52 protein-coding genes, 1 other RNA gene and 1 pseudogene (2 of these 54 only partly in view) are annotated in these 56,306 nt (G+C 60.3%); 34 read left to right on the plus strand and 20 right to left on the minus strand.

The features are described 5' to 3' along the window. Together ftsZ and ACKXGA_RS12900 are read left to right on the plus strand one after the other, a co-directional pair. Nucleotides 1-902, plus strand: the 3' portion of a protein-coding gene (gene ftsZ / locus ACKXGA_RS12895; protein WP_005935636.1) for a cell division protein FtsZ. The gene continues 271 nt to the left of window position 1, outside the view; only the last 902 of its 1,173 coding nucleotides appear in the window; its start codon lies beyond the left edge, outside the window; it ends in the stop codon at nucleotides 900-902. Between the two features lie 72 nt (nucleotides 903-974). Further along, nucleotides 975-1,589, plus strand: a complete 615-nt coding sequence (locus tag ACKXGA_RS12900) for a hypothetical protein (RefSeq protein WP_423729650.1) — start codon at nucleotides 975-977, stop codon at nucleotides 1,587-1,589. 53 nt (nucleotides 1,590-1,642) lie between these two features. Here ACKXGA_RS12900 and ACKXGA_RS12905 read toward each other — a convergent pair whose 3' ends face one another. From ACKXGA_RS12905 to ACKXGA_RS12945, 9 genes are all read right to left on the minus strand, one after another. Next, on the minus strand, nucleotides 1,643-2,224 hold the full coding sequence (locus ACKXGA_RS12905) for a hypothetical protein (RefSeq protein ID WP_005935632.1): 582 nt from the start codon (nucleotides 2,222-2,224) through the stop codon (nucleotides 1,643-1,645). Nucleotide 2,225: 1 nt separating this feature from the next. Beyond that, nucleotides 2,226-2,447, minus strand: a complete 222-nt coding sequence (locus ACKXGA_RS12910; protein WP_005935630.1) for a YdbC family protein — start codon at nucleotides 2,445-2,447, stop codon at nucleotides 2,226-2,228. Nucleotides 2,448-2,640: 193 nt separating this feature from the next. Then, nucleotides 2,641-2,979, minus strand: coding sequence for a hypothetical protein (locus ACKXGA_RS12915; protein ID WP_117534962.1), 339 nt, complete (start codon nucleotides 2,977-2,979; stop codon nucleotides 2,641-2,643). A gap of 221 nt (nucleotides 2,980-3,200) precedes the next feature. After that, the gene (locus ACKXGA_RS12920) at nucleotides 3,201-5,657 is read right to left on the minus strand and encodes an AAA family ATPase (RefSeq protein ID WP_423729651.1); all 2,457 of its coding nucleotides are present in this window, start codon (nucleotides 5,655-5,657) and stop codon (nucleotides 3,201-3,203) included. Beyond that, nucleotides 5,654-6,793: an exonuclease SbcCD subunit D gene (locus ACKXGA_RS12925; protein ID WP_423729652.1), complete on the minus strand. Its 1,140-nt coding sequence runs from the start codon at nucleotides 6,791-6,793 to the stop codon at nucleotides 5,654-5,656. The genes ACKXGA_RS12920 and ACKXGA_RS12925 overlap by 4 nt, the downstream gene beginning before the upstream one ends. A 236-nt stretch (nucleotides 6,794-7,029) precedes the next feature. Next, nucleotides 7,030-7,509: a peptidoglycan-binding domain-containing protein gene (locus ACKXGA_RS12930; RefSeq protein ID WP_117505727.1), complete on the minus strand. Its 480-nt coding sequence runs from the start codon at nucleotides 7,507-7,509 to the stop codon at nucleotides 7,030-7,032. A 5-nt stretch (nucleotides 7,510-7,514) separates the two neighbouring features. Further along, the gene (locus ACKXGA_RS12935; RefSeq protein ID WP_423729653.1) at nucleotides 7,515-8,258 is read right to left on the minus strand and encodes a stage II sporulation protein R; all 744 of its coding nucleotides are present in this window, start codon (nucleotides 8,256-8,258) and stop codon (nucleotides 7,515-7,517) included. A gap of 163 nt (nucleotides 8,259-8,421) precedes the next feature. Next, on the minus strand, nucleotides 8,422-9,789 hold the full coding sequence (locus ACKXGA_RS12940) for a PFL family protein (protein ID WP_082210803.1): 1,368 nt from the start codon (nucleotides 9,787-9,789) through the stop codon (nucleotides 8,422-8,424). A gap of 91 nt (nucleotides 9,790-9,880) precedes the next feature. Then, on the minus strand, nucleotides 9,881-10,150 hold the full coding sequence (locus ACKXGA_RS12945; protein WP_035394907.1) for an ACT domain-containing protein: 270 nt from the start codon (nucleotides 10,148-10,150) through the stop codon (nucleotides 9,881-9,883). A gap of 376 nt (nucleotides 10,151-10,526) precedes the next feature. Here ACKXGA_RS12945 and ACKXGA_RS12950 point away from each other — a divergent pair, with 376 nt between their 5' ends. The 4 genes from ACKXGA_RS12950 to ACKXGA_RS12965 are packed head-to-tail and all read left to right on the plus strand — an operon-like array spanning nucleotide 10,527 to nucleotide 13,356. Next, a complete protein-coding gene (locus tag ACKXGA_RS12950; RefSeq protein WP_005935606.1) occupies nucleotides 10,527-11,006 on the plus strand; it encodes an Lrp/AsnC family transcriptional regulator in 480 nt (159 codons plus the stop codon). Then, nucleotides 11,006-12,193 carry a pyridoxal phosphate-dependent aminotransferase gene (locus ACKXGA_RS12955; protein ID WP_423729654.1) on the plus strand — a complete coding sequence of 396 codons (1,188 nt, stop codon included), beginning with the start codon at nucleotides 11,006-11,008 and terminating at the stop codon, nucleotides 12,191-12,193. The genes ACKXGA_RS12950 and ACKXGA_RS12955 overlap by 1 nt, the downstream gene beginning before the upstream one ends. Before the next feature lie 12 nt (nucleotides 12,194-12,205). Continuing rightward, on the plus strand, nucleotides 12,206-13,096 hold the full coding sequence (gene ispE / locus ACKXGA_RS12960; protein WP_423729655.1) for a 4-(cytidine 5'-diphospho)-2-C-methyl-D-erythritol kinase: 891 nt from the start codon (nucleotides 12,206-12,208) through the stop codon (nucleotides 13,094-13,096). Nucleotides 13,097-13,116: 20 nt separating this feature from the next. Then, on the plus strand, nucleotides 13,117-13,356 hold the full coding sequence (locus ACKXGA_RS12965) for a DUF378 domain-containing protein (protein ID WP_097770821.1): 240 nt from the start codon (nucleotides 13,117-13,119) through the stop codon (nucleotides 13,354-13,356). A gap of 52 nt (nucleotides 13,357-13,408) precedes the next feature. On the opposite strand, the gene ACKXGA_RS12970 is transcribed toward ACKXGA_RS12965, so the two are convergent. The 3 genes from ACKXGA_RS12970 to ACKXGA_RS12980 all read right to left on the minus strand — a co-directional run bounded on the left by ACKXGA_RS12970 (nucleotide 13,409) and on the right by ACKXGA_RS12980 (nucleotide 14,745). Further along, a complete protein-coding gene (locus ACKXGA_RS12970; RefSeq protein ID WP_098923009.1) occupies nucleotides 13,409-14,038 on the minus strand; it encodes a hypothetical protein in 630 nt (209 codons plus the stop codon). Between the two features lie 159 nt (nucleotides 14,039-14,197). After that, nucleotides 14,198-14,401, minus strand: a non-coding RNA gene (gene ssrS / locus ACKXGA_RS12975) — 6S RNA. Nucleotides 14,402-14,430: 29 nt separating this feature from the next. Next, nucleotides 14,431-14,745: a DUF1292 domain-containing protein gene (locus ACKXGA_RS12980; RefSeq protein WP_005935590.1), complete on the minus strand. Its 315-nt coding sequence runs from the start codon at nucleotides 14,743-14,745 to the stop codon at nucleotides 14,431-14,433. Nucleotides 14,746-15,026: 281 nt separating this feature from the next. Here ACKXGA_RS12980 and ACKXGA_RS12985 point away from each other — a divergent pair, with 281 nt between their 5' ends. Beyond that, nucleotides 15,027-15,770: a peptidylprolyl isomerase gene (locus tag ACKXGA_RS12985; RefSeq protein ID WP_423729656.1), complete on the plus strand. Its 744-nt coding sequence runs from the start codon at nucleotides 15,027-15,029 to the stop codon at nucleotides 15,768-15,770. 65 nt (nucleotides 15,771-15,835) lie between these two features. Here ACKXGA_RS12985 and ruvX read toward each other — a convergent pair whose 3' ends face one another. Next, nucleotides 15,836-16,267, minus strand: a complete 432-nt coding sequence (gene ruvX / locus ACKXGA_RS12990) for a Holliday junction resolvase RuvX (RefSeq protein WP_005935569.1) — start codon at nucleotides 16,265-16,267, stop codon at nucleotides 15,836-15,838. A 201-nt stretch (nucleotides 16,268-16,468) separates the two neighbouring features. Between ruvX and ACKXGA_RS12995 the strand changes: the two genes are divergently transcribed. The 10 genes from ACKXGA_RS12995 to plsX all read left to right on the plus strand — a co-directional run bounded on the left by ACKXGA_RS12995 (nucleotide 16,469) and on the right by plsX (nucleotide 31,979). Continuing rightward, nucleotides 16,469-19,822: a PD-(D/E)XK nuclease family protein gene (locus ACKXGA_RS12995; RefSeq protein WP_423729657.1), complete on the plus strand. Its 3,354-nt coding sequence runs from the start codon at nucleotides 16,469-16,471 to the stop codon at nucleotides 19,820-19,822. Next, nucleotides 19,819-23,520: a UvrD-helicase domain-containing protein gene (locus ACKXGA_RS13000; RefSeq protein ID WP_423729658.1), complete on the plus strand. Its 3,702-nt coding sequence runs from the start codon at nucleotides 19,819-19,821 to the stop codon at nucleotides 23,518-23,520. Before ACKXGA_RS12995 ends, ACKXGA_RS13000 begins: the two co-directional genes overlap by 4 nt. A 312-nt stretch (nucleotides 23,521-23,832) precedes the next feature. After that, nucleotides 23,833-24,384 (plus strand): translation initiation factor IF-3, encoded by a 552-nt coding sequence (gene infC, locus ACKXGA_RS13005; protein ID WP_005935558.1) that lies wholly within the window; start codon nucleotides 23,833-23,835, stop codon nucleotides 24,382-24,384. A gap of 18 nt (nucleotides 24,385-24,402) precedes the next feature. Then, complete coding sequence (gene rpmI / locus ACKXGA_RS13010) at nucleotides 24,403-24,606, plus strand: 50S ribosomal protein L35 (RefSeq protein WP_005935556.1); 204 nt, start codon at nucleotides 24,403-24,405, stop codon at nucleotides 24,604-24,606. A gap of 53 nt (nucleotides 24,607-24,659) precedes the next feature. After that, entirely contained in the window at nucleotides 24,660-25,010 is a 351-nt protein-coding gene (gene rplT, locus ACKXGA_RS13015) for a 50S ribosomal protein L20 (protein ID WP_005935552.1), read from the plus strand. An 80-nt stretch (nucleotides 25,011-25,090) separates the two neighbouring features. After that, complete coding sequence (locus tag ACKXGA_RS13020; RefSeq protein WP_005935549.1) at nucleotides 25,091-25,870, plus strand: TrmH family RNA methyltransferase; 780 nt, start codon at nucleotides 25,091-25,093, stop codon at nucleotides 25,868-25,870. Continuing rightward, a complete protein-coding gene (gene dprA / locus ACKXGA_RS13025; RefSeq protein ID WP_423729659.1) occupies nucleotides 25,867-27,012 on the plus strand; it encodes a DNA-processing protein DprA in 1,146 nt (381 codons plus the stop codon). Before ACKXGA_RS13020 ends, dprA begins: the two co-directional genes overlap by 4 nt. Before the next feature lie 310 nt (nucleotides 27,013-27,322). Beyond that, nucleotides 27,323-29,407, plus strand: a complete 2,085-nt coding sequence (gene topA, locus ACKXGA_RS13030) for a type I DNA topoisomerase (RefSeq protein ID WP_423729660.1) — start codon at nucleotides 27,323-27,325, stop codon at nucleotides 29,405-29,407. A gap of 178 nt (nucleotides 29,408-29,585) precedes the next feature. Then, entirely contained in the window at nucleotides 29,586-30,962 is a 1,377-nt protein-coding gene (trmFO, locus tag ACKXGA_RS13035) for a methylenetetrahydrofolate--tRNA-(uracil(54)-C(5))-methyltransferase (FADH(2)-oxidizing) TrmFO (protein ID WP_097786444.1), read from the plus strand. Between the two features lie 15 nt (nucleotides 30,963-30,977). Further along, nucleotides 30,978-31,979, plus strand: a complete 1,002-nt coding sequence (gene plsX, locus ACKXGA_RS13040) for a phosphate acyltransferase PlsX (RefSeq protein WP_423729661.1) — start codon at nucleotides 30,978-30,980, stop codon at nucleotides 31,977-31,979. Nucleotides 31,980-32,062: 83 nt separating this feature from the next. Here plsX and ACKXGA_RS13045 read toward each other — a convergent pair. The 5 genes and pseudogenes from ACKXGA_RS13045 to ACKXGA_RS13065 all read right to left on the minus strand — a co-directional run bounded on the left by ACKXGA_RS13045 (nucleotide 32,063) and on the right by ACKXGA_RS13065 (nucleotide 37,766). Next, nucleotides 32,063-33,686 (minus strand): annotated as a pseudogene (locus tag ACKXGA_RS13045) (recombinase family protein). Nucleotides 33,687-33,782: 96 nt separating this feature from the next. After that, nucleotides 33,783-34,076, minus strand: a complete 294-nt coding sequence (locus ACKXGA_RS13050; protein ID WP_423729662.1) for a hypothetical protein — start codon at nucleotides 34,074-34,076, stop codon at nucleotides 33,783-33,785. 17 nt (nucleotides 34,077-34,093) lie between these two features. Beyond that, the gene (locus ACKXGA_RS13055; protein WP_423729663.1) at nucleotides 34,094-35,359 is read right to left on the minus strand and encodes a plasmid recombination protein; all 1,266 of its coding nucleotides are present in this window, start codon (nucleotides 35,357-35,359) and stop codon (nucleotides 34,094-34,096) included. Between the two features lie 375 nt (nucleotides 35,360-35,734). Beyond that, nucleotides 35,735-37,051, minus strand: a complete 1,317-nt coding sequence (locus ACKXGA_RS13060; protein ID WP_112149025.1) for a DNA primase family protein — start codon at nucleotides 37,049-37,051, stop codon at nucleotides 35,735-35,737. A 73-nt stretch (nucleotides 37,052-37,124) separates the two neighbouring features. Further along, on the minus strand, nucleotides 37,125-37,766 hold the full coding sequence (locus tag ACKXGA_RS13065; protein WP_423730397.1) for a CHC2 zinc finger domain-containing protein: 642 nt from the start codon (nucleotides 37,764-37,766) through the stop codon (nucleotides 37,125-37,127). A gap of 308 nt (nucleotides 37,767-38,074) precedes the next feature. Here ACKXGA_RS13065 and ACKXGA_RS13070 point away from each other — a divergent pair, with 308 nt between their 5' ends. Further along, nucleotides 38,075-38,905 (plus strand): helix-turn-helix domain-containing protein, encoded by an 831-nt coding sequence (locus tag ACKXGA_RS13070; protein WP_423729339.1) that lies wholly within the window; start codon nucleotides 38,075-38,077, stop codon nucleotides 38,903-38,905. Continuing rightward, nucleotides 38,889-39,554, plus strand: coding sequence for a sigma-70 family RNA polymerase sigma factor (locus tag ACKXGA_RS13075; RefSeq protein ID WP_423729340.1), 666 nt, complete (start codon nucleotides 38,889-38,891; stop codon nucleotides 39,552-39,554). Before ACKXGA_RS13070 ends, ACKXGA_RS13075 begins: the two co-directional genes overlap by 17 nt. Nucleotides 39,555-39,605: 51 nt before the next feature. On the opposite strand, the gene ACKXGA_RS13080 is transcribed toward ACKXGA_RS13075, so the two are convergent. Next, nucleotides 39,606-40,193 carry a DUF2812 domain-containing protein gene (locus ACKXGA_RS13080; protein ID WP_097782884.1) on the minus strand — a complete coding sequence of 196 codons (588 nt, stop codon included), beginning with the start codon at nucleotides 40,191-40,193 and terminating at the stop codon, nucleotides 39,606-39,608. A 1-nt stretch (nucleotide 40,194) separates the two neighbouring features. Continuing rightward, nucleotides 40,195-40,518 carry a PadR family transcriptional regulator gene (locus ACKXGA_RS13085; RefSeq protein ID WP_097782885.1) on the minus strand — a complete coding sequence of 108 codons (324 nt, stop codon included), beginning with the start codon at nucleotides 40,516-40,518 and terminating at the stop codon, nucleotides 40,195-40,197. Nucleotides 40,519-41,093: 575 nt separating this feature from the next. On the opposite strand from ACKXGA_RS13085, the gene rnc reads away from it, so the two are divergent. The 15 genes from rnc to ACKXGA_RS13160 all read left to right on the plus strand — a co-directional run. Then, the gene (rnc, locus tag ACKXGA_RS13090; RefSeq protein WP_005935533.1) at nucleotides 41,094-41,768 is read left to right on the plus strand and encodes a ribonuclease III; all 675 of its coding nucleotides are present in this window, start codon (nucleotides 41,094-41,096) and stop codon (nucleotides 41,766-41,768) included. Then, nucleotides 41,769-45,326, plus strand: a complete 3,558-nt coding sequence (smc, locus tag ACKXGA_RS13095; RefSeq protein ID WP_423729664.1) for a chromosome segregation protein SMC — start codon at nucleotides 41,769-41,771, stop codon at nucleotides 45,324-45,326. A gap of 149 nt (nucleotides 45,327-45,475) precedes the next feature. After that, nucleotides 45,476-46,414 (plus strand): signal recognition particle-docking protein FtsY, encoded by a 939-nt coding sequence (ftsY, locus tag ACKXGA_RS13100; RefSeq protein WP_423729665.1) that lies wholly within the window; start codon nucleotides 45,476-45,478, stop codon nucleotides 46,412-46,414. Nucleotides 46,415-46,525: 111 nt separating this feature from the next. Continuing rightward, entirely contained in the window at nucleotides 46,526-47,158 is a 633-nt protein-coding gene (gene rdgB / locus ACKXGA_RS13105) for an RdgB/HAM1 family non-canonical purine NTP pyrophosphatase (RefSeq protein WP_423729666.1), read from the plus strand. Between the two features lie 14 nt (nucleotides 47,159-47,172). After that, the gene (locus ACKXGA_RS13110; RefSeq protein WP_005932885.1) at nucleotides 47,173-47,469 is read left to right on the plus strand and encodes a YhbY family RNA-binding protein; all 297 of its coding nucleotides are present in this window, start codon (nucleotides 47,173-47,175) and stop codon (nucleotides 47,467-47,469) included. Then, the gene (nadD, locus tag ACKXGA_RS13115; protein ID WP_005932886.1) at nucleotides 47,466-48,152 is read left to right on the plus strand and encodes a nicotinate (nicotinamide) nucleotide adenylyltransferase; all 687 of its coding nucleotides are present in this window, start codon (nucleotides 47,466-47,468) and stop codon (nucleotides 48,150-48,152) included. Before ACKXGA_RS13110 ends, nadD begins: the two co-directional genes overlap by 4 nt. Then, nucleotides 48,106-48,693, plus strand: coding sequence for a bis(5'-nucleosyl)-tetraphosphatase (symmetrical) YqeK (gene yqeK, locus ACKXGA_RS13120; RefSeq protein ID WP_423729667.1), 588 nt, complete (start codon nucleotides 48,106-48,108; stop codon nucleotides 48,691-48,693). Before nadD ends, yqeK begins: the two co-directional genes overlap by 47 nt. A gap of 126 nt (nucleotides 48,694-48,819) precedes the next feature. Next, nucleotides 48,820-50,250: an LCP family protein gene (locus ACKXGA_RS13125; protein ID WP_423729668.1), complete on the plus strand. Its 1,431-nt coding sequence runs from the start codon at nucleotides 48,820-48,822 to the stop codon at nucleotides 50,248-50,250. Nucleotides 50,251-50,271: 21 nt separating this feature from the next. Next, on the plus strand, nucleotides 50,272-50,652 hold the full coding sequence (rsfS, locus tag ACKXGA_RS13130; RefSeq protein WP_117533527.1) for a ribosome silencing factor: 381 nt from the start codon (nucleotides 50,272-50,274) through the stop codon (nucleotides 50,650-50,652). 51 nt (nucleotides 50,653-50,703) lie between these two features. Beyond that, nucleotides 50,704-53,253, plus strand: coding sequence for a leucine--tRNA ligase (gene leuS / locus ACKXGA_RS13135; protein WP_097770835.1), 2,550 nt, complete (start codon nucleotides 50,704-50,706; stop codon nucleotides 53,251-53,253). Nucleotides 53,254-53,396: 143 nt separating this feature from the next. Beyond that, nucleotides 53,397-53,573: a 30S ribosomal protein S21 gene (gene rpsU, locus ACKXGA_RS13140; RefSeq protein WP_005928271.1), complete on the plus strand. Its 177-nt coding sequence runs from the start codon at nucleotides 53,397-53,399 to the stop codon at nucleotides 53,571-53,573. Between the two features lie 118 nt (nucleotides 53,574-53,691). After that, nucleotides 53,692-54,195, plus strand: coding sequence for a YqeG family HAD IIIA-type phosphatase (locus tag ACKXGA_RS13145; RefSeq protein ID WP_035394104.1), 504 nt, complete (start codon nucleotides 53,692-53,694; stop codon nucleotides 54,193-54,195). Continuing rightward, complete coding sequence (locus ACKXGA_RS13150) at nucleotides 54,192-55,046, plus strand: TIM barrel protein (protein ID WP_423729669.1); 855 nt, start codon at nucleotides 54,192-54,194, stop codon at nucleotides 55,044-55,046. Before ACKXGA_RS13145 ends, ACKXGA_RS13150 begins: the two co-directional genes overlap by 4 nt. A gap of 121 nt (nucleotides 55,047-55,167) precedes the next feature. Continuing rightward, nucleotides 55,168-55,725 carry an elongation factor P gene (gene efp, locus ACKXGA_RS13155; protein ID WP_005932902.1) on the plus strand — a complete coding sequence of 186 codons (558 nt, stop codon included), beginning with the start codon at nucleotides 55,168-55,170 and terminating at the stop codon, nucleotides 55,723-55,725. A 159-nt stretch (nucleotides 55,726-55,884) separates the two neighbouring features. Next, nucleotides 55,885-56,306 carry the 5' portion of a CD1247 N-terminal domain-containing protein gene (locus ACKXGA_RS13160; RefSeq protein ID WP_005932905.1) on the plus strand. It continues 151 nt past the right edge of the window, so 422 of the gene's 573 nt are visible here — the first part of the coding sequence; the start codon lies at nucleotides 55,885-55,887; the stop codon falls past the right edge of the window.

Below are 56,306 nucleotides of genomic sequence, written 5' to 3' on the forward strand. Positions count from 1 at the left end.
TCGCAAATGCCCTGAAGGGCTCCCAGATGGTCTTTATCACCGCCGGTATGGGCGGCGGCACCGGCACGGGTGCGGCTCCTGTTGTGGCTGAGGTGGCACACGATCTGGGCATCCTGACCGTGGGCATCGTCACCAAGCCCTTCTCCTTTGAGGGCAAGCGCAAGATGGGCCTGGCAGAGCAGGGCATTGCAAACCTGCTCATGCACGTTGACAGCCTGATCGTTATCCCGAATGAGCGCCTGAAGATGATCAGCCAGGAGAAGATCACCCTGATGAACGCCTTCCAGGCTGCCGATAATGTGCTGCGTCAGGGCGTGGAGTCCATCTCTGCCCTGATCAATGTGCCCGCCTTCATCAACCTGGACTTCGCCGATGTGCGCTCCATTATGAAGGATGCCGGTTACGCCCACATGGGCGTGGGCAGCGCCAAGGGCGCAGGTAAGGCAGAGAACGCTGCCAAGGCTGCGATCTCCTCTCCGCTGCTGGAAACCAGCATTGCCGGTGCACACGGCGTGATCATCAACATCACCTCCAGCCCCGATATCGGCCTGGAGGATGTCGAGACTGCTGCCGGCCTCATCACCCAGAGCGCTCACCCCGATGCAAACATCATCTGGGGTACTGCGTTCGATGAGAACCTGTCCGATGAGATGCGCGTTACCGTTGTGGCCACCGGCTTTGACAACAAGGCCGCCGATGGCCTGCGCAGCAGCCTGAACAACGCCGCCGGTGCCGGTGCTTCCACCCCCAGCGCAGTGTTCAGCTCTGATGTGTCCGGCGCGGGTGCCGCAAAGCAGCAGCCTGCTGCCGCCGCAAACAGCGCTGCAAAGCCGGTGGAGGAAGAAAGCAGCGACAACCGTTACTACGATGAGCTGCTGGCGATCCTGAATAAGCGCAAGTAAGTTTGTAAGTTACAGTGTGAACCGCCCGGGAGGGGGCGTGGTCTCTTGCGCGCGTGAGCGGGAGGAGCAGAGATGGTACCAAACGACATCTGGCTGCGCACCGAATGGCTGAGCTGCCGCAGAACCAGCGTGCTGCGCTGTGTGGAGCGTTATTGTGCCGCCGCTGCCCGTGAATACCGCCGCGCTCTGCGCAGGGTGCAGGAAGTGGAGGAAATGATGGCGCAGGTCGAACCGGAAACCGGGAGACGGCTCCCGAGCCAGCCCGCTCAGGCGGAGCTGTTGAACCGCCGTCTTGCCGCTGCCAATGCGGAGATCCGCCGTTACCAGACCCGGCTTTACGCCTGTGAGCGGGAGATGGTGGCACTGCGGCAGGAGAACGCCGAGCTGGAAGCTCTGTGTGAGCAGGCGCGGGCAAACAGCCTGCTGCCGCCCGTGCCCCCGCAGCCCAGGGTACTGGAACAGCCCGGCTTACCGGTGATCGTGTTCCACCCGGCGGCGGATGCCCCCAAGGCAGAGCAGCCCCAGCCGGATGCTGTACCGGAGCAGGAGCCTGCCCCGCAGGCCGCACCGCCGGAACCGGAGGAGGAACGCCGCCCCTTTGCGCAGCCGGACTGGAAGCCCACCACGGCGCTCGACCATCAGGCGGTGGATCTGGTACATCAGCTGGAAAGCTTAATGACTGTATAACAAAAAGACGATGCACAAACGCTGTGCATCGTCTTTTTTGCGTCTTGGGGATGTTACCGCACGGCGCTGGTGCGGTGCTCCATGAGGTAGGTGGCCTTCAGGTCGGCAATGTGGAGCTTGACGGCAAGCGGGTATTTGTCGTAAGCTTCCGAGATGGCGAAGCAGCCGCCCTTGGCCGCATCGTCAAAGCCGCCCATGTGCCAGCGGATGGCCACCGCTTCCTCGACCTTCAGCTTCATAAACCGCTCGATCAGGAACACGCTCTTTTCGCCGTGGCCATAGGGGAACAGATCCTCCACGCTGTAGCTGGGCACCTTTTCCCACTGGCCGGTGGCATCATTCTTCACATTGCGGGTGCCCTTTTTGTAGTAGTTGGCCTTGCACAGATCGTGCAGCAGAGCACAGATGGCATAGCTCTCCTCGCTCTCACCCTCGGTGAAAAAGCCGTCGTGGAGGGCATGGTAGACGTTCAGGCTGTGCATGCACAGGCCGCCGTCACAGGCCCCGTGGAACCGGGTGGAGGCCGGAGCCGAGAAGAAATCCGTCTTGTTGTCCAGCCAGTCCAGCAGTTTTTCGCTGCCCGGGCGGGAGACATGCTGGTGCCAGATCTGCAAAAACTCCTCGCGGTAGTCCATCTTACAGCTCCAGATCTTCCAGAATGCCCTTGAGGATGGCCAGCTCTTCGCCGCTCAGGGAAATGCCCTTGCCCATGCGGGTGCCGTCCGGGGACCAATCACGGATGTCGTACTTGGGTTCGCCGTCATTCCAGCTGATGAGGTTGAGCTGGCGCTCCCAGCCGCGGGGCCGCTGAGACAGCACTGCGATGCGCTGGACCACTTCGTATTTGATTTCTGCCATGTTTCCTTACCTGCCTTTGCTTTGTTTGTTATCATAATATAAGAACGCGGCGAAGATTTCAACAGGTAATTGGAAAATAATTTGAAAATTTTGATTTTACTTGCAGGAGCCGCAAGCGATCTTCACAGAACGGCACGTTCTGCCAAGGGCTCCCCCGCCGGGGAAGCTGGCGCGCGGAGCGTGACGGAGGGGGTCAACCATAAGGCTCCTCTTCCCGCAGGCGAACCAGTTCTTTTACCGCCTCCGGGTCATCCGGTGCGGGCTGGCGGCTGTTTCGCTTCTGCTCCGTGAACAGCCCGGGGGCATACTGCGCCATTACCCCGGGTGTATTTCCTGCCAGAAATTCCTTGGCGTTTTTCTGCATACAGGCTGCCGGTGTGCCGTCTGTCATAGGGACCGCCTGGATCGGCGGCAGATCCGGTTCCGGCGGCGGCAGCTGCACCTCCGGGCTGTCCGGCTGGCTGGGCAGCGCCCCCAGCGGCGGGCTCACCCGGCTGGATGTGGGGCCGACGTGCTTTTGCTTGTGGGACATAAGAAACACCTCCGCACTTAATGTGTGCGGAGGTGTGGTCGTTTATGCGGGAAAGGGGTGAAACCCCTCAGTCAATGCTTCGCATTGCCAGCCCCCTAGTAGTGGGGCCTCTGGCGTTGCATGGAGTTTGGTGAGTTCCCCTTTGTGCGCAGGCTGCACCGCTCTGCCAAGGCCTCCCCTACCAGGGGAGGTGGCAAAGCCGATAGGCTTTGTCGGTGGGGTTACGTCACGATCTCCACCCAGCTGCCCCCGCTCCGCTCCTTGTGCACGATCACCTGCCGGTCGATGCGGTCCTTCAGGGCAGCAACATGGGAGATGATGCCCACCAGTCGGTCGCCTTCGGTCAGGCCGGAGAGCACCCGGATGGCCTGCTCCAGCGATTCCTCATCCAGCGAGCCGAAGCCCTCATCGAGGAAGAGGGTGTCCAGCCGGATGCCGCCTGCGGTGCTCTGGACTTCATCGGAAAGACCCAGGGCCAGTGCCAGCGAGGCCTTGAAGCTCTCGCCGCCGGACAGGGTCTTGACGCTGCGGCGGGTGCCGTTGTAGTGGTCGATGACCCCCAGGTCAAGGCCCGACTGGCTGCGCTGGTTCTCGGCACCGATGCGCTCCAGCTCGTACTGGCCCGCCGTCATCTGCATCAGGCGGGTGTTAGCGTGGACAAGGATGCGGTCGAGGTAGTTCATCTGGATGTAGGCCTCCAGCCGGATTTTCTGCTTGCTGCTCAGGGTGCCGCCCGCCGTGGAGGCCAGCGCGTTTACCCACTGCCAGCGGGCATCCAGCGCGTCCCGCTGGTCGGCAAGCTTCCGGTGATCGGCCAGCGCCCTCCGGTTGGGTAGCAGCCGGGCGTTCAGGTCTTTCTCCTGTGCGGCAAGGGCTTTGCGCCGGCCCAGCAGCTCGTTCTGCTCTGCCTTGAGCGCCGCGATCTTCTGGGGCTGCGCGGTATGCTCCGCAGCCTGCCGGGCTTCCAGTGTCTGCACCGCAGCCTGGGCGGCGGCAGAAGCCTGCTGGGCTGCCGTCACCTGCGCTTCCAGAGCGGTGCGCTGCTCTGACTGCACTTTGCGTTGGGCTTCCAGTTCTTTTTTGCGGCGGCAGTCGGTATGGTTTTTGGTCTGGCGCTGCTTCAGGTCAGCCTGTGCGGTGTGCAGAGTATCGTTCTCCTGGGCCAGCGCAGTTCTGAGCAGGCTCACGGTCAGGGGCACCGGCCCCTCGGGCGAAGTGAACCGTTCGGGCAGGAGCGCTTCGGCATCCTTCCGCAGTTGGGCGCGGCCCTCCTGCTCCCGCGTCAGCGCTTCTCGTGCGGCGGCACTGGCCTCCTGTGCAGCGCTGTCGGCCTGGGCGGCGGCCTGCTTGGCTTGGTTCACCTGCACTTCGGTGGGGGCGGTGCGGGGCAGGTGGGCTTTGGTCGGGTGGTGTGTGCTGCCGCAGACAGGGCAGGCGGCACCCTCTTCCAGTGTCTGAGCCAGCAGGCCCGCCTGCGCATCCAGAAAGGCACGCTCCAGCGTGTCACGGGTGGAATGGGCCTCGGTCTGTCTGCCCGCCGCCTGCCGGTAGGCCTCCTGCGCGGCGCGTGCGGCTGTGTTCCGGTGCTGGCACTCTGTCAGGCTCCGGGCCAGCTCGTTCAGTGCGGTTTCCCGCTGGGCAAGACGGGCCGCTTCTGCCTCCAGCTCCACCCGGCGGGTGTCGGCATCGGCCAGAGCGGCAAGCTCTGCTTCAGAGGCCGAGAGTGCTGCATTCAGTGCTTCCAGTGTTTTGCGCCGGATGCTGGCCTTGGTGGATTCCAGCTGGGCGGTGCTACGGGCCTTGGCCAGCTCTCCGGCAACCTCCTGCCGCTGGCGCTCTGCCTGCTCTGCCGCGCCCAGCGTGGTCTGTAACGTGCTCAATTGCCTGTCCAGTGCGGCCAGCGCGTCTGCGGCCTGTGCGGCGGCGGCTTCCTGCCGGGCGGTCAGCCTCTCCAGCAGGGTGGTCACTGCATCCGGCGGCATCTGCGCCGAAAGTGTCCCCAGTGTTTCGGCCTCCGGGTCGGCGGCATCATACGAGATGCCCGCGAGCACAGCGTCCAGCTTTGCGTTCAGGGCGGCGCGCCGGGCCGTGAGGGCGGAGTTTTCCTCGGCCAGCGCCTCCTGCAGTTTCTGGTAGCGCTGGGTGCGGAACAGCTTCCGGAAGATCTTGCTCCGCTCCTCAGTGGTGGCATTGAGCAGGCGGGTGAACTGTCCCTGCGCGATCATGGCGATCTGGGAAAACTGGTTGTAGTCCAGTCCGATGATATCAATGACAGCGGCAGTTACCTCCTTGGCTTTGGTCACAGGCGGGCGGCCGTCGGCATAGGTCAGGGCGGCATCTGCCTTTTCGGTGGTGAATCCCTCGCCCCGGGCCTTGGGGCGCAGATACTCCGGGTTGCGCCGGACGGTGTACCGCTGCCCCCGCACCTCAAATTCCAGCTCCACAAAGGTGGGGGTGCCGGGGTCCGCGTATTTGCTGCGGAGCATGGCCCCATCCCGCACGCCGCCGCTGGAATGATCGTACAGGGCGTAGGTGATGGCATCGAACAGGGTGGTCTTGCCCGCGCCGGTGTCGCCGGTGACAAGGTAGAGCCCGCCTCTGCCCAATTGCTCCAGCGGCAGGGTGGTAGTGCCTGCATAGGGGCCAAAGGCCGAGAGGGTCAGCTTGAGCGGTCTCATGCGTCCTCCTCCTTCCAGATGCTTTCAATGAGCTGCTGGCAGAAAGCCGCCTGCTCATGGGTCAGGGGCTGGTTGTTCTGCAGCTGGTAAAAATCTGCAAAGTGCTCCAGCGGTGTTTTCTGTTCGGCCTTTGCAGGGGAATCCAGCTCCTGCCGGGTCTGGGTGCGGCGGTTGTCGTAATCCAGCCGCATCAGGTTGGGGTAGATGACCCGCAGGCGGGCCAGTGCCTCGGGAATGTCCTGTTCGTCGGTCAGAGTGATGTGCAGGTAATCGTCCACGGCGGTGCCCTCGTAATTGCGGCGGTCGGTCAGCTCCATGTAGCTGCCGCGCAGCTCCCGCAGATCGTGCCGGGGCACCAGCGGTTCGGCGGCAATGGTCACGCTGCCCTTTTCGCCCAGCTCCACAAAGGTCACGCTCTTGTGCTGGCTGGCCTCCGAGAAGGAATATTTCAGCGGCGTTCCACAGTAGCGCAGGGTGTCCCGGCCCACCTTCTGGGGGCTGTGCAGATGCCCCAGCGCCACATAGTCGAACTTGTCGAACAGGGCGGCATCCACCCAGTCGATGCCGCCCACGCTGGGCTCCTCGCTCTCGCAGGAAGCAGCTCCTGCCACGAACTGATGTGCCACCAGTACACTGCGGCGGGCCGGGTCAGGCGAACAGTGATCCAGCACGCAGGCAAGGGCATCGTTGTAGCTCTCAATGGGCGCGTCCGGCCAGACGTGCCGCACCATGGCGGGCTTCAAAAAGGGCAGTAAGTACAGATCGACCGGGCCGTGTGCGTCGGTGAGGGTGATGGGTTCCGGCGGCCCGGAAAACACCGGCGAGACGTAGACCCTGCTTTCGGCCAGCAGGGCAGAGCCAAAGGCCACACGGTCAGCGGAATCGTGGTTGCCCGAGATGGCGAACACCGGCAGCTCCCGGCGGGAAAGCTCGGTGAGGAACCAGTCCAGCAGGCGGACCGCCTCGGCAGGCGGCACAGGTTTGTCGTACAGGTCACCGGCCAGCAGCACGGCATCCACGGGGTGGGAATCGAGCAGGGATAAGATCTGCTCTAAAATATAGCGCTGGTCATCCAGCATGGAGAACTCGCAGACCCGTTTGCCCAGGTGCAGGTCAGAGAGGTGGAGAAAACGCATGGGGAAGCCCCCTTTCTAAAAGGATGGCTCTATTATACCACGGAATGTTCTCTTTTGCGTGCCAAAAGAGAACCAGAAAAGCACCCGCTACTTTCGAAGCGCGGGAGGCACGAACTAGGGGCTGCTCACCCCTAGTAACCCCAAAGCAGAGGGCTCCGAACAAAAATGCTGGAGATTCCCGCCTGTCGGCGTGAAGATCTCTTAACCGCATTTTTGCCCGGAGCCGATTGAAATTTTTAGCTGGCGGGGAACAGCTTCTCCCAGGTGGCTTTGCCCACAGCACCGTCAGCGTTCAGGCCATTGCGGCGCTGGAACCGCTGAACAGCGGCGGCAGTTCGGGAGCCGAACTTTCCGTCCGTGCCGATCTTCTCCCCCAGCGTGTTGAGCTTTTGCTGGATGAGCCGGATGGTGCCGCCGGACATACCGGTGCGCATCACGATGCCGGGATAGGGCACCGCCAGCCCGTGCTTTGCGGTGTACTTTGCGTAAAGGGCATTCCAGGTGTTGGCTCCGACTTTGCCGTCCATGTTCATACTGTTCCGGAGCTGGAATTCTTTCACGGCGTTTTCGCTCCTGGTGCCAAAGTGGCCGTCTATGGTCAGTGCGGGGTAATAGCTGCACTGGTCACGCACGCCGTTCAGCCAGGTCTGCACCAGGGCTTCGTCCGGGCCGTAGGAGCCCTTTTGGATCAACGAATAATAAGCGGGGATCGCCATTGTGGTCACACTCCTTCCACGACAGCGTATGCAGCGCAGTGGGGAGGTGTGCCATAGCGTTTTTTGCCCTCTCCGTCTTTGCTTCGCGCCTGAGAGGGCGAGGCCGTTTCGACCAGCACCTGATCCTCCCGGCTTGCCGTCACCCGCTGCCACCACTCCACACATTTGAACCGCACCACATACGACCCACACACCAGATCGTTTTCCTCCGGCAGGGCGTAGGTGCCGCAGGCAGAGCGGCACAGCCCCGGGTAGAGCACGCACCACCAGTTTTTGCCGTGACGGGCGTTGCCGCCCAGGTCGATGCGCAGGGCCTGATACCGCCCGGCGGGCAGGATGCCGGTGGAATAGCGGGTGGTATCGAAGTACATTTCCACCAGCTGTACCGTAACGGTGGAAAAAATCCCCCGTCCTGCCAGCACGGCCCGGGCCGTCAGCTCCAGCGCGGGCAGGCTCTCTGCCGCCCAGCGCAGGGCGGCAGGCTTGTCCTGTGCGGTGCAGTGGGCATCGGTGTAGGCCAGAATGGCATCCCGCACGGCGAGCTTGGCGGTCTGGTCGGCAGGGGAATCGCTGTCGGCCCGGATGTGGAAGCGCAGGGTGTCGGCACAGAGGAGAGCCCCGGTGTCCAGCTGTGCCTGCCCCCAGCGCAGGGCAGCAGGCAGGGTGCTCAGGAGCAGCGCAAGGGAAAGCACGGCGCACCCCAGCGCCATCTCACGGCGGGTGAGCGGGCGGGCAAAGAATGGCAGCATAAAAAACAGGCCCCTTTTCTGGAAATGATAACCAGAGAATGGACCTGTTTGACACATTTTATTCTGATACTTGATTTTTGCAGTGAAGCCTGACTGTAATGCCAAAAGCTCCCCCTTCGGGGGAGCTGGCAATGCGAAGCATTGACTGAGAGGGTTGCTCCTTTTAGTTCTTCAGGGACTGCATGGGAGCCGGCAGGCGGCCGCCGCGGTTGATGAACACCGAGGGGTCACGCTGATTCACCGGCATGATGGGGCCATAGCCCAGCAGACCGCCGAAATCCAGAATCTCGCCTGCCTTGCGGCCGATGGCGGGAATGACGCGGACAGCGGTGGTCTTGCTGTTTACCATGCCGATGGCGGCTTCGTCGGCGATCAGGGCGCTGATGACAGCGGGGGTGGTATCGCCGGGGATGATGACCATATCGATGCCCACCGAGCAGACAGCCGTCATGGCCTCCAGCTTTTCGATGGTCAGGCAGCCGCACTCGGCGGCGTGGATCATGCCGTCGTCCTCGCTGACGGGGATAAAGGCACCGGAGAGGCCGCCCACATGGTTGGAGGCCATCACGCCGCCCTTCTTCACAGCATCGTTCAGCAGGGCCAGGCAGGCCGTGGTGCCGCAGCAGCCGCAGGTCTCAAGGCCCATCTCTTCCAGAATGTTGGCCACGCTGTCGCCCACAGCAGGGGTGGGGGCCAGCGAAAGGTCGATGATGCCCGCGGGCACGCCCAGAGCCTTGGAGGCCAGATTGGCCACCAGCTGGCCCACGCGGGTGATCTTGAAGGCGGTGCGCTTGACCAGCTCCGCCACCTCGTCGATGGGAGCATCCTTGGGCAGCTTTGCCAGCGCGGCGCGCACAGCGCCGGGGCCGGAAACGCCGACGTGGATCTCACAGTCGGGCTCGCCGGGGCCGTGGAATGCACCGGCCATGAAGGGATTGTCCTCGGGTGCGTTGCAGAACACCACCAGCTTTGCCGCGCCGATGCACTGGCGGTCGGCGGTCAGCTCGCTGGCCTTCTTCACGGCTTCGCCCATCAGCTTGATGGCATCCATGTTCAGGCCTGCCTTGGTGGCACCGATATTCACCGAGCTGCACACGATGTCGGTCTCGGCCAGTGCGCGGGGGATGGACTCGATCAGGCGGCGGTCACCGGCCGAGAAGCCCTTGTGCACAAGGGCGGTGTAGCCGCCCACAAAGTTCACGCCCACCTTTTTGCCTGCGGCATCCAGTGCCTTGGCAAAGTCCACGGGGTCTGCATCGGGGCAGGCACCCAGCAGCATGGCAATGGGGGTGACGCTGATCCGCTTGTTGATGATGGGAATGCCGTACTCGGCGCTGATATGCTCCACGGCGGGCACCAGATCGGCTGCCTTGGTGGTGATCTTATTGTAGATTTTTTCGCAGGCCTTCTTCGGGTCCGGATCAATGCAGTCCAGCAGGCTGATGCCCATGGTGACCGTGCGCACGTCCAGATTGTCCTGCGTGAACATCTCGATGGTCTCGAGGATGTCGCCGGTATTCATCATGCTCATAAGAGTATCCTTTCTGAGCCTCTCCGTCATTGCTTCGCAATGCCGCCTCTATTAAGGGAGCTGGCGCAAAGCGTCTGAGAGGTCTTGTCTGTCAGATGGTATGCATCGCGTCAAAAACTTCCTGACGGGTCAGATTGATCTGCATCCCCATCTCCTTGGCCAGAGCATCGGTGCGGGTGTGCAGCTCCTCATGGCTGACGCTGCACTTGGAGATGTCCACCAGCATGATCATGGCAAACATGCCCTGCAGAACGCTCTGGGTCACATCCTCAATGTTGATGTTCAGCTCGCAGCAAAGGGCGGCCACCTTGGCAACAACGCCCACGGTATCGTGTCCGATGACAGTGATAAACGCTTTCATATTCCTTACCCCCATTGTTTCTGGTAAAAACCCCTCAGGCGCTTCGCGCCAGCCCCCCTAGTAGTGGGGCCTCTGGCGTTGCGTGGAGTTTTGCAAGTTCCCCGTTCCGCACAAACTGTATCATTCTGCCAAGGCCGCCCCTATTAGGGGAGGTGGAAAAGCCGTCAGGCTTTGACGGAAGGGTTTAATTCCAGTATAGCAGATTTGCCGATTTTTGAACACTCTTTTTGGAAAAAAGAGCAGTTTTCAGACGGAAAAGACATTCTATACCGCTTTGGTGTAAAAAACAAGATGCAAAGCGGCGATTCTTGTGCTATACTGAAAACTAACAGCGGGGTGGGTACGCCCACCCGCGCAAAACAAAGGAGAAATGACCATGGAACAGCTTTTGAAGATTCTGGAAGACAATGCGCGGCTGCCCATTGAGGACATTGCCACCATGCTGAATAAATCCCCCGCCGAGGTGGCGGCTATGATCGACCTGGCCCGGGCGCAGGGCATCATCAAGGGCTACAAGACCCTTGTGGACTGGGAAAAGGCCGGGGTGAACCGGGTGGAGGCAGTCATCGAGCTGAACGTCAGCCCTAAGAAGAGCCGCGGCTTTGATGAGATCGCAGCTACCATTGCCGCCTTTGACGAGGTGGAGAGCGTGCTGCTGATGAGCGGCGGCTACGACCTGCAGCTGGTCATCAAGGGCCAGACCTTCCAGGAGATCGCCCTGTTCGTGGCAAAGCGCCTGAGCCCGCTGGACGATGTGCTGTCCACTGCCACCCATTTTGTCCTGCGTACCTATAAAAAAGAGGGCCGCCTGTATCAGGACGAAGAGATCGATGAAAGAGAGTGCACGGTTCTGTGATGGATTACGATAAACTGATCGCGCCTGCCGCACGGGAGATGCGCCCCTCCGGCATCCGCAAATTCTTTGATCTGGCCGCTGATATGCCCGAGTGCATCAGTCTGGGCGTGGGCGAGCCGGATTTCAAAACACCGTGGGCTGTGCGGGAAGCAGGCATCGAGAGCCTGGAGCATGGCCGTACCCGCTACACCGCCAACGCAGGCCTGAAAGAGCTGCGGGCGGAGATCTGCAGATATCTGGAGCGCCGGATGCACCTGCACTACGACCCCCTGCGGGAGGTGCTGGTGACCGTGGGCGGCAGCGAAGCCATTGATATGTGCATCCGCACCATCGTGCAGCCCGGGGATGAGGTGATCATTCCGGAGCCCTGCTTTGTCTGTTATGAGCCCATCACCACCCTGTCCGGCGGTGTGCCGGTGCATGTGCCCTGCCGCCAGGAGGATGAGTTCCGCCTCAGGCCCGAGGCCCTGAAAGCCGCCATCACCCCCAAGACCAAGCTCCTCATTATGCCGTTCCCCAACAACCCCACCGGTGCGGTGATGGAGCGGGAGGACCTGGAAGCCATTGCGGAGGTCCTGCGGGATACCAACGTCATGGTGCTTTCGGATGAGATCTACGCCGAGCTGAACTACGGCCTGCGGCCCCATGTCTCCATTGCCACCCTGCCCGGCATGGCCGAGCGGACCATTGTGGTGAATGGTTTTTCCAAGAGTTATGCCATGACCGGCTGGCGCTTGGGCTATGCCTGCGGCCCGGCTCCCATCATCAAAATCATGACCAAGATCCACCAGAGCGCCATTATGAGCGCCCCCACCACCAGCCAGTATGCGGCCATCACCGCCCTGCGGGAGTGTGACGGTGAGATCGACAAGATGCGGGACGAGTACAACATGCGCCGCCGCCTGGTGGTGCACGGCTTTAACTCTATGGGCCTGACCTGCTTTGAGCCGCGGGGCGCGTTCTATGCCTTCCCCTGCATCAAGAGCACCGGTATGACCAGCCAGGAGTTCTGCACAAAGCTGCTGGAGCAGAAGCATGTCGCGCTGGTGCCCGGCGATGCCTTTGGCGCATCCGGCGAGGGCTACTGCCGTGTTTCCTATGCTTACAGCGTGGAGCACCTGACCGAGGCCATGAAGCGCATCCGGGAGTTCCTGAAAGAAAACGGCATCAACAGCGGAGAGAAGTGAGGAGGAAGAACGATGGCAAAGCTGAACTGCGTGACCGTTCTGGCCCCGGCCAAGCTGAATCTGGCGCTGGATGTAGTGGGCCTGCTGCCCAACGGCTACCATAACCTGGATATGACGATGCAGGCCATCACCCTGTACGAGCGGGTGGTGCTGCGCCGCAGCCAGAACCTGAGCCTGACCCTGCCGGGCAGCCCGGTGGCCGCCAACGATTCCAACACGGCCATCAAGGCGGCGCTGGCCTTCTTCCACTATACCGGCCTGCTGGCGGGTGCAGAGATCACCATTTACAAGAATGTGCCGGTGCGTGCCGGTATGGCGGGCGGCAGCGCCGATGCCGCCGGTGTGCTGGTGGGCCTGAACGTCCTTTACGGCGCAAAGCTCTCCATGAGTGAGCTCTGCGCGCTGGGGGCAAAGATCGGCGCGGATGTGCCCTTTGCCCTGATGGGCGGCACCTGCCGGGTGCAGGGCGTGGGCGATGTGATGAAAGCTCTGCCGCCCTGCCCGGACTGCTGGTTCACGGTGGTCATGCCCGATTACGGCGTTTCCACCCCGGAAGCCTTTGCCGCTTATGACAAAGTGGGCAGCAGCACCCACCCCGACTGCGAAGCCCAGGAAAAGGCGATCCGCGCCGAGGATCTGGCGGGTGTGTGTGCCGCCGCAGGCAACGCGCTGGAGGAATGCAGCGGTGCCAGAGACAACGAGGCCATCAAGACCGCGCTGAAAGAGAACGGCGCTGTCACTGCCCTGATGACCGGCAGCGGCGCGGCTGTGTTTGGCATCTTTGAGAGCGAAGAAGCAGCCCGAAACGCCGCCGAGGCTGTCAAGGCGCAGTGGCCGCAGGTGTATGTGGCCCGGCCCGATCGGGGCGGCGCGCGGGTCATCAGCCCGAAGTGGATGCTGTGATATGCATAACCTCCTTTCCAATGGGGAAAACTGCCCAAAGGAAAGGAGGTCTTTTTGTGCAGACCTTTTATAAAGTGTGCCTGATCCTGATGATCATTGGCGGCATCAACTGGGGGCTTGTGGGCCTGTTCCAGTTTGACTTTGTGGGCTGGCTGCTGGGCGGCAGCAGCTCCATCTGGTCGCGCATCGTGTTTACGGTGGTGGGCGTGGCCGCTGTCTGCGGCATCCCGGGGCTGTTTGCAGAAGAACCGGAAGAATAAAAAACGGCTGCTGCACGGAAAAAATGTGCAGCAGCCGTTTTTTGTGGATCATTCAGTTATCCCAACCCACCAGATCGGGCAGGGTGAGGGTCTCATCCGAGCAGTGGGGGTCTGCGGGGCCGTCGGTGGGGGCGGTGGCCTTTTCCACAGCCCGCACGATCTCGCTGATGGCGGCGCAGTCCTCGGGCAGGTCGGTCTGGCTGCGGCCCGAGTGGGTGAACAGGATCTTGCCCAGATGGCCCACCACCAGCGTCAACGGCAGCAGCTGGGGGGCTTTGGTGTCGTAGTGGTAACCGGCATCTCTGGCGGCCTTGTAGATCTTCTGGGCCGCAAAGCTCCAGCTCAGCAGGCCGCGGGTCTGCTCTACGCCCAGGTAGCCGTACAGTACGCCGGGGCCGTCGCAGATGACAGGAAAGGGGAAATCTGAGCCGTGGGTGGCTTTTGCCACCGCCTGCGCCGAGGAACGCACCACACAGACAAGCCGTGCCCCCTTGAGCTGGGGCAGCGTTTTCAGGTAGCGGGTGATATATTCGCGGCTGACAGGGTGGTCGAACCCGGGCAGGAAGATCATGCACAGCGGATGCTCCCCCTCGCACAGGGCGTAAAAATCATTGCCCGGCACCGTGGGGGTGTCGTAGGTGAAACGGGGGATGCTCGTCCCCACCAGATGTTCGCTTTTCATACCGCAATGCACATCCTTTCCGCAAGAACCTCTCCGGCATCGCTGCACAATGCCGCCTTCCCTGCTGGGGTGCGGGGGCATCAGCGCCTGAGAGGTCATCCTATAAAAAAATCCACACACTGGCCTTGTGGCAGGCCAGCGGTGGATGCAATGCTATAAAAAGATCCCGCCCGGTCGTCTGCGGCAATCAAACCTACCCTTACGGACAGGTGGGTGCCCTGTCGCCGGATTCACGCTTCCTCATCGAACCTCCATGGTCGACCCATGGCGGGGAGGTCTGCAATCCGCCGGAGAACTCCGGGCTCCCGTTGAATGATTAGTAGGATCATATAAACCGCAACAAATCGCGCCGGGCAGGAAGTCTTGCCTGGGAATCTGTCTGTGCAGGGGAATTACTCGATCTCGAACTGGTCGCTCAGGCGCTGCTCAAACAGCTTGCTGACTTCCATCAGAGTCTCGTCATCCTCCACAACGTCCAGATATTCGCCCTCGCTGTCCTCGCCCACGCTCAGGATGACCAGCTGTGCGTCCTCGTTGACATCCTCTTCATCCTCTGCGTATTCGACAACTGCAAGGTAATGCACGCCCTTATGGTCCAGTGCATCGATCACTTCAAATGTGACCTCATTGCCGTCCTCATCCTCAAGAGTCATCAGATCGGGCTGATATTCCTCTTCGGTGTTCGGGTTCTTGATCTCTTCTGCCATAAGATACGTTCTCCTGTCTATCCAAACCCAATCAAAGGGATGGTACTCAAATAAAATTACGCACACAGCCCGGAATCTGCTGCGTTCCCGCCGTCCCTTGCTGTGCTTATAGTGTAGCGTTTTTTTGCCTGCTCGTCAAGATGTTTTTCGCACAGAAAATGCACGACAAATTTTCACGCATTTCCCTCTCGCTTCCCGGGCAGAAATATGCTATACTGAATTCTGCGTATCTCCCGCGTGCGGGGGAACTGCTATCAGAATATGAACGGAGGGATCTGTTTATGAATAAGACCCGTGTCCGGCTGGCGGCGCTGCTGCTGGCCGTGAGTTTTGCACTGTCCGGCTGCAGCCTTGTGAAAAACATCGGCGGCAGCAGCGGAGCCGGAACAAAGACCATCACCCGTCCGGCGGTGGAATCGGCCGAGCTGCAGTTCACCCACCCGGCAGCGGGGGAACCCGTGGCGGTGTTCGATACCACGGCGGGCGTGTTCCGGGCGGTGCTCTTCCCGGAGCAGGCCCCGCAGGCCTATGATAACTTTGTGGGTCTGGTGCAGGCGGGCTACTATAACGGCCTGACCGTGACCCGTGTGGAGCAGGACTTTGTGGTGGAGGCCGGTCAGGGTGCTGACGGCAAGGGCACCACCATCTGGAACGGCAGCCGCTACCCGGCTGAGGCCACCGACAAGCTCCACCATTATTCCGGTGCCCTCTGCATGGCGGCGGACTCCTCCGGCCAGTGTGCCAGCGTCTTTTATATCATGTCCACTCTGCCCGGCGGGGATTCCGTCACCCAGGAACTCACCGACCAGATGAACAGTGCAGGTTACCGCGCTGAGGTCGTTTCGGCCTACCAGACCGTTGGCGGCGCACCCTACCTGGACTACACCGATACCGTGCTGGGGCAGGTGTACGAGGGGATGGACGTGGTGGACACCATCGCTCAGGTCGCCGTGGATGAGAACCAGAAGCCCACGGAAACGATCACCATCAACAGCGTCAGCATTGAGACATATCAGGCGCAGTAACAACTGAAAATGACAAAACCGGCTTTCCCGTGGCAGCAGGAAAGCCGGTTTTGTGCTGTTCCGGTTCAAATTTCGCCGGGGTGCTCCTTGCGCCAGGCGAGGTAATCCTCCAGAATGACCGTGGCGCTGACGGAATCCAGAATGGCCTTGCGGTGGGCACCAAAAGTCCCCACCTCGTCCAGGATATCGGCGGCTTCACAGGTGGACTGCCGCTCGTCCCACATCCGCACGGGCAGGCCGCTCCAGATCTGCAAAGTCTTGCCCAGCTTGCGGCTCTTCTCGGCGCGCTCGCCCTCGGTGCCGTCCATGTTGAGCGGCAGGCCCACCACAATGAGCTCTGCCTTCTGCTCCTGGGCAATGCGGCAGACCTCGGCGGCCACCTTGGGCCGGGCCTTCAGGGTGATCTGGGGGGTGATGGGCGTGGTCAGGAACTCGGTGGGGTCGCAGACCGCAAGCCCCGTGCGGCTGGCACCGTAATCAACTGCTAGAATCTTCATGGGGAGAGCCCCTCCTGTTTTGCTGTTTTTCCTCAGTTTACCACAGAATAGATTTTTCTTCAATTTTGCGGTACAATAAACTCAATTATTATCCATTGCGCAGGGCTGACCCGATATGCCAAAGGCTCTCCCTTCGGGAGAGCTGGCAAAGCCGCAGGCTTTGACTGAGAGGGTGAGCTCGTTATAGAAAGTGAGAAAACAATGTTACAGCTACTTCTGGGCGGCTCCGGCAGCGGAAAAACAACGCTGCTGTACCAGCGCATCCGCGCCCGGGCCGAAAAAGGGGAAAAAAGCATCCTGCTGGTGCCGGAACAATTCACTTCCAGCACCGAGGGCCGCATCTACCGTGAGCTGGGGGATGCCCTGTCCGGCATGGTGGAGAGCTTTTCTTTTACCAGTCTGGCAGAAAAGATCCTTTCCACCGAGGGCGGCGCGGCGGTGCAGACCCTCTCTGACGCAGGCCGTGCCGTGCTGGTGCGCCGGGCGCTGGAGGAGCTGCAGGACAATGTCCACTATTATCACCGCCATCGGCGCAGTGCGGCCTTTTGCCAGATGGCGGCACAGACCATCGATGAGCTGAAGAGCGCGGGCCTTTCCGGCCGGCAGCTGGCACAGCTGGCCGGTGCCTGCGGGGCCGAGAGCGGTAAGCTCAGTGAGCTGGCCCTCATCTTTCAGGGCTACGAGACCCTGCTGGCCCGCAGCGGCATGGACCCCTCTGACCGGCTGGAGCTGGCCGGAGCCCGGCTGGAGGAAGCACTGGCCCGGCACAGCCTGCCGGAGTTTCTGCGGGACCGGGCGGTGTTCATTGATGAGTTCGACACCTTCAACGCCCCCAAAAAGCGGCTGCTGGGGGCCATGCTGGCGGCGCTGCCCAGCGTGACGGTGGCCCTCTGCGATGATGGAGCCCCCCTGCTGCCCGGTGACCTGAGCCTGTTCTCCGGGGCCAAGCAGGTGGCGGCGCAGCTGCGCCAGCTGGCCCGGAAAAACGGGGCAGAGGTGGCCGTTCCGCAGCTTTTGCGCAAGGATCTGCGCCACCGGAACGCCCCGGGCCTTGCCGCAGTGGCAGAGCTGCTGGAGACCGGCAGCTGCACCGCGGATGCCCCGGCGGGCGAGGTGCGGCTTTTTGCCGCGCCCAGCCGGGAGGAGGAGGCCCGTGCCGCTGCCGGTGCCATCCGGCGGCTGATGCGGCAGGGCGTGCGGTGCGGAAAGATCGCTGTGGTCTGCCGCGATATCGCCAAGTATCGTGCCGCAGTCCGGTATGAATTCCGGATGGCGGAGATCCCTCTGTACTGCGATGAACCCACCACCCCGGAATTCAGCGCCCCGGCCACGGCGGTGCGGGCCCTGCTGGAGATCGCCCGGGGAGCCGACCTGACCGAGAACCTGACCACCCTTGCCAAGACCGGCCTGTGTGCCCTGAGCGAGGAGCAGGTCTGCGCGCTGGAAAACTATGCCTACACCTGGGCCCCCACGGCGGCGGCCTGGCGGGAGAAGTTCGAGCGCAGCCCCAAGGGCTTTGGAGAACAGGAGCTGACCGAAGAGGACCTCCGCAACCGGGAGCAGGCAGAATATGCCCGTGCCCTGCTTGTGGGGGCGGTGGATGCATTCCGGGCCAAGGTGCGCGGGGTCAACGCCGAGGCCATCAGCCGGGCGGTGTATTTCTGCCTGAAAACGCTGGGGGCTGAGGAACAGCAGGCCGCTCAGGTAAAGGCCATCCGCGCGGGCCGGGGCATCCCGGCGGCGGAGGAAGCCGCCCGGGAGTGGAACGTGGTCATGGGGCTGCTGAACGAGATGGCCCATCTGCTGGGGGAGCAGACCGTTACCGTGGCCGAATACGAGGACCTGTTCGGGCTGCTGCTCCGCTCGTCCGACCTGGGGCACATCCCCCAGACCCTGGACGCGGTGGTGCTGGCCAGCGCAGGCAAGATGCGTCTGGACGCGCCGGACTATGTGTTTGTGCTGGGGCTGGCCGAGGGGGAATTCCCGGCCGCGCCCGGCGAGATGGGTCTGCTGACCCACGCCGACCGCGATGCCCTGATGGCGCAGGAGATCGACTTGCCCGACTGCTTTGAGAACCGTGTGGTGCGTGAGCAGGTCTGCTTCTACAAGGCCCTGACCGCTCCTGCAAAGGGGCTGTGGCTCAGCTGGCCCAAGGGGCAGGGGCAGACCCTCTGCGCTGCGCTGGAATCCCTCGTGGAAGCGCTGGCCCCCGCTGCCCCGGAGCTGGAACTGACGGACCTTGCGGCCACCCCTGCAGATGGGCTGGACTGTCTGGGCGGCGGCTGGCCCCTGACGGAGACTGAGCGTGCCAGCCTGACAGAGGCCCTGCACACCCCCGGTAAGACCGAGCCGCAGGGCCTTGCCCTGCTGCGCCGGATGGCCGACACGGCCCCCCGGCAGGTGCATGACCTGCCTGCGCTGGAAGCGCTGCTGGGGCGGAAGCTGCGCATTTCGCCCAGCCAGCTGGAAAAATATTATACCTGCCGCTACGGCTACTTTTTGCAGTATGTGCTGGGGCTCAGGCCCCGCCGCCGGGCCGAGCTTTCCGCCGACCAGAGCGGCACCCTGATGCACTGGGTGCTGCAGATGGCGCTGGACCCTCACCCCGGCCCGGACAACCCCATGGCGGCGCTGCAGCCCTTTATGGAGCTGGACGATGAGGCCATGGCGAGCCTTGCCGCGCTGCTGGTGGATGAGTACGCCAAACGCTATCTGCCTGAGGATACCGCCCGCTTTGCCTATCTGCTCTCCCGCCTGAAAAAGAGCATGACAAGCCTGCTGCTCTACCTGCGGGATGAGCAGCGGCAGTCCAGCTTCAAGCCCGTGGCCTGTGAGCTGAAGATCGGCCGGGGCGAGGATGCCGTGCCTGCCCAGGTGTATCACCTGTCGGACGGGCGCACCGTCCAGCTGGTGGGCACCGTGGACCGTGCCGACGAGTGGGTGGAGGAGGACGGCACCCGCTGGGTGCGGGTGGTGGACTACAAGACCGGCACCAAAAAGTTGGATCTGAAGGAGGTCTACTGCGGTCTGGACTGCCAGATGCTGCTCTACCTGTTCAGCCTGACCCGGGATAAAAGTGGCCGCTTTACAGGGGCGGAACCGGCGGGTGTGCTCTACCTGCTGGCCGACCCGGCCCCTGAGACCACCACCCGCGAAAAGGCGGCTCACAGTGTGGAATACAAGCTGGACGGTCTGGTGCGGGACGAGCAGAAGCTGTTCGATGCCATGGATGCCGACGAGACCGGCAGATATCTTCCCTTCTCCTATTACAAAGGCGCGCCCAGCCCCTACCAGAAGGACAAGCGGGCAGACATCGCCAAGCTGAACCGCATCCAGCTGCATCTGGATGATCTTGTGACCCGGATGGGCCAGCAGCTCTATGAGGGGCAGATCGCTGCCGAGCCGCTGGTCACGGGCCGGAGCCCCTGCCAGTGGTGTGATTACGGCTTTGTCTGCTGCCACGAGACCGGTATCGGGGAGCGGGCGCTGGAAGCCCCCGCAAAGCCCTTTGAGGCTTCCGGGCAGCCCGAAGAGGGAGAGGAGGAACAGGCATGAGTGAACCCAAGTGGACCCCCGCCCAGCGGGCCGCCATCGAGGACCGGGGCGGCGCGCTGCTGGTGAGCGCGGCGGCGGGCAGCGGCAAAACGGCTGTTCTGACGGAGCGGGCTGTCCGGCTCATCACCGACCCGGAACATCCTGTGGATGCGGACCGTCTGCTCATCGTCACCTTTACCAATGCGGCGGCGGCAGAGCTGCGGGCACGCATCGGGCAGGCGCTTCTGAAGCGCAGCCAGGCGGAACCCGGCAATGGCGCGCTGCGCCGCCAGCGGATGCTGCTGCAGCGCGCACCCATCTGCACCATCGATGCCTTCTGTCTGGACCTGCTGCGCAAGCACTTTCAGGCGCTGGATATCCCGCCGGACTTTTCCCCCGCAGACCCCGGCAGTGTGGAGCTCCTGCGGGCCTCTGCCCTGAGCGAGACGCTGGAAAATGCCTACCGCGACCCGGATTTCTGCGCCTTTGCCGACCTCTACGGCAAGGGCCGCACCGACCGCGCGGCGGGCGAGACGATCCTGCATGTCTACGATTTCCTGCGCGCCCTGCCCGATTACGACAAAAAGCTGGACGAATTTCTGGCTCCGTGGCAGGAGGAAAATGGCTTTGCCGCCTCCTGTTGGCATGATCTGCTGCTGGCCGAAGCCGCCCGCAGTGCCCGGGCGGCAGGGGAGCTGTTCCGCGCTGCGCTGGCTGACTGCCCGGGCGACCGGGAGCAGGAGCTGGCCGATGCCGAGGAAAAGAAAACGCCCTCTGCCCGGGAAAAGGCAAAGAATGCCGTGCTGGAAAAATATACCGATGCACAGGAACGGCTGGACAAGGCTGCCGCCCTGCTGGGCAGGGTGGAACAGCTGGCTGTGGCGGGGGAGTGGACTCCGCTTTACGATCTGCTGACCCCCTATGTGCTGGGCATGGAGGAGCTGCCCGGCCTGAAAGGAATGAAAAAGCGGCTGAACGGCGAACACAAAAAAGTCATCCGCACCCGCGCCGATGAAGGCGCGGCCCTGTTTGCGCAGATCCTTGAGCTGATCCCCTGCAGTGAGGAGGAGGCTGAGGCAGACCGTAGGGCCGCAGAGCCCCGCCTGCGGGCGCTGTTTGCGGCGGTGCGGGATTTCGATGCCCGGTTCTCGGCCAAAAAGCGGGACCGGAAGCTGCTGGAGTTCAGTGACTTTGAGCATCAGGCCCTCCGCCTGCTTCGTGACCCGGATGGCACCCCCACTGCGCTGTGCGGGGTCATCCGGCAGAACTACGCCGCCGTGATGGTGGATGAATATCAGGACACCAACGCCCTGCAGGATGCCTTGTACCGGTGCCTTGCATCCCCGGCAGGGGACGACCTCTTTCTGGTGGGAGATCTGAAGCAGAGCATCTACCGCTTCCGGCAGGCAGACCCCAGCATCTTCCGGGAAAAACTGGACAGCTGGCCCGCCCTGCCCGGCGGCACGGCGCGGCCCCGCCCGGCAGAGGGAGCCCCCGGCACCGATGCCATGCTGGCGCTGGATGCCAACTTCCGCTCGGCTCCGCAGGTGGTGGAAGGGATCAACTTCCTGTTCGAGCGGCTCATGTCCCAGGAACTCGGTGACACGGCCTACGGCGACGGCCAGCGGCTGGTCTGCGGGGCACCCGGGGAATACACGGGCAGCGTGGAGGCGCATTTCCTGCCCGATGACACCGCCGAAACGGACGCGGGCTGGATCGCCCGGCGCATCGAGGAACTGGTGCAGAGCGGCGAGCCGGTGCGGGACGGCAGTGCCACCCGCCCGGTGCAGTACGAGGACTGCTGCATCCTGCTGGCGGCGCGCATTGATTTTCCGGCCTATGTGGAAGCGTTGACCGCCCGGGGGATCCCGGTGTATGCGGATGCCCGCGAAAACCTGCTGGATGCCCCCCACATCCGGCCCCTCATCGCCCTGCTGAAGGTTATTGACAACCCGGCGCAGGATATCTATCTTGCCGCTGCCATGCTGGGCCCGCTGTTCGGCTTCACCGACGACGACCTTGTCCGCCTGCGGGCCAGAGCCGAAGAGATCCAGAAGCAGCAGGGGGAAAACGCCCCCCAGCGCATCAGCCTCTACGGCGCGCTGCTGCTCACCGTGAACAGCGGGGAGGACACTCCTTTTATCGGAAAAGTCCGGGCGTTCTATGCCCGGCTGACCGAGCTGCGCCGGATGGCCCGCAGTGCCCCGGCAGAACAGCTGCTGGAGGAGATCTTTGCTTCCACCGGCTACCTTGCCGCACTGGGCGTGATGGAAAACGGTGCCCGCCGCCGGGAGGATGCCCGACGGTTTGCTTCCTTCTGTGCCGGGGCCGGTTCCGGCGGCATCTCGGCGCTGGTGCGGGCCATTGACGCTGCGGCGCTGGCAGGCTCCACGGGGCAGGATATCGTGCCCGGCGGCTCCCGCCCCGGCTGTGTGACCGTGATGACCATCCACCGCTCCAAGGGCCTGCAGTTCCCGGTGGTGTTCGTGGCCGACACGGCCCGTCGCTTCAATGCTGCCGATACCCGTCAGCCGGTGCTCCTGCATCGGATGTATGGGGCGGGCCTGCGCCTGCGCCCCGAGGAGGGCGAGGGTGCGTACAAGACAGCGGCCTACACGGCGCTTTCCAATGTCCACGCCGCCGAGATGCGCAGTGAGCAGATGCGTCTGCTCTATGTGGCGCTGACCCGCGCGCAGGATAAGCTCATCCTGACCGTACCGCTGGGCATCGGGAAGACCTCCAACCCCTTTGCCAGAGCGGCGGCCTTCCTTGAAGCCGGGGCGGGGCAGACGCTCTGCCGGCAGGCGAACAGCTTTGCCGACTGGCTCCGCGCGGCCCTGCTCGTCCACCCCAACGGCGGCCCTCTGCGCCGACTGGCCGAGGATCTGGAACTGCCCTTTGCGGATACCGGGAGCACCATCACCCTGACGGTGCAGCAGGCGCTGCCCGAGGGCGTGGAGCCGCCCGACCCGGAACTGGAGGAAAGACCGCTGGCCCAGGCAGACCCGGCCCTGACCGAGGCACTGCGGCAGGGCTTTGCCTGGCAGTACCCGGCGGCAGAGCTGGCCAGAGTGCCCGCCAAGGTCAGCGTGACCGGCATCGTCCACAAGGCAGAGCAGACCACGCTGGAGCGCCCGGGCTTTCTGGCAAAGGACGGCCTGACCGCCGCCGAGATGGGCACGGCCCTCCACGCCTTCCTGGAGCACGCCGATTTTGCGGCCCTTGCAGCGGCAAAACAGGCAGGCACGCTGGAAACGGCGATCCCTGCCGAGCGTGACCGGCAGGTGGAAGCAAAGCTCACCGCGCCCGAAATTGCGGAGAAGCTGGATGCAGGGCGCATCCGCCGCTTTGTGGAGAGCGAAGCCTTTGCGCGCATCTGTGCCGCAGATGAGGTGCTGCGGGAGCTGGACTTCATCACGGCCCTGCCTGCCGCCGAGGTGCTGGCCGCTCAGGGCACTGCCCCCGCCGACAGCGCGGCCGTGGCACAGGCAAAGGTGCTGGTGCAGGGCATCGCTGACCTGGTGCTGGTGTTCCCGGACCACCTGGAGCTGCTGGATTACAAAACGGACCGCCGAAAATCCGAGGATGACTTCCTTGCCGCCTATCGCGCCCAGCTTGACCTCTATGCCCTTGCCATCAGCAAGCGCTTTGCCCCGAAGCCGGTGACCTATAAGGGCATCTACTCGCTGGAACTGGGGAAGCTGATCGAGGTCAAGTGATGCTCTGTCCAACCTCTCCGTCATTGCTGGCGCGTGTTAGCGCGACTGAGAGATTTGATTCATTTCAGAATATTTTTCCCTGAAATCGCGTAAAAGTGCTTGACAGGGCTTTGTGGGTGTGGTAAACTGTTCCGGTAAAGAAAGCAGCTACGGCCTGTGCCGCGCTCGCCTTGTGGGGTCGGAATCCCCGGGCTATACCCAAACACGGTTCGATTCTTTGAACGAACTGCGCTTTTGTGTGAAATTTCGCGCGGCTGTCCTGCAAATGGGCGGCCGCGTTTTCTATGCCAAATATTGCAACACTATGGATTATTGTTTGGAGGTGCATTCATTATCGCTACCGCTGGAAAGTCGAAGGAACTGGAGATCAACGGTCAGATCCGTGATCGTGAAGTTCGCCTGATCGGTGCCGATGGCGAGCAGAAGGGCGTTGTGTCCATTCAGGTGGCCATGCGCGCTGCAGAAGAAGCCGGGCTCGATCTGGTCAAGATCGCACCGCAGGCTACCCCGCCTGTGTGCAAGGTGCTGGATTACGGCAAATACCGTTTTGAACAGCAGAAGAAGGAGAAGGAAGCCAAGAAGAACCAGAAAGTGGTCGAGGTCAAGGAGACCCGCCTTTCGCTCAATATTGACACCAACGACTTCAACACCAAGCTGAACCAGACTGCCAAGTTCCTAGCCGCTGGTCACAAGGTGAAGGCTTCGATCCGCTTCCGCGGCCGTGAGATGGCGCACAGTGCTCTGGGTGCTGACGTGCTGAAACGCTTTGCCGAGGCTCTGCCCCAGGCAAGCATGGATAAGCCGCCGGTGCTCGAGGGCCGCACGATGTCCATTCTGCTGATCCCGAAACCCAATAAGGACTAATTTTAGGAGGAAACTAAAATGGCTAAGATGAAACTGAAGACGCATTCCGGCGCTAAGAAGCGCTTTAAGCTGACCAAGAACGGCAAGATCAAGCGCGGCCACGCATTCCGCAGCCACATCCTGACCAAGAAGACCACCAAGCTGACCCGTGGCTACCGTCAGCCCAACTACGTTGACAAGACCAACGCCGCTACCATCAAGAGCATGCTGCCCTACGCCTAAGTGCGAGCCGCAGGCAAAGACATTCTAAGAGATAACTAAAGGAGATATAAAAAATGGCACGTATCAAGGGCGCAACCATGACTCACAAACGTCGTAAGAAGATGCTGAAGCTGGCTAAGGGCTTCTATGGCTGCAAGAGCAAGCACTTTAAGATGGCCAAGCAGCAGGTCATGAAGAGCGGCAACTACGCTCTGGCTGGCCGCCGCATGAAGAAGCGTCAGTTCCGCAACCTGTGGATCTGCCGCATCAACAATGCAGTTCGTCCCCTGGGCATGAACTACTCCACCTTCATGGCTGGCCTGAAGAAGGCAGGCATCGAGCTGAACCGCAAGATGCTGAGCGAGATGGCCATCAACGATCCTCAGAGCTTTGCTGCTCTGGTCGAGACCGTGAAGAACGCCTGATAAAGACCTGAAAGACGCCCGCGCGTAGTAAAATACGCGGGCGTCCTTTTTGTATATTTTTGTATCTTCTGGAGGACCGCATGGAAAAGATCACCAGCCGGGAAAACGCAAAGATCAAATATGCCTGCCGCCTTGCTTCCAGCGGGGCGTTCCGGCGCAGTGAGGGAAAATTTCTGGCCGAGGGCCGCAAGCTCTGCCCGGAGCTCTGCCGCGGCGCGGCGCTGGAGACCCTGTTCTGCACCGAGGCAGCGCTGGAAAAGTGCCCGGAGCTGGCCGGGCTGCCCGGGGAGCACTATCTGGTGGAGGACCATGTGGCCGATAAGCTGGCCGATGTGGGCACCCATCAGGGCGTGTTCGGCATCTTCCGCACCCCGGTGCACACGCTGGACGAGGCAAAGACCGGCGGGCGGTATCTGGCGCTTGAGCGGGTGCAGGACCCCGGCAACGTGGGCACGCTGCTGCGCTCTGCCGCCGCGTTCGGCTTTGACGGCGTGCTGCTGAGCGACGGCTGTGCCAGCGTGTTTGCCCCCAAGACCCTGCGGGCCTCCATGGGGGCCGCCGTGCGGGTGCCGGTGATGGAGGTGGGGGCAATGCCTGCCGCCATTGCCGCCCTGCGGGCAAAGAACATCACCTGCCTTGCGGCGGCACTCTACCAGAGCCAGCCCCTGAGCGCGGCCCGGCCCGGCTACCCGGGCGGTGTCTGCGTAGTCATCGGTAGCGAGGGTCAGGGCCTGACAGAAGAGACCATTGCCGCCTGCAGCGGCACTGTGCGCATCCCCATGACCGACCGGGTGGAAAGCCTGAACGCCGGCATTGCGGGCAGCATCCTGCTGTGGCATTTCCGGGAGGAGAGCCTGTGACCGGGCCCGGCTTCGGCCAGACCAGTCTTTTCCCGCCCGAACCGGCCCCCGACCCGCTGCTCTGCTGGCTCTGGCTGGCAAACACGCTGGGGGCGGGCAGCAGCCATGCAGGCCGGGTGCTGGATGTGTTTGGCGGGGCGCAGGAGGCCTGGGAGAACCGGGATTCCGATGCGTTCCGCAAAGCGGTGGGCAGCCCGGCCTTTGCCCGGGCCAACCTACCCGACAACACTCCAGCGCATTACCGGGCCTTTGCACGGCGGTGTGCGGCGCGGAATATCCGCATCCTGCCCTATGACGACCCGGATTACCCGCTGGCGTTTTCCCGCATTCCCGATATGCCGCTGGTGCTCTACTGCACCGGCGATCCCCTCTGGCTCAATGAGCCGGGGGCTGTGGGGATGGTGGGCAGCCGCAGGCCCACCGAGTACGGCCTGCAGGCGGCGGCAGATCTGGGCAGCGGGCTGGCCAAAAACGGGGCCATCATCGTCAGCGGTCTGGCCGATGGGCTGGACAGCGCCGGGCACCGGGCCGCAGTGAAGGAAAACTGCCCCACCATCGGGGTGCTGGGCGTGCCCATTGACCGCACCTACCCGGCCTCCAACCGGGAGCTGCGGAAAAAGATCGAGCAAAAGGGCTGCGTGATCAGTGAGTACCCGCCCGAGAGCGGCCCCGTTGGCCCCAATGGCTTTTTGCAGCGCAACCGGCTCATTGCGGCGCTGTCCTCGGCGCTGGTGGTGGTGGAAGCGCAGGAAAAGAGCGGCACCATGTCCACAGTCAACCATGCCGAGCGGTATGGCAAGCCGGTGTTCGTGGTGCCGGGCAGCATCTACTCGCCCAACTCAGCAGGCACTAACGCCCTGCTGCGGGAGGGCCGGGCCAAAGCCGTCTGCAAACCCGGCGACCTGTTCGGGGTGCTGGGCCTGCGGGGCGCGGCGGCTCCGGCGGCAGGGCGCTCTGCGCCTGACCCCATGAGCGAGACCGAGCGCAGGGTGCTGGCCTGTATCGGCCCCAAGGCAAAGGGCGTGGAGGAGTTGGGCGCGGCAAGCGGCCTGCCCACCGGCCTGCTGCTGGGCACCCTGATGAAGCTGGAGCTGGCGGGCCGTGTGACCTGCCTGCCCGGCAAGCGGTATATTCTGCGCTGAACTGCGCAATTTAAGTTGAAGATATGACCCTCTCCGTCAACGCTGGCGCGTTGCCACCTCTCCCGAAGGGAGAGGCAATTGTGGCTCACGGATAGCTGTTGCTAAGCCTGGGATATGCGTTGGCTCTCCCTCTGGGAGCAACGACGACGACCGCGGCCTGCGGCCGACACAGGGAGGAGTTGTTGGGGCAGCGGCCAGCAAGACGCGAGTGCCGCCCAAGGCACGAAGCGGATGCTGGGAACCGCAACCCGGTGCTGGCGAGCGAAGCGAGACTGAGAGGGTTTCATATAGATAGTAGGAGAAGAGAACCATGGCAAAACTGGTAATCGTGGAGTCGCCGGCAAAGGCGAAGACCATTGGCAAATATCTGGGCAAGGATTACGAGGTCACGGCCAGCATGGGCCACATCCGGGACCTGCCTAAGTCCCAGCTGGGCATCGACGTGGAACATGACTACGCCCCCCAGTACATCAATATCAAGGATAAATCCAAGCTCATCAAGGAGCTCAAGGCAAAAGCCAAGCAGGCCGACGGCGTTCTGCTGGCAACCGACCCGGACCGTGAGGGCGAAGCCATCAGCTGGCATCTGGCCAATATCCTGGGGCTGGACCCCCACGAGCCCAACCGCGTGACCTTTGACGAGATCACCAAAAAGGGCGTGCAGAAGGGCATGGCCAATCCCCGTGCCATCGACGAGGATCTGTTCAACGCCCAGCAGGCCCGCCGCATCCTCGACCGTCTGGTGGGCTATAAGCTCAGCCCCTTCCTGTGGCGGAAGGTGCGCCGGGGCCTGTCGGCGGGCCGTGTCCAGAGCGTGGCGGTGCGGCTGATCGATGACCGCGAGAAGGAGATCGAGAACTTCAAGCCCGAGGAATACTGGAACGTGGATGCCACGCTGGGCACCGGCCACAAGAGCTTTACCGCCCGCCTGGCCTCCGACAGCACCGGCAAAAAGCTGCTGCCCAAAAACGAGGCAGAGGCCCGTGCCATCGAAAATGGTCTGGAGGGTGCCGAGTATACCGTGGGCGAACTGAAAAAAGGCAAGCGGGCCAAGCAGCCCACCCCGGCCTTTATCACCAGTACCCTGCAGCAGGAGGCCTCCCGCCGTCTGGGCTTTACGGCTACCCGTACCATGCGTGCCGCCCAGACCCTGTACGAAGGCGTGGACATCGCGGGCCACGGCACCATGGGTCTGATCACCTATATGCGTACCGACAGCCTGCGCATTTCCGATGAGGCGGTCGCCGCTGCAAAGGAGTATATTGCGGACGCTTACGGCGAACAGTATATCTGCCCCTACAAGCGCACCTGGAAGACCAAAAGCGCGACCGCTGCGCAGGATGCCCATGAGGCCATTCGCCCCTCGGTGCCGGGGCTGACCCCTGACGAGGTGGACAAGAGCATCAGCGGCGATACCGCCAAGCTCTACCGGATGATCTGGAGCCGCTTTATGGCCAGCCAGATGGCAGACTGCCAGCAGGATACCGTGAGCGTGACCGTGTACGCAGGGGACTACCGCTTCAAGGCCAGCGGCTACACTGTGACCTTTGATGGCTTTACCGTGTTGTACGAGGAAGCCACCGATGAAAAGGAAAAGAAGGAGACCAGCCTGCCTCCGCTGGAACAGGGCCAGCTGCTCAAGCTCAAGGAGCTGAAGAGTGAGCAGAAATTCACCCAGCCCCCCGCCCGCTACACCGAAGCGACCCTGATCAAGGCGCTGGAGGAAAATGGCATTGGCCGTCCCTCGACCTATGCGCCCATCATCACCACCATCATCGATCGCGGCTATGTGGAGCGGGAGCAGAAAAAGCTCAAGCCCACCCTGCTGGGCCGCGCCGTGGACGGCCTGATGCTGGAGCAATTCCCCCATATCGTGGACGTGGACTTCTCGGCTGAGATGGAGAAGAACCTGGATAAGATCGAGAGCGGCAAGGCCGATTGGCACAAGACCGTGGATGATTTCTATCAGGGCTTTGCCGCCAGCCTGGAACAGGCCGAAAAGAACATGGAGGGCAAGAAGGTCAAGGTGCCGGACGAGCCTTCCAGCGAGGTCTGCGACCTCTGCGGCCGCCCCATGGTCATCAAGGTGGGCAAGTACGGCAAGTTCCTGGCCTGCTCCGGCTTCCCCGAGTGCCGGGGCACCAAGCGTCTGGTCAAGGACACCGGCGGTGTCTGCCCCAAGTGCGGCAAGGGCCGGATGCTGGAGCGCAAGAGCGCCAAGGGCCGCATCTACTACGGCTGTGAGCGCTACCCCGACTGCGACTTTATGACCTGGGATACTCCGGTGCCCACCAAGTGCGAAAAGTGCGGCTCCACCTTGTTCCGCAAGGGCTCCAAGCTCTACTGCGCAAAAGAAGGCTGCGGCTTTGAGATGCCGGTGCCGAAGAAGGATTGATCAAACCGATAAACTGTCTCGCCCTCTCCGGCATCGCCTGTGCGATGCCACCTCTCCCAAAGGGAGAGGCAATGGCGGCAAACGGGCAGCTGCGGCTGACCGGGATGCTGCACAGGCTCCCCCTTTGGGGGAGCTGGACGCAAAGCGGCCTGAGAGGGTGAGGATGCTGAAGGATGAAATTATGAGTTACAAAGTAACTGTACTGGGTGCCGGTCTGGCAGGCTGCGAGGCGGCACTGTGGCTGGCGGGCAAGGGCGTTCAGGTAACGCTCTACGAGCAGAAGCCCACCCACTTTTCCCCGGCTCACAAGAGTGCGGGCTTTGCGGAGCTGATCTGCTCCAACAGCCTGAAGGCCGAGCGTCTGGATTCTGCTTCCGGCCTGCTGAAAGAGGAGATGCGCCGGATGGGCAGCCAGCTGCTGGAAGCCGCCGAGGAGGCCCGTGTGGCCGCGGGCGGCGCGCTGGCCGTGGACCGGGATGCATTCAGCGCCGCCGTGACCCGGCGGGTGGAGGAGTGCCCCAACATCACTGTGGTGCGGGAGCAGGTGGAGCACATCGATGAAAGTGCCCCCATTCTGGTGGCCACTGGCCCCCTGACCGATGGTGCGCTGGCCGACGAGATCGGCCGCCTGACCGGCGATGAGCGGCTCCATTTCTATGATGCCGTGGCTCCCATCGTCACGGCCGAGAGCCTGGATTACAACAAGGTGTTCGCCGCTTCCCGGTACGACCGGGGCGAGGCCGATTACCTGAACTGCCCCTTCAATAAGGCAGAGTATGAGGCTTTCCACGCCGCGCTGGCTTCGGCAGAGCGTGCCCCGCTCCATGCCTTCGATGCCGGTGCGGAGCAGGGCGCACAGCCCGACCCCGATGCCCACGGCAAAAAAGCGGATACCGTCACGGTCTACGAGGGCTGTATGCCCATTGAGATCATGGCCGCCCGGGGTGCTGATACCATGCGCTTCGGCCCCCTGCGCCCGGTGGGTCTGGTGGACCCCAACACCGGCCACCGCCCCTGGGCCAATGTCCAGCTCCGCGCCGAGAATAAGGAACGCACCCTCTATAATATCGTGGGCTTCCAGACCAACCTCAAGTGGGGCGAGCAGAAGCGGGTGTTCAGCATGATCCCGGGCCTGGAAAATGCCGAGTTTGTGCGGTACGGTGTCATGCACCGCAACACCTTTCTGGATGCGCCCCGCGTGCTGGATGCGGGCCTGTTCCTGAAGGAGCACCCCAACGTGTTCTTTGCGGGCCAGATCACCGGCTTTGAGGGCTATATGGAGAGCGCCGCCTGCGGTCTGCTGGCAGCCCGGAGCATTTACGCCCGGCTGGAGGGCAGACAGCTGCCCCCGCCGCCGGTGGATACCATGTGCGGCGCGCTGATCCAGTATCTGACCACTGAGAACAAACATTTCCAGCCCATGGGCGCGAATATGGGCATCCTGCCCCCGCTGCCGGCCGAGAGCCGTCCCCGTGACAAGCGCCTGCGTTACATGGCCGTGGCCGAGCGTGCCGTGGCCAGCTTCCAACAGTGGCTGAACGAAACTGCTCTTTAAGAAGGGAGAAACCCTATGAAAATTATCGTTGATATGATGGGCGGCGACAACGCCCCGCTGGCTGTGCTGGAAGGCACCGCTCAGGCTGTGAAGGAGTACGGTGTGCAGGTCATCGGCGTGGGCAGCGAGGAGCTGGTGCGCAAGACGGCTGCCGAGCACAATATCCCGCTGGACGGCATCGAGCTGGTCAACTGCACCGAGACCATTGAGATGTGCGATGAGCCCGCAAGGGCCATCCGCAGCAAGAAGGATTCCTCCATCGTGGTGGGCCTGAACCTGCTGAAGGAGGGAAAGGGCGATGCCTTTGTCTCTGCCGGAAGCACCGGCGCGCTCCATGTGGGCGCAAGCCTCATCGTGCGCACCCTCAAGGGCGTAAAGCGCCCGGCCCTGGCCACCATGGTGCCGGCCAAAAACAAGGCCTATCTGCTGCTGGACTGCGGCGCGAATGTGGAGTGCCGCCCCGAGATGCTGGCAGCCTTTGCCGTGATGGGCAGCTGCTACGTGAACCGGGTGGAGGGCCGCACCGCACCCACCGTGGCGCTGGCAAACAACGGTGCCGAGGAGAGCAAGGGAACTCCGATGCTCCGGGAAGCCCACCAGCTGCTCAAGGCAACACCGGGCATCCGGTTCGTGGGCAACATCGAGCCCCGTGACGTGCCCAACGGTGATGTGGATGTGGTGGTCTGCGACGGCTTTACCGGCAATGTCATCCTCAAGCTGACCGAGGGCGTGGCCAAGATGCTGCTGGGGATGCTCAAGGAGATGTTCCTGGCAAACCTCGGCGGCAAGATCGCCTACCTGCTGCTCAAGAGCGGCGTGGGAAGCCTCAAGCACCAGATGGACAGCGAGGAGTACGGCGGCGCACCCTTCCTGGGCGCAAAGCAGCCTGTCATCAAGGCCCACGGCTCCTCCAAGGCCAAGGGCATCAAGAACGCCATCCGGCAGGCCAAGATCTGCGTGGAGAACGACCTGTGCGGCACCATGCAGAGTGCGCTGGATGAGCTGAACAAGGAGTAAGGAAAGCGGAGAATCCCTCACTTAAAGATATTGGTTATGTACTAGGTGTGCAACCGTTCGATTGCACACCCTTTTATAATGCGTCACTCGACTTTGCCGATAAAACGGTAAAAAATTTCAACTTCCTGTTCTCTGGTGCCATCTTCATGCTTGACAGCTTCGTGAATGAGAATCTTTTCAATCAGAGCATTTAGAAGTTCGGCGGTCAATTGTGTGGGGTTGACGTACTTTTTCATCAACTCAATCCACTTTTCAGCGTCAACAGCGGTCTGAACGGCTGCATCAAGTTCGGCTTGAAGTTCTTGAATCTTTTCGTCCAGTTCATGCTGTTCTGCCTGATACTTTTCGGACAGCATATTGAAATTGTACTCCGTAATACGTCCAACAGACCAGTCCTCATACATTTTGGCGAACAGGTTGTCCACCTCTGCCTTACGCTTTGTGGCCTTTTTGAGTTCGGCAGTCTGTTTTTTCTTGGCGGTGTTGCGTTCTTTGTCGCTGGCATTCAGTAAACGCTGCAAGAGTTTATCTCCATCCTGCTGTGCTTGCTGCGACCAATACTGCACTCTTGCCAGAATATAGGTGTACAGCACATCATATCGAATATAGTGCATGGAACATTGGTGAAAGCCCTGTCCGTTTTTGCTGCAATGGTAATAGCCGTAGGGCTTTTTGTTCTGCTTATTCATACCATAGGCCATCGACCAGCCGCAATCCGCACATTTTACAAGCCCGGAAAAGATTTGCGTTGTTCCGTCTTTCTGTTTTCTACGGCGATGAGCAATCTGCTCCTGCACCTGTCGGAACACATCCGCAGAGATAATAGCTTCGTGGGTGTTCTCCACACGATACCATTCCTCCTGCGGCTTCCGCACCTTTTTCTTGTTCTTGAAAGAGATGTTGCTCTGCTTATTGTGAACGCTGTGACCGATATAGGTTTCTTCTTTCAGGATACTTTTGACCTGCGCTACCGTCCATGCGTAGGACTTCTCTTCCGACGCTCCTGCATAGATGTTAGCAAATGTGCCATACCGCTGAAAATTCAACCAGCCGGGAGTGGGAACCTTTTCATCTACTAAAATATGGGTGATGCTGGCCGCACCGTGTCCATGCACCGCAAGATCAAAGATTTTCTCAATGATCCACTTCGTTTCCGGGTCTACCAGAAGATGCCCTGACTTGTCGGGGTCTTTGATATATCCCAGAGGAGCGTATGCACCATAGTGCGCACCGTTCGCAAATCTTGTCCGCATAGCGGCCTTGACTTTTTTGCTGGTCTGGCGAGCGTGCATCTCATTCAGGATGTTCAGGAACGGAGCGAGTTCGCTTTCGCCGTTGAGAGTGTCCACATTATCGTTGACAGCAATATAGCGGACACCTTTACTCGGAAAGTAGATCTCCGTGTACTGACCTGTCAGAATATAGTTTCGACCTAAACGGGATAAATCCTTTGTTACAACGCAGTTGATTTTGCCTTCCTCAATATCGTTCGATCATCCGTTGAAAGCCCGGTCTGTCAAAGTTGGTGCCAGACCAACCATCATCGATATATTCGCCAACAACGGTCAACCCGTGTTCCTCTGCATACTGACGAAGCATCATGCGCTGGGTCTGGATGCTGCCGCTTTCACCCTGCAATTCATCGTCACGGCTTAGTCTAAGGTACAGTGCAGTGTTATAGATCATCGTATTGTTAGGCTGTTTCATAGTAGAGCCTCCTTCTTAAAAGAAACAGCCCACGCTTACAATACTTCTGCTTCCATTATACCGTAAGTGTGGGCTGGATTCAATTCGTTTTTATCATCAGGCGCATTGGTTAGCTGAATACTGAATCACATCTTCCAGCAGTGTGCCGACTGATTTTCCATTTTCTGCGAAATGTTCGGTCATTTTGATTTTGGTGTTGCCACAGTAAAAATAGAGCGTACCGTCTGGCTCTTTAACATAGTAAGACGTGTTCTCAAGAGTAGGTTCGGGACCCGCGTACTCCGAATCCTGCCATTCTTCGAGTAAATTGACAGGTGGTTCACAAATAGGCTCATAACAGGAGCAAAGGTCAATCGCATTGTTCATCATATCAGTGCTTCTATTATCCATTCAGTATCCTCCGAAAATCAAAGTTCCATATCCTGCCCATGCCTGCGGTTTCGCTGTGGCACATTCATGGTGCACTCCTGCTTGGGGGCAAGAATCTTTTCCAGAAAACCGCGCACCAGTTCTGGCGCACGGCGCATAGCATCCAGATAGGGTTTCACGTCGTACCACAGGTCGTGGTACTTGTTGCTCCAACGAACGGCCTCCTTCTTGGCCGTGGAAAGTTCTTCTTTCAGGCGACGGTTCTCCACGTCCATCATATAGCCGTGGTCAGCCTGTTTTTTCAGTTTGGAAAATTCTTCTTCGGTCAGCGAGTAGTTGCCGAGAAAGGTGCGCTTGCCGATATAATCCAGATCACGCGCATGAATGAGGGCTTCTTTTGTGAGCGTGGCCTTTTTCTGCACAGCGGCAAGTTCCTTTTCGGTCTTGGAGAGGGTTTTGTTGGTTTGGATGAGGTGCTGCTCTTTCTGGTCAATCTGGGCGGTCAGGCTGTCCAGCCGTTCCTGCTCCCGTTGAACTTTGAACTGGGTGACGGTCAGGTGTTCTTCGGTGCTGCCACGTTCGCCGCGCTCTATATCGGTGTACCCGGCAGCGCGCATAAAATTGAAGAAGTTGTCCTGCAAGACGCTGTACGACTTCTTCAGGATAGGCTTGCCGTTCTTTTGCAAAACAGGCTTTCCCGATTCGTCCAGCAGAGGTTTGGATGCCCACTTCTTGCTCCGGCTGACCTGCATGACAGTCTCCTTGACGGTGCCGACCAGTGCCTTGTCCTTGCAGCGTTTCGACCACAGGATCTGCTTTTCCACCACAGGTACATAGACCACATGGAGGTGGTAGTGGTAAACTTCGCGGCCTAATGCTTCGGTCATGGCACGGTTGATCTCATCGGCGTGCATGACTGCCGAGAGGATATACTGCTCACCGCCCACGATTTGAACGGCAGCTTGGTAGGCATCCTCATAGAACTGCTTGGCGAACTCGTAGCCGCCGTGGTTGTCAAAGTAGGCCGAGTTGACATCAAAGACAAGCTCGCAGTAATGGGTGGCATCCGGCTTCAAGCCGCGCGTGGAGATGGTTCCGGCGGCTTCCAGTTGGGCGAATAGGTCGGTGTAGCTGGCAGTTGGCTTTTTGAAGTGGACGTTCCATGCAGTGCGCTGGGGGATAATGTCGGGGTTCCGATAGCTGTCCTTTTCACGCTCATTGTGCTGCTGGGTGTTGCCAACGGCCTTGTCCGAAACGGCGAGATTCCGGACACTGGTGCGGTCAACGCCATTGTTTCTTGCCAAAGGGCATCCCTCCTTTCAAGGTTCATCGAAAGGTGACGGGGAACGAAGATGCACTTCTTCGGAAGTGTAATAACCCACTATAACACTTTCATCCCTATGGGCTGCAAAGTGTAGTGGGCTCTTCGAGGACTCTCCGAGGGGGAACGCCTCCTGCGGGAGAGCTACAATCAAGTTCGCACAATGCGAACTTGATTGCTCCGTACGCATCTGAAAAAATTGCGTACGGACTTCAAATAACCTGTACGGTTCGTACGACGTACGGAAATGCGAAATATAAACGATAACACGTTTTAAAACGCTTTAATTCGCCGTACAGATGCGTACAAGTACAGACCGTACAGGTTGTACGAACTTCTTCTGTGAAAAATGCACTTTTTACGGGCAGGGGTGGACAAGCGGTTCGATGCCTACAAAACCCCGCACCCTGCGGCCACCGGGCAGATAGATGTTGTTGGTGGCTTCAAGGTTATAGCGGCGGTCATTCTGGCGCAGTTCGGCGCTGAAACGGATCGCCGATACGCTGTGGCATGCGTTGTCCTCGCACCACTGCTTATAAATGTCGTAGAACTCCTTGGAACTGATGGAGTAGTCCGCCTTGAAGCGGAAGTAGCCCTCGGATTCCATGAAGTCGATGACATTGTTGCTGCTGCGTTTGATGGTGTCCACGTTGGCGGCGGCTCGTTCGCTGACCGTGAAGCGGAAGTTGTTCTGCACCAGCCGGTGCAGCCCTTCCAGACACCAGAGCAGGATGCCCTCCAATTCGGCGCACATCTTCTCCACAAGGAAAGGGTCGTCCGTGCGGTCAGCAGGCTTGTCCTTGGTGGTCAGGATGAGTTGGCGGCGGAAGAAGCCATCCGAATGGTCGTACAGCGAGGTCAACGCACCGTTGCCGAAGCAGAGGAACCGGGCGTAGATGTCCCGCTGGTAGCTCTGGACACCCTTGCGCTCCAAGTCCAGCTTGGCCTCGGCGGTCACGATGGTCTTGATATAATTCGTCTTGGGCAGGGCGTTCATATCCATATCATCATCGATCATCAGCAGGCGGCGTTCCAGATCGGCGCGGGCAAAACGGTTGTTCTCCACTTTCTGGACGCTGCCGTTGCTGGCGGCATCTCCCATGAGCCGTTTCAGTACCAGCCCGATGCGAGATTTGCCCTCGCCGCCCTTGCCGACAATGAGCATCATCTTCTGCCCCTTGGTGCTGGGGATCAGGCAGTAGCCCAGATACTCCTGCAAGGTTGGAATGTCAGCATCGTCCAGCAGCTCGTGCAGGAAAGTTAGCCAGCGGTCAGGGCTGGCGGCTTTGGGGTCATACCTCACAGGTAGGCGGTTCTGGCAGAACAGGCGGCTCTCCTGAAAAGAGCCGTCCGGCAGATGGTACACGCCGTTCTGGAGGTGGATGCAGTCCTGTTCGATGGGGAACGGGTCGGAAAAAGCCAGCAGCTTGATGGTCTCCAGAATGTTGGTGACCTTTTTGGACAGGCCAGAGGTGACATATTCCTCGATGTTCTCCAAGATGCGCTGCTTGATCTCGCTTTCGTCTTCCACCGGGCCGTCCAGCGTGTACAGCGTACCGTTGACGCATTTCAGCGGCCACTGTTCCAGAAAGGCACGGCCAAACTGGACTTCATCGATCTTCTTACCGTTGTACCAGTCCGGCCATAAGGGATTGCGGGAAATGTTTTTCTTCATGTGGTGGTTCTACTTTAGGAAAGTGAAGTGGTAGGTCTCACGGTGAGACCCACCACTTCGGGTGAATAAATTATCAGGCGCACTTTGCCAGAGCAAGGCGGTCGGTGCGCTCCTCCAGCATCAGCAGGTACGACCCGGACAGCAGCTGTGCGGCGGCAGCGGCTTTCTGCTGGGGTGTCCCAAATGCAACGCAGTCCGTCAGGTGCTCGACGGTCTCGGTCATGTGGAGAGCTTCCACGAACCGCTCGTCCAGCGGCTCCTCCGGGGTGGTGGGCTTGTAGCGCTCTCGCCAGTCGTGCAGCAGGTCGAGATAATCGGTCAGCACCCGCAGGCAGTAGGCGATGTCTGCCCACTGCTCGTCTGTCAGGCCACGCTTGGGCGGCGGCAGAGCGATGGCATTGGCGGGCGGCTTGTCCGGGTCAAGCCAGAGCTTGTCGGGGCGGGGCCCCTCCATCTTGCTGACGCAAGACCGCTCTGTCACTTGCAGTCCCCACTGGGGACTGCATTGCTTCGCAAACGCGAAGTCATTTATCAGCTTCTCGGCGGCTTGCCGGGGGTTCAGGTCGAACAGCTTGGCGGTGAGGTCGATGGCATCTCCGTTGGCTCCACAGCCAAAGCAATAATAATAGGTGTCGTTCAGCTTCATGCTGGGGTCGCTGTCGGAATGGAATGGACAGCACACCATGCCATGGCGGTCTGGCTCCATGCCGTACATCTCTCCCACCTGCCGAACGGTGATGGCGGACTTGACAGTTTGATACAGGCTCAAGGGCATTCCTCCTTTGTTTCGTGCGTTGCACCAGAGTCCCTAGCGTGGGAACTCTGGTGTTTTTTGCTTCCTGCCTGAATATACGGAAAATTTTGCAGAAAAGGCGAAAAAGCGGCAGAACTGCAACGGAAAAAGAAAAAAGCCCTTACTGGTTGCAGAGTTGCAACAGCAAGGGCAGAGAGGAAACCGTATATTGAACAAAACGGCAGAGCGTATTATAATGAGGAAAAAGCTCAAAAAGGAGGGCCGACCACATGGCACAGGAATATCTGCCCGCACCGTCCAACGTCCGTCTTGCGGACTTGATGAAAGAGCACAATATCAGCCAACCGGAGCTTGCCAAGGAAATCGGCTGCTCCAAAAGCACTATCAGCCGTTTTATCAGTGGTGCGAAAGGAACCCTGACCCATGAGCAGGTGTTGAAGATCGCAAGGTTGTTCAACGTGTCCACAGATTTCCTGCTGGGAGAAACCAACATCCCCGATCGCAAGAATTATGACATTGCCGAACTGGGTTTGTCCGTAGAAGCCGCAAAGAACCTCTACACGGGGCGTATCAATACAGAGGTAGTCAATCTGCTGCTGGAAAATGCCCGTTTCGCAGAGCTTACTTACCGCATAGCGCAGTATTTTGATGATACCTTTGCGTCCGGTATTGCGGCACAGAACGCCATGCTCACGACATTGAGCACCCTGCTGCGTACAAGGGTCAAGACCCCGGAGGCAGCCAAAGCCGCAAAGGACATCAGCCTTCGGAGAAAGCCCGTGTACCAAGGCGACCTTGATGATATTGAGATGTACTTCATGGCAACGGTCAAAGAAATTAAAAAGGGCATCGGGAGCCATTACGCCGAACAGGAAGCCATGAGCAAGAAAGTGGCAGAGAAGATGTTCACCGAATTGACCAAAGGGCAGGATGTGCAGCACCCAACGATCACGGCAGAGCAGTTGACGGATGCAATGTTGGACAGCGTTTCGGGCATGAAAGGAGCCACGCCGGAAGCACTGGAACAGCTGCGAAGCGGTCTGTTGGGAATCTTGCAGTCTGCCGCAGAGCAGGAAAACGCCCATGAAGCAGACGAATGAACGGCTTTGTGCGCTGGCACAGAAAGGGGATGCCACCGCACTGGACAGCCTGATCGAAAACAACAAGTCCTTTATTGGCAAGGTGGCAAATGACCTTTTCCGCAGCATGAATCTGGCACAGTCCGGCCTGAACCTTGACACGGACGATTTGAAACAGGCGGGCAATCTGGGCTTATGGAAAGCTGTGCCGAAGTTCGATGCAGCGCGCGGCATGAAGTTCCTGACCTATGCGGCTCCTGCCATCCGCAACGCCATGATGGACATGGTGCGGGATGCCTTTGCCGCTTTTGAGCAGCGGATGGTGACGGAGGACAAGGACGGCGTCTGCTACCAGCGCGTTTCGCTGGACGATGTTCTGCCGGGAGAGGAACAACTGCGGCGCATTGAAGCCATAGCCGACCCTTATGCCATGCAGCCGCAGAGCATTATAGAGGAACAGGAATCGCGCCGGGAGCTGTACGATGGCCTGAAACGGCTGACCCAACGGGAGCAGACCTATCTGCTGTACCGCTATGGCTTCACCGATGGCGAGGAACATCCGCTGATCGGCACGGCGATATACTTTCACCTGACGAAAGGCCGCGCCCAAAAGACCGAGGAACAGGCTATGGATAACCTGTGGCTGGAATTGCCGTGGTGGTTTATATGAATAGGCAGAGAGATTGTATTAAATTGAGTGAATTACGATAGAGAACAAAAGCTAATCTTCCCTTGTTCGACGCTCTTTAATAATCTTATAAATTGGAAACCAATAGACAATAACGATGATAAGGCATGTGATTGCTAACGCACTATAGATGAAAGATTTCATAAGCACAGCCATAATCATAAAGATGAAAAAAAAGAATATCCACGCCGACTGTGCTGATTTATACAAAGCTAGTTTATCTTCAAGGGTAGTATATAATTCAAATGGCTTTCCATCATTCTTTTTTTCGACAATCAATAATTCTTTGTTAAGTGTCGTCTTAGGCGTTGATAGCTTTCCACCTGATTCAGCCCACGGACGAAATTGTACTTTGGCAAGAGAGTAGTTTAGATTAATGTTCTTGAAAAAAACAACGTATCCTAAGCTTTGAAGAAATTCAACATACTTGTCTGAGCTTTCACGACTCCTGTGACCAATATAATCAATCTTATATTGATATTCCCCCGGAGTGCATGTTTCAAACTCATAGATAGCCCGTGATGTATTTATTAAGTGATACCCTTGTTGGGACATTCTATTAAGCCATTTCTCTTGTAAGGATAATAGACAACCAAAAAAACGTACCTTTTTGTAGCGCATATTAAATCTCCTTTGAAATCCTTTCCGCTAAGTCGATTAATTGATGAAGTCGATCTATTTCGGTTTGGACAGCCTCCTTTCCAGAAGGTGTTATTAAATATACTTTTTTTCTGCTTGTACTTTCAGTGCTTTGTAATTTAATCCATCCTTTTTGTTCTAACGAGGATAGAGCACCATATAATGTCCCTGCTCCTAATAATACCCTTCCGTTTGTTACTTCCTCAACAAATTGAATGATTGCATATCCATGCCTTGGTTCATAAAGGGACAAAAGTATTAAATCTGTAACTTCTGTAAGGGTTCCCCCTTGCACATAGTCTTTCATAGAACCTCCGCTTCGAATATGTGCCCTTTATCCAAATTGATTGTCACATCGGCTAAATACGCATTACCAAGGTGTTCAGTTTCCATGAGAAATCTCCTTTTTTTGTGCGTGAAACTATTCATAGGAAGCAGCTATGCTATGTGGCTTAGTCACTATGAAAGCTCATTTACGATGAGGTTGATGCTTCACGAAACCGTTCGGCATGGAGAATCGTACACATTGATTCGTCCAAGCTAATTATATCGTTAACCGTAATAGTAATCAAGAGTTTATAAAGCGTGTCTTTGAATTTTGTGACATTGAACAGGTTATAGAAAAGCTTTTTGTGAAATATCATGTCAAATATTGTAAGCGTGGGTTACACTTAGTAAGTGATATCTTTAATTAAGGGAAACGGGCCTTGCCCTCTCCGTCATCGCTGAGGCGATGCCACCTCTCCCAAAGGGAGAGGCAATGGCGGGTGACGGTCAGCTGGTGCTGTCCGGGCGCTGTGCAGGCTCCCCCTTTGGGGGAGCTGGACGCGAAGCGGCCTGAGAGGGCGAGGATACCAAAAAGATTCAAGGGAGCTAAGAGATATGAGCCATCAGTTGGAAACAATTATTGGTTACAAGTTCAAGAATCCGAAGCTGCTGGAGACGGCGCTCACCCACACCAGCTACGCCAACGAGAGCCGCACGCCGGTGCAGCACAACGAGCGGCTGGAATTTCTGGGCGACAGCGTGCTGCAGATCGTCTCGGCAGATTATCTGTTCCACGCCTACGCCGACCGGCCCGAGGGCGACCTGACCCGCATCCGTTCCAGCCTGGTCAGCGAGGGCGCATTGTTCCAGTTTGCGCAGGAGATCAATCTGGGCGAGTATCTGCGCCTGGGCCGGGGCGAGGAACGCTGCGGCGGCCGCACCCGCCCCAGCGTGGTGTCCGATGCCTTTGAGGCCGTCATCGCCGCCCTGTATCTGGACGGCGGCATGGAGGTGGCAAAGAGCTTCATCCTGCCCTTCATCACCGAGGGCAAGCATGCTGAGGCCGATTACAAGACCCGCCTGCAGGAGATCGTCCAGCAGAACCCCGAGGAGCGGCTGAGCTATGTGGTGGAGCAGGAATCCGGCCCCGACCACGACAAGCATTTCGTGGTGGCTGTCCGCTTCAACTCCGATAAGGTCGCCCGGGGCGAGGGCCGCAGCAAGAAGATGGCCGAGCAGCACGCCGCCCGCGAAGCCCTCAAGCTCCTGGGCGTGATAAAGGAAAAGTAAATGGTATTCAAGGAACTGGAGATCCAGGGCTTCAAGAGCTTTCCCGATAAGGTCAAGATCACCTTTGACGAGGGCGTGACCGGCGTGGTGGGCCCCAACGGTTCGGGCAAGTCGAACCTGTCCGATGCCGTGCGCTGGGTGCTGGGCGAGACCAGCGCACGCCAGCTGCGCGCCGCCGGAAAGATGGAGGATGTCATCTTTGGCGGCACCCGGCGGCGGGGGGCCATGGGCTTTGCTCAGGTGCGCCTGACGCTGGACAACAGCAGCCACGCGCTGGATGTGGAAGCGGACGAGGTGACCATCGGCCGCAGGTATTACCGCTCCGGCGAGAGCGAGTACAGCATCAACGGGCAGATCTGCCGCCTGAAGGATGTGTATGAATTGCTGCTGGATACTGGCATCGGCCGCGATGGCTACTCGGTCATCGGGCAGGGCCGCATTGCCGAGATCGTGGCGGCCAAGAGCAGCGAGCGCCGGGAGATCTTTGAGGAAGCCTGCGGTATTGCCAAATACCGCTACCGCAAAAACGAGGCCGAGCGCCGCCTTGCCGCCGCCGCCGAAAATCTGGAACGCCTGCGGGATATCCTGGGCGAGCTGGAGGCCCGGGTGGGCCCGCTGGAAAAAGAGAGCGAAAAGGCCCGGAAGTTTCTGGAACTGAGCGCCCGGCGCAAAACGCTGGAAGTGACCCTGTGGACGGACGGCGTGCACCGGGCCAAGGAAGCCGTGCGCCGTCAGGTGCGGGATTACGAGACAGCCCAGGCCGATTATGAGCGGTTCGACCGCCAGACCAAAGCCGCCGAGAGCGAGGCTGAGGAGATCCGGATGCAGGCACAACAGCTGACCATTGCGGTCGAGCGCCTGAATGGGGATATCCGCAGCATCACCGAGCAGATCAGCGGCAGCGAGAGCCGGATCGCCGTGCTGGAAAACGATATTGCCCGCAACGAGGAAAGCGCCGCAGACCTGCGGGCAGAGATCGCCGCCGGGCAGCAGGACAGCACCGAGGCCGCCGCCGCGCTGGAACGCCACCGCGCTGTGGCAAAGAGCATGGAGCTGGCGGGCCGGAAGCTGGCCGCAGAGCTGGATGCCCTGAACGATGAACTGGTGCGCCTGACCCGGGAAAACGACCAGAGCGGTGCCCGCCGGGATACCCTGCGGGGCGAGGTGGCGGCCCTGACAGCCCGGCACACCGAAGCACAGGTGGCTCAGGCCGCCGCCAAGGCTGCTGCTGAGACGGCCCTGAGCCGTCTGCCTGCGTTGGAAGAAGCTGCCGAGGTGCTGGCTGTCCAGCGGGACGACGCAAAGCAGGATCTGGAGGATACCGTGCGGTACCTCACCACGCTGGCCGAGAATGAGCAGCAGCTCAAAAATATCCGGGCCGGTCTGGAACTCAAGCTGAAGAGCCGCCGCGCTGCGCTGGAGGAAGCCGACCATGCCGAACAGCAGCTGAACCGGGAGCTGGATGCCGCCCGCCAGCGGCTTTCCGTGCTGCGGGAGCTGGAAAAGAACATGGAAGGCTACCAGAACTCCGTCAAGACCGTGATGCGGGCGGCATCCGCCCGGCGGCTGCGGGGCATCATCGGGCCGGTGTCCTCCATCCTGCGGGTGGAGCCGGGCCGGGAGGTCGCCATTGAGACCGCGCTTGGCGGTGCCCTGCAGAACATCGTGGTGGAGAACGAAGCCGCTGCCAAGGCAGGCATCGCCCTGTTGCGGAGCGAGAACGCGGGCCGCGCCACCTTCCTGCCGCTGGATACAGTCCAGCCCAGTGTGTTCCGGGGGAAACTGTCCGGCTCGGCAAGGCTGGCAAGCAGTCTGGTCCAGGCCGATGCACGGTACAGTGACATCGTGTCCAATCTGCTGGGCCGCATCATCGTGGTGGACGATATCAACGAGGCCTCCCGTGTGGCCCGGGACAACGGTTTCCGCAGCAAGGTCGTCACGCTGGATGGTCAGGTGGTCAATGCGGGCGGCAGCTTTACCGGCGGCAGTGTCCAGCGCAGCGCGGGTTTGTTCACCCGCAAGCAGGAGCTGGAGGAGCTGCGGGTCAAGGCTGCGAAATTGCAGAAGGAGTGCCTTGCCGCTCAGGAAAAGACCGACCAGTGCAAACAGCAGGCAGATGCCCTGAACGCAGAGCTGACCGCTGCCAGCAGTGAGCAGATCACTGCCGCCAACGACCGTGTGCGGGCCGAAGCAGAGCGCAAGCGGCTGGAAGCCGCCATGGAGCAGGCCGAGACGGCCCTTGCCGCGCGGCAGAAGGAGATCGACACCCTGAACGCCCAGCTGGCTGACAGCCGGGAAAAGGTCGCGCAGGCCGAAGCACAGGAAGCTGCGCTGGCCGGGGAGATCGAAGCAAAATCGGGCGAGCTGAACCGCATTGCCGAGGGAGACGATGCGTTCCTGACCCGGCAGCGGGCGCTGGCCGAGCAGGTGAGCGCCAAGCGGCTGGAACAGGTGAGCCGCCAGAAGGATGCCGAGCTGGCGCAGGCGCAGATCGAAGCGCTGGAACAGCGCACCCGGGATGCCGAGAGCCGGCGGGCCGCTCTGGAAGAGAGCCTTGCCGCCCTTGCCGCCCGCAGTGATGCCTGCCGGGCCGAGATCGAGGCCATCCGCAAGGCCAAGACCGACAGCCGGGCGGAGATCGAAGCGAAAGAAGCCGAGATCCGGAAGGCCACCGAACAGCGGCTTTCCTGCCAGCAGGCCGAGACCGAGGCACTGGCCCGGGCCCGCACTGCTGCCGACAGCCGCGAGGAGATGGGCCGGGAGATGGCCCGTCTGGCCGAGCGGAAAGCGGCCGCTGAGAGTGAATACGATGCCACCGCCGCCAAGCTCTGGGATGAATACCAGCTGACGGTGAGCCAGGCCGAGGAACTCTGCGTGGAGTTCGACAACCTGCCCGCCCTGCGGGCGCAGGTGGCCGATCTGCGCAATCAGATCCGGGCGCTGGGCAATGTAAACGTCAGTGCCATTGAGGAATATCAGGAGGTCAGGGAGCGGTACGATGCCCTGAGCGCTCAGGTGGCCGACGTGGAGGGCAGCAGGAACGAGCTGACACGGATGATCGCCAGCCTGTCCGGCCAGATGAAGGAGATCTTCACCGACAGCTTCCGGGCCATCAACGAAAATTTCGGCCGTATCTTTGCCGAGCTGTTTGGCGGCGGCGAAGCCAGCCTTGTGCTGGAGGATGAAAGCGATGTGCTTTCCTGCGGCATTGGCATTCAGGTGGCACCGCCGGGCAAAGTCATCAAGAATCTGGAAGCCCTTTCCGGCGGCGAGCAGGCGCTGGTGGCCATCAGCATCTATTTTGCGATCCTGGCCGTCAACCCGGCACCGTTCTGCATCCTGGACGAGATCGAAGCCGCCCTGGATGATGCCAATGTCAGCCGCTTTGCACAGTATCTGCGCCGGGTGAGCGACAAGACCCAGTTCATCGTCATCACCCACCGCCGCGGCACCATGGAGGCCGCCAATGTCCTGTACGGTGTGACCATGCAGGAGGATGGCGTGTCGAAATTGCTCAAGCTGGATCTGGAACAGGTTGACGCGACGCTGGTTTCGTAGGTATAATAGATTAAACCTCTCAGTCTCGCTTCGCTCGCCAGCTCCCCTAGTAGGGGAGCCCTTGGCATACCGGGCAGCACTGAGCGCAAATCGTGAAATGGCGGGTTTTGCCATCACGGATAGAAACAGCAAAACAAAGGAGAGAACCAATGGGCCTCTTTGGATTTGGCAAAAAAGAAAAAGATAAGATGAAAGACGGCCTCGAAAAGACCCGCACGGGCTTCTGGGGCAACATTATGAATACCCTCACCGGCAGCAAGATCGATGATGATCTTTACGATGAGCTGGAAGAGCAGCTCATTCTGGCCGATGTGGGCGGTGAAGTGGCCATCAAACTGGTGGACAAGCTGCGGGACCGGGTGAACGAGAAGGGCCTGAAAACCGGTGAGCAGGCCAGCGATGAACTGCGCGACCTCATTGCCGATGAGATGCGCCCCGAAGCTGAGATGCAGCTGGGCGGCAGACCCGCCGTCATTCTGGTCATCGGCGTGAACGGGGTGGGCAAGACCACCAGCATTGCCAAGCTGGCCGATTTCTATACCCGTCAGGGCAAAAAGGTGATGCTGGCTGCAGGCGATACCTTCCGCGCCGCCGCCAGCGAGCAGCTGGAGATCTGGGCCGACCGGGCGGGTGTGCCCCTTGTCAAGGCGGGCGAGGGCGCAGACCCCGCCGCTGTCATTTTTGACACGGTCAAGTCGGCCACCGCACGCGGCTATGATCTGGTCATTGCGGATACCGCAGGCCGCCTGCACAACAAGGCAAACCTGATGGCAGAGCTTTCCAAGATCAGCCGCAGTGTCAAAAAGGCCAGCCCCGAGGCCAGTCTGGAGACCCTGCTGGTGCTGGATGCCATCACGGGCCAGAACGCCATCAGCCAGGCCCGGGAGTTCTGCAAGGCGGCAAACGCCACCGGCATCATCCTGACCAAGCTGGACGGCACCGCCAAGGGCGGCTGTGTCGTGGCGGTCAAGCAGCGGCTGGGCCTGCCCGTGCGGTTCATCGGTGTGGGTGAGGGCATTGATGACCTGATCCCCTTTACCCCGGAGGGTTATGTAGAAGAGCTGCTGCCCCGGCAGTGGAAGCATTAAGTGTCGAACGGATCTGCAGTCAAACCTGTCAGGCTGCGCTTTGGCGCGTCCGGCTCCCCTGGGCAGGGGAGCAAAGTGCAGGAGTTCGACAGGGGCAGAGAGGAGAAAAACATGAAAATTTGTGCAGCGACCGGCAACGCCGGTAAGCTCCGTGAGCTGCGGCGCATTCTGGAAGCGCAGGGCCACGAGGTGGTCAGCCAGAAGGAGCTGGGCATCACCATTGAACCCGATGAGACCGGCACCACCTTTGAGGAAAACGCCCTCATCAAGGCCGAGACCATCTGCAAAGCCAGCGGCCTGCCCACCATCGCCGATGACTCGGGCCTCTGTGTGGATGCACTGGAGGGTGCCCCCGGCGTGTACAGCGCCCGCTACTGCGGCCGCCACGGCGACGACGAGGCCAACAACGACAAGCTGCTGGAGAATATGCAGGATATTCCGGCAGAACAGCGCGGCGCAAAATTTGTGGCCGCTGTCTGCTTCATCCTGCCCACCGGCCGGCACCTGACCTGCCGGGGCGAGTGCCCGGGCAAGGTGGCCTTTGCGCGCCTGGCGGGCGATCACGGCTTTGGCTACGACCCGCTGTTCATCCCCGATGAATGCGGTGTGGGCAAAGCGGAAAAGCGCCCCAACACCGAGGGACGCAGCTATGCCCAGCTCACCCCGGACGAAAAGGATGCCATCAGCCACCGCGGTGTGGCGCTGGCAAAGCTGGAAAAAGAATTACCTGAATTTCTGAAATAAAAGGAGAAATAATTATGTTGACGAGCAAACAGCGCGCCATTCTGCGCGGCAAGGCAAACACCATGGACCCCGTTTTCATCGTGGGCAAGGGTGAGATCGACGAGACCATGATCCAGGGCGTGAAGGACTGCCTGGATGCCCGGGAACTGATCAAGCTCAAGGTGCTGGAAAGCAGCATGTACAACGCCCGTGAGGCTTCTGTCAAGCTGGCAGAGGCCACCGGTGCCGACTGCGTGCAGGTCATCGGCTCCAAGTTCGTGCTCTATCTGCAGAAGAAGAAGGACAGCGCCTACGCTGACCTGCTGAAATGAGGCTTCTGCTGTACGGCGGCACCTTTGACCCGCCCCACAACGGCCACCTGAACAATCTGCGCGCCGCCGCTGCCCGGGTGCGCCCGGACAGGGTGGTGGTGATGCCTGCGGGGCTTTCCCCCTTCAAGCAGTCCACCGCCGCCCCCGGCAGCGCCCGGGTGGAGATGTGCGCGTGCTTCCGTGCACTGGAAGCGGAGGGGGCTGTCCCGGCGCTGTGCGTCAGCGGCTGGGAGGTGGAGCAGGCCGCGCTGGGCAGGCGCAATTACACGGTGCTCACGCTGGAAATGCTGGCCCGCACCTATCCGGAAGCCGAGCTGTACATGGCCATGGGCAGTGATATGCTGCTGAGCTTTGACAGCTGGCACCGCTGGCAGGAGATCCTGCGGCTGGCCCGTCTGGTGGTCACGAGCCGGAATGTCGGCGACGCGCCGGAGCTTCACGCCAAGGCAAAGCAGATGGACCCCACCGGGGCCCGCATCCTGTTTGCACAGGTCGAGGCTCTGCCCATGGCCAGCAGCAACCTGCGTGCCCGCCTTGCAGCAGGGGAAGCGTGTGAAAATGAACTGCCCGCCCTCGTGCGCCGGGTCATCCGGCGGGAGGGGCTTTACCGGGCAGACAGAGGGGAAAGCGGAAACCATGAATCTGAAACAGGCAAAGGAGCTTGTGCGCGGCCGGTTGAGTGACAAGCGTTACGAGCATACCCTGAATGTGAGAAAAATGGCCGTCAAGCTGGCAAAGCGGTATGGCGTGGATGAGGACAAGGCCGCGCTGGCCGCCCTGCTGCACGATTCAGCCAAGGAGATCAGCAAGGACGAGATGCGCGCCATCATGCGGGCCCACCCGGAACTGGCCGAGGGCGGGGAAGAGCGCCCCACCCCGGTGTGGCACGGCATCTGCGCCGCCATCCTGGCCCGCACTGAGTGGGGCGTGGAGGATGAGGCTGTGCTTTCGGCCATTGCCTGCCACACCGCGGGCAAGCCCGGCATGAGCAGGCTGGATAAGATCGTCTATCTGGCGGATATGACCAGCGCCGAGCGGGACTGGCCCGGGGTGAACAAGCTGCGCAAGCTGGAACTGAAGGATCTGGATCTGGCCATGCTGGCAGCCCTCAGGCAGACGAATGACTTTGTGCTCTCGCAGGGGAAGCCCCTGGACCCCATGTCCAAGGCGGCCTATGACGAGATCAGAGCAGAGGTGGATGCCCGGGCTGCAAAGGCCGGGTGAGCCTGTTTTTCTGCACACATCCTGCTCCGGAAAAGAATACCGATTGCAGATTGTGGGTAAGAATGTTATACTATGGAACATGACGACAGTCTCTGTCGGAATAAAAAAGCTGGAGGAACCGAACGAATGAGTCAAGGTCCGCGTCATATCAATACCGACCGCTCGCTGAACCGCCCCACGGAGCAGCGCCCCACGGAGGCTTCCGCCCTGCATCAGGTGTCGCTGTCCGGGCAGCCGGATTTCTTCCAGAACGAACAGCCCGCACCCCAGCGGCCGGACCCGCCCCGCCAGAGCGCGGGCGGCGGACGGGGCGGCAACGGCGGCAGTCGGCCGCCCCGGCACGCGGCCCCCGCTGATGCGCCCCGCCGCCGCAAAAAGAAGAAAAAGACCCCCGTGTGGCTGCCGATGGCCGTGACGCTGGCGGTGCTGGCCGTGATCTCGGGCGTGGTGGTCTACGCCGTGAACATGATGAACAAGGTGGAGGAGAACCTGAAGCCCGAGGAGAACGCGACCTCGCTGGTGGAGGAGATCCAGACGCTGGAGGAGTACAAGGGCGATGTGGTGAACATCCTTGTCTGCGGCATCGACTATGAGGAGGGCCGCGCCTACTCCTCGGATGGCAGCAACGACGGCATGACGGATATGATCCTGTACTGCCAGTTCGATATCAAGGGCGGTGCCCTGCGGATGCTGCAGATCCCCCGCAACAGCCTTGTTGCAACCCAGAACCGCAAGATCACCCTTTCCAACGGCAAGACCTACGCGGCCACCAACTATCAGATCAACTCGGTGGCCCTCTCCAACGGCGGCGACATTGCCGCGCTGGCGGAGGTCATCTATGATCAGTACAAGCTGCCCATCGACTACTATGTGACCATTGATATGCAGGCACTGGTGGAAATGGTGGACAACTTCGGCGGCATCGAGGTGTATATCCCCCACGATATGTCCTTTGCGGGCAGTGTCCTGAAGCAGGGCTACCGCAACCTGGACGGCGCATCGGCAGAGTTCTTTGTCCGCTGCCGCCATGGCCAGGGCTACGCCAACTCGGATATCGACCGCCTGAACATGCAGCGCTATTTCTATGCCGGCCTGTTCAAGCGGGTGCGCAGCATGGGCGTGACCGATGTCATTGCCCAGCTGCCCCTGATTTTCAACAACTATATCCACACGGATATGGATCTGACCACCATTGCCAAGATGCTGGTGTCCTTTACCCGCATCGACAGTGCGAACATCATGCTGGCCCAGACCCCTGTGTTCATGGGCGTGCCCAATGTGGGCAAGACCAGCAGCTTTGACGGATACTCCTGCGTGGTGCCGGATGCCGGTTCCATTGCAGAGCTGCTGAACACCTATTTCCGCAATTACACCGGCCCCGTGAGCGCCGAGGAAATGAACCTTGTGACCAACAACTGGCCCCACGGCACCGCTTCCACCAGCGCCAACGTCCAGTTCGTGGGACAGCTGGACAAGGAGTCCGATGATGCCATCCTGAGCGGCGATACCGACGTGGCGGGTGCGACCACCACCGACGGCCAGGCCGCAGGACAGTAACAAACCAGAGAGGAGACTTTTATGGAAAACAAGATCGACAGCAAGACCCTTGCCATTGAGATCGCAAAGATCCTGGACAAGAAAAAGGCCCAGGATGTCCGTGTGCTCAAAGTGGAGAGCCTGACCGTTCTGACCGATTACTTCGTCATTGCTTCCGGCACCTCCACCACCCAGGTGGGTGCTCTGGCCGACGAGGTGGAGTACGAGCTTTCTCAGAAGGGCATCGAGCCCTACACCACCGAGGGCTTCGACTCCAAGAACTGGGTGCTGCTGGATTATTCCAGCGTCATCGTGCACGTCTTTGTGCCCAACACCCGCACCTACTATGATCTGGAACATCTGTGGGCCGATGGTGAGCCCATGGATATCTCGGAGTATCTGACCCCGGAAAACAGTCTGTAAGCTTCCCTGCCTGCAAGGGCGGCTGCCGAATATGAGGAGTGATTGAAAGCTATGAAGTATGATTACAAGGCCGTTGAGGCCAAGTGGCAGAAGGTGTGGGAGGACGAAAAGACCTTCCATGTCGAGATCGACCACAAAAAGCCCAAGTTCTATGCGCTGGTGGAGTTCCCGTATCCCTCGGGTGCGGGCCTGCATGTGGGCCACCCCCGCAGCTATACTGCCCTGGATGTGGTCAGCCGCAAGCGCCGCCAGAACGGCTACAACGTGCTGTACCCCATGGGCTGGGATGCCTTCGGTCTGCCCACCGAGAACTTTGCCATGAAGAACCACATCCACCCGGCCATCGTCACCAAAAAGAATGTGGATCACTTCCGTGAGCAGCTCAAGGCGCTGGGCTTCTCCTTTGACTGGGATCGCGAGATCAACACCACCGACCCCGAGTACTACAAGTGGACCCAGTGGATCTTCCTGCAGCTGTACAAGCACGGCCTGGCCTACAAGAAGGAAATGAACGTCAACTGGTGTACCGGCTGCAAGTGCGTGCTGGCAAACGAGGAAGTTGTCAACGGCGTGTGCGAGCGCTGCGGCAGCGAGGTGGTGCACAAGGTCAAGAGCCAGTGGATGCTCAAAATCACCGCTTACGCCGACAAGCTGATCGACGGCCTGGATGGTCTGGATTACATCGAGCGCGTTGCCACCCAGCAGAAGAACTGGATCGGCCGCAGCCATGGTGCAGAGGTGAACTTCGGTACCACCGCAGGCGATACCCTGACGGTTTACACCACCCGCTGTGATACCCTGTTCGGCGCTACCTACATGGTCGTCTCCCCGGAGCACGCCATGGTCAAGGAGTGGCTGGAAAAGGGCCTGCTCAAGAATGCGGATGCCGTTACGGCCTATCAGGCAGAGGCTGCCCGCAAGAGCGATTTCGAGCGCAGTGAGCTGAACAAGGAAAAGACCGGCGTGAAGCTGGAGGGCGTGATGGGCATCAACCCCGTCAACGACAAGCAGATCCCCATCTTCATCTCCGACTATGTCCTGTCCACCTACGGCACCGGTGCCATCATGGCTGTGCCCGCCCACGATACCCGCGACTGGGAGTTCGCCAAGAAGTTCGGCCTGCCCATCATCGAGGTGGTCAAGGGCAATACCGAGTCCAATCTGGACGAGGCTGCCTTTACCGATGTTGCCACCGGCACGCTGGTCAACTCCGGCTTCCTGAACGGCCTGTCTGTGGCAGATGCCCAGAAAAAGATGATCGAGTGGCTGGAAGCCAATGGCAAGGGCTGCGATAAGGTGAACTACAAGCTGCGCGACTGGGTGTTCAGCCGTCAGCGCTACTGGGGCGAGCCGATTCCCATGGTCAAGTGTGAAAAGTGCGGCTGGCAGCCCCTGCCCGAGAGCAGCCTGCCCCTGACCCTGCCCGACATCACCGACTTTGAGCCGGGCCCCGATGGTGAGTCCCCGCTGGCCCGCCACACCGACTGGGTCAAGACCACCTGCCCCTGCTGCGGCGGCCCCGCCACCCGCGAGACCGACACCATGCCCCAGTGGGCCGGTTCCTCCTGGTATTTCCTGCGCTACATGGACCCCCACTGCAAGGACGCTCTGGCCTCCAAGGAGGCGCTGGAGTACTGGTCTCCCGTGGACTGGTACAACGGCGGTATGGAGCATACCACCCTGCATCTGCTGTACAGCCGTTTCTGGCACAAGTTCCTGTATGATATCGGCGTGGTGCCCACTGCCGAGCCTTACCAGAAGCGCACCGCCCACGGCATGATCCTGGGCCTGAACCCCCACAGCTTTGTCAACCTGCCCGCTGACGAGCAGGAGAAGCTGCTGAAGGAGTATGGCAGCCAGAAGGCCGCCGAAAAGGCACTGGAAGAGAAGTACGGCGAGATGGCACGCCATCCCATCGTCAAGATGTCCAAGAGCCTGGGCAACGTCATCAACCCCGACGAGGTGGTGGATCAGTACGGTGCCGACACCATGCGTCTGTATGAGATGTTCATGGGTGACTTTGAGCAGGCCGCACCCTGGCAGACCTCTGCCATTGCCGGCTGCAACCGCTTCCTCGACCGCGTGTGGGCGCTGTCCGACAAGCTGGTGGAGGGCGAGGGCTATCGCCCCGCCATCGAGACCCTGATGCACCAGACCATCAAGAAGGTGGGCGCTGACATTGAGAGCCTGAAGATGAACACTGCCATTGCCCAGCTGATGACGCTGGTCAACGCCCTGTACGACAACGGCGGCGCGACCAAGGCCGAGCTGGAGACCGTTGTTCAGCTGCTGAACCCGTTTGCTCCCCACATGACCGAGGAGCTGTGGGAGAAGCTGGGCCACAGCCACAATGAGCAGCTGGCCTACTACCCCTGGCCCCAGTACGAAGAGGCCAAGTGCGTGGAGAGCACCGTGGAGATCGCCGTGCAGGTGAACGGCAAGGTGAAGGCCCGCCTGAAGGTGGCTGCCGACATCGATGCTGCCGCCGCCATTGCCGCCGCCAAGGCTGACCCCGCTGTTGCCGCCGCTCTGGAGGGCAAGCAGGTCGTCAAGGAGATCTACGTCAAGGGCCGTCTGGTCAACCTGGCCGTGAAGGGCTGATCGCTCAAGCGCTTTGCCGGAGAGTTTTTTCAAAAAATCTTTCAAAAAAGGTTGACGAACGCATGAAAATGCGCTATACTGTCTACTGTTAGTTACCATGTAACAACGAAATTCCTGCCTCACGGTCCAAGGGAGGGAATAAGATGTCGGAAATTCGTGTTAAAGAGGGCGAGTCGCTGGAAAGCGCACTGCGTCGCTTCAAGCGCAGCACCGCTCGCAGCGGTGTGCTCGCAGAGGTTCGTAAGCGCGAGGCTTACGAGAAGCCGTCTGTTAAGCGCAAGAAGAAGTCCGAAGCAGCCCGCAAGCGCAAGTTCAAGTAATTAACTGCTTGAAATCGCACGTTGCTTTAGATTTCAAACGCGTTGCTAACGCCGATGTAGGAGAGCCTGAAACTCAGGCTCTCCTATTTTCATTTGCGAGACTGAGAGGGTTTTTATCATGCTGATTACCCCCGAATATGTATTCAAGGATGTGACCCACATCACGCCGGAGTGGCTGGCCCAAAAGGGCATCCGGGCGCTGGTGCTGGATATCGACAACACCCTGACCGCCGACCGCAGTCAGGAGCTGCCGGAAGAAGTGGCCGGGTGGCTGGAAGCCATGCGCAGGGCGGGCGTAAAGCTGACCATCGTTTCCAACGGTGCCGAAAAGAGGGTGCGCCCCTTTGCGGAAAAGCTGGGCCTTGCTTATCTTTACCGCAGTGCCAAGCCCCTGCCCTTTGCACTGGGAGTGGCCCGCCGCCGGATGCAGGTGAAGCGCAGGGAAATGGCCATGGTGGGCGACCAGCTCTATGCCGACCGGATGGCGGCGGCGCTCTATGGGATTCCGGGTCTGATGGTCATCCCCCGCGGGCCGGATCTCGGGGCACAGGTGGTGCTCAAGCGCAAGTGGGAGAAAAAACACTGGCAGGAATACTACGACCGGGGAGGTAAGACCCTGTGAGTGAGTGGAAAATTCGGTTCGGTACCGCAGGCACCAGCGACAGCTTTACGGCCATGGGGTATAAGAACAGTCTGGACATTCCGGCCTATACCGAAAAAATGGGGCTGGATGCCTTTGAATACCAGTGCGGCCATGGAGTCCGGCTGGGGCTGGACAAGGCCCGGCAGATGGCTGACGATGCCGCCGCCCGGGGGATTTTGTTCAGCGTCCACGCGCCTTACTATATCAGCGCCTCCAGCCTGGACGAGGAAAAGCGGCTGAACAGCGTGAACTATCTGCTCCAGAGCGCGGCGCTCTGCAGGGCGCTGGGCGGCAGGCGGGTCATCTTCCACTCCGGCAGCTGCGGCAGGCAGAGCCGGGAAGCTGCCCTGGAAAAAGCGCTGGACACCCTGAAACGGGCGCAGGACGCGCTGGATGAAGCGGGCTTTGCCGAGATCACCCTCTGCCCTGAGACGATGGGAAAGATCGGCCAGCTGGGCACGTTGGAGGAGGTGCTGGCTCTCTGCGGGGTGGACAGCCGCATCACCCCCTGCATCGACTTCGGCCACCTCAACGCCCGGACGCTGGGCGGCATCCGGTCCAAGGCGGATTATGCCGCTATCCTTGACCGCATCGGGGAGGCGCTGGGGGATGCGCGTGCCCGGCAGTTCCATGTCCACTTTTCCCGCATCGAGTATTCCAAGGGCGGTGAAAAGCGGCACTGGACCTTTGCCGAGACTCAGTTTGGCCCCGAACCCCAGCCCCTGATGGAGCTGCTGGCCGAGCGTGGGCTTGCACCTGTCATCATCTGTGAGAGCGCCGGTACGCAGGCAGAGGATGCACAGACGATGCAGAGAATGTATTGTGGATGAACTTTTTTCTGATTTTATCGTCTTTTTTGCTCAAACCCCTTGCCAAACCATGCGGGATTGAGTAAAATAAATAGAGATATGCGTTAAGCATCAATGAGATTTTACTAATGGAGGAATTCCTATGATTTCTGCAGGCGAGTTTCGCAACGGCGTGACCTTTGAGCAGGACGGCCAGGTTCTTCAGGTCGTTGAGTTCCAGCACGTGAAGCCCGGCAAGGGCGCTGCCTTTGTCCGCACCAAGACCAAGAACGTGATCACCGGCTCTGTGGTTGAGACCAGCTACAACCCGACCGCAAAGTTCCCTCAGGCTTTCATCGAGCGCAAGGACGTGACTTACAGCTATGAGGATGGCGATCTGTACCACTTCATGGACAACGAGACCTATGACGATATCCCCGTCAACGCTTCCGATGTGCCCGATAACTTCAAGTTCTGCAAGGAGAACGAGCCGTGCAAGCTGCTGAGCTATAAGGGCAAGGTCTTCAGCGTCGAGATCCCCAACTTTATCGAGCTGGAAGTCACCCAGACCGAGCCGGGTGTCAAGGGCAACACCGCCACCAACACCCTGAAGCCCGCTACTGTCGAGACCGGTGCTGAGATCCGCGTTCCTCTGTTCATCAACGAGGGCGACCACATCCGCATCGATACCCGCACCGGCGAGTATATGGAGCGCGTCTAATTTACCGACAGACCGGGCAGCGGGCAACCGTGTGCCCGGTTTTTGCTTCACAGGCTGAACCGTGCGGCGGAAAGTTTTCCGCTATGCCAAGGGCTCCCCTATTAGGGGAGCTGGCCGCGGAGCGGCCTGAGAGGTTATTTTAAATAGGAGGTCATTCTTATGAAGGAAAAGGCTGCATACCTGCGGGGCCTGATCGAGGGCCTGGGCATCGACGAGACCACCAAAGAGGGCAAGGTCATCAAGGCCATGAGCGAGCTGCTGGGCGAACTGGCAGAGGCTGTGGACGGCATCGATGAAGATGTGACCCGCGCCTACGACCAGATCAACGACCTGAGCGAGGAGCTGGAGGATCTGGAAGCCGACCTCTATGAGGACGATGAGGATGACGAGGAGCCCGAAGAAGAGGAAGAGGATACCGAAGAGGACGACAATGACGATGATATCGCCAGTGAGCCGTTCTATGAGGTGGCCTGCCCCAACTGCGGCGAGACCGTTTACGTCAGCGAGGACGACCTGGACGCGGGCGAAGCAAACTGCGCCCACTGCGGCGTGACCTTTGAGGTCGCGCTGGAGGATGAGGA

This window comes from Faecalibacterium hominis (ex Afrizal et al. 2022), from assembly GCF_049545105.1.
Classification (GTDB): Bacteria; Bacillota; Clostridia; order Oscillospirales; family Ruminococcaceae; genus Faecalibacterium; species Faecalibacterium duncaniae.

Coding starts and splice junctions, on each gene's coding strand:
- ACKXGA_RS13080 (WP_097782884.1), bottom strand. CDS start 40,193: ATGCGCTACAAAAAGGTACGTTTTTTTGGTTGTCTATTATCCTTACAA.
- topA (WP_423729660.1), top strand. CDS start 27,323: ATGGCAAAACTGGTAATCGTGGAGTCGCCGGCAAAGGCGAAGACCATT.
- rnc (WP_005935533.1), top strand. CDS start 41,094: ATGAGCCATCAGTTGGAAACAATTATTGGTTACAAGTTCAAGAATCCG.
- ACKXGA_RS12965 (WP_097770821.1), top strand. CDS start 13,117: ATGGGGAAAACTGCCCAAAGGAAAGGAGGTCTTTTTGTGCAGACCTTT.
- ACKXGA_RS13065 (WP_423730397.1), bottom strand. CDS start 37,766: ATGTACGGCATGGAGCCAGACCGCCATGGCATGGTGTGCTGTCCATTC.
- plsX (WP_423729661.1), top strand. CDS start 30,978: ATGAAAATTATCGTTGATATGATGGGCGGCGACAACGCCCCGCTGGCT.
- rsfS (WP_117533527.1), top strand. CDS start 50,272: ATGGAAAACAAGATCGACAGCAAGACCCTTGCCATTGAGATCGCAAAG.
- yqeK (WP_423729667.1), top strand. CDS start 48,106: ATGAATCTGAAACAGGCAAAGGAGCTTGTGCGCGGCCGGTTGAGTGAC.
- rplT (WP_005935552.1), top strand. CDS start 24,660: ATGGCACGTATCAAGGGCGCAACCATGACTCACAAACGTCGTAAGAAG.
- ACKXGA_RS13075 (WP_423729340.1), top strand. CDS start 38,889: ATGAAGCAGACGAATGAACGGCTTTGTGCGCTGGCACAGAAAGGGGAT.
- ruvX (WP_005935569.1), bottom strand. CDS start 16,267: ATGAAGATTCTAGCAGTTGATTACGGTGCCAGCCGCACGGGGCTTGCG.
- ACKXGA_RS12945 (WP_035394907.1), bottom strand. CDS start 10,150: ATGAAAGCGTTTATCACTGTCATCGGACACGATACCGTGGGCGTTGTT.
- ACKXGA_RS12950 (WP_005935606.1), top strand. CDS start 10,527: ATGGAACAGCTTTTGAAGATTCTGGAAGACAATGCGCGGCTGCCCATT.
- ispE (WP_423729655.1), top strand. CDS start 12,206: ATGGCAAAGCTGAACTGCGTGACCGTTCTGGCCCCGGCCAAGCTGAAT.
- ftsY (WP_423729665.1), top strand. CDS start 45,476: ATGGGCCTCTTTGGATTTGGCAAAAAAGAAAAAGATAAGATGAAAGAC.
- ACKXGA_RS12935 (WP_423729653.1), bottom strand. CDS start 8,258: ATGCTGCCATTCTTTGCCCGCCCGCTCACCCGCCGTGAGATGGCGCTG.
- ACKXGA_RS12915 (WP_117534962.1), bottom strand. CDS start 2,979: ATGTCCCACAAGCAAAAGCACGTCGGCCCCACATCCAGCCGGGTGAGC.
- leuS (WP_097770835.1), top strand. CDS start 50,704: ATGAAGTATGATTACAAGGCCGTTGAGGCCAAGTGGCAGAAGGTGTGG.
- ACKXGA_RS13060 (WP_112149025.1), bottom strand. CDS start 37,051: ATGAAGAAAAACATTTCCCGCAATCCCTTATGGCCGGACTGGTACAAC.
- ACKXGA_RS12905 (WP_005935632.1), bottom strand. CDS start 2,224: ATGGACTACCGCGAGGAGTTTTTGCAGATCTGGCACCAGCATGTCTCC.
- rpsU (WP_005928271.1), top strand. CDS start 53,397: ATGTCGGAAATTCGTGTTAAAGAGGGCGAGTCGCTGGAAAGCGCACTG.
- ACKXGA_RS12985 (WP_423729656.1), top strand. CDS start 15,027: ATGAATAAGACCCGTGTCCGGCTGGCGGCGCTGCTGCTGGCCGTGAGT.
- ACKXGA_RS13000 (WP_423729658.1), top strand. CDS start 19,819: ATGAGTGAACCCAAGTGGACCCCCGCCCAGCGGGCCGCCATCGAGGAC.
- ACKXGA_RS12995 (WP_423729657.1), top strand. CDS start 16,469: ATGTTACAGCTACTTCTGGGCGGCTCCGGCAGCGGAAAAACAACGCTG.
- ACKXGA_RS13070 (WP_423729339.1), top strand. CDS start 38,075: ATGGCACAGGAATATCTGCCCGCACCGTCCAACGTCCGTCTTGCGGAC.
- ACKXGA_RS12980 (WP_005935590.1), bottom strand. CDS start 14,745: ATGGCAGAAGAGATCAAGAACCCGAACACCGAAGAGGAATATCAGCCC.
- ACKXGA_RS12970 (WP_098923009.1), bottom strand. CDS start 14,038: ATGAAAAGCGAACATCTGGTGGGGACGAGCATCCCCCGTTTCACCTAC.
- ACKXGA_RS12920 (WP_423729651.1), bottom strand. CDS start 5,657: ATGAGACCGCTCAAGCTGACCCTCTCGGCCTTTGGCCCCTATGCAGGC.
- ACKXGA_RS12925 (WP_423729652.1), bottom strand. CDS start 6,793: ATGCGTTTTCTCCACCTCTCTGACCTGCACCTGGGCAAACGGGTCTGC.
- rpmI (WP_005935556.1), top strand. CDS start 24,403: ATGGCTAAGATGAAACTGAAGACGCATTCCGGCGCTAAGAAGCGCTTT.
- ACKXGA_RS12900 (WP_423729650.1), top strand. CDS start 975: ATGGTACCAAACGACATCTGGCTGCGCACCGAATGGCTGAGCTGCCGC.
- ACKXGA_RS13020 (WP_005935549.1), top strand. CDS start 25,091: ATGGAAAAGATCACCAGCCGGGAAAACGCAAAGATCAAATATGCCTGC.
- ACKXGA_RS12930 (WP_117505727.1), bottom strand. CDS start 7,509: ATGGCGATCCCCGCTTATTATTCGTTGATCCAAAAGGGCTCCTACGGC.
- efp (WP_005932902.1), top strand. CDS start 55,168: ATGATTTCTGCAGGCGAGTTTCGCAACGGCGTGACCTTTGAGCAGGAC.
- nadD (WP_005932886.1), top strand. CDS start 47,466: ATGAGGCTTCTGCTGTACGGCGGCACCTTTGACCCGCCCCACAACGGC.
- ACKXGA_RS12940 (WP_082210803.1), bottom strand. CDS start 9,789: ATGAGCATGATGAATACCGGCGACATCCTCGAGACCATCGAGATGTTC.
- ACKXGA_RS12955 (WP_423729654.1), top strand. CDS start 11,006: ATGGATTACGATAAACTGATCGCGCCTGCCGCACGGGAGATGCGCCCC.
- ACKXGA_RS13145 (WP_035394104.1), top strand. CDS start 53,692: ATGCTGATTACCCCCGAATATGTATTCAAGGATGTGACCCACATCACG.
- smc (WP_423729664.1), top strand. CDS start 41,769: ATGGTATTCAAGGAACTGGAGATCCAGGGCTTCAAGAGCTTTCCCGAT.
- rdgB (WP_423729666.1), top strand. CDS start 46,526: ATGAAAATTTGTGCAGCGACCGGCAACGCCGGTAAGCTCCGTGAGCTG.
- ACKXGA_RS13125 (WP_423729668.1), top strand. CDS start 48,820: ATGAGTCAAGGTCCGCGTCATATCAATACCGACCGCTCGCTGAACCGC.
- ACKXGA_RS13085 (WP_097782885.1), bottom strand. CDS start 40,518: ATGAAAGACTATGTGCAAGGGGGAACCCTTACAGAAGTTACAGATTTA.
- ACKXGA_RS13110 (WP_005932885.1), top strand. CDS start 47,173: ATGTTGACGAGCAAACAGCGCGCCATTCTGCGCGGCAAGGCAAACACC.
- ACKXGA_RS12910 (WP_005935630.1), bottom strand. CDS start 2,447: ATGGCAGAAATCAAATACGAAGTGGTCCAGCGCATCGCAGTGCTGTCT.
- ACKXGA_RS13050 (WP_423729662.1), bottom strand. CDS start 34,076: ATGGATAATAGAAGCACTGATATGATGAACAATGCGATTGACCTTTGC.